We start from the raw sequence: 56,650 nt of genomic DNA on the forward strand, positions 1-56,650 counted from the left end.
GCCGCTACGTGCGCTTCACCGGGACCGCCCGGGCGACCGGCTACGGCTACTCGCTGTGGGAGTTCCAGGTGTTCGGCACCGTCGACACCGGGGCCACGACCGCCCCCCTGCTGTCCCCGCCGACCAGGGCACCGGCGACCACCGGCCAGTTCGCGCTGTCCGCGCCCGCCGACAAGGCCATGGTCACCGACACCCGCCGGCCCGCGTTCTCCTGGGCGGCCGTCTCCGGCGCGGCGCGCTACGAGGTCTGGCTGAACGTCAGCCGCACCGACTACGACTTCACCGCGACGGGCAGGCTCATCGACCTCTACACCAAGGTCGCCGAGCCGACCGGCACCTCCTACACGCCGTCCTGGGACATCCCCGACCGGTGGACCTACAAGTGGTACGTCGTCGCGGTGAGCGGCTCGGGCACGCGGACGACCTCCGCCATCCGGACCTTCAGCCTGTACCTGCCCGACATCGAGCAGGTCGCCGACGGCGTCAACCTCGTCAACGGCGCCCGCGACCTGAACAAGAACGGGACGATCGAGCCGTACGAGAACTGGCGGCTGCCGATCGAGACCCGGGTCGGCGACCTTCTCGGCAGGATGACCGCCGAGGAGAAGGCGTACCAGATGTTCTACAACGCCCAGGTCTACCCGCTCTCGGGCTGGCACTTCGGCCCGGCGCAGCCGAACGACCTGCACCAGGTGCTGCTGAGCGCGTCCGGCACCCGGCTCGGCATCCCGCCGGTCTCGGCGGGCGACACCATCTCCGGGTACCAGACCACCTACCCGCTGCAGAGCACGCTGGCCGCCGGCAAGGACTACGCGCTGGACTACAAGCTCGGCGACATGCAGCGCCGCGAGGAGCTCGAGGTCGGGGCGCGCGGCGTCCTCGGCCCGCTCGCCGAGGTCGGCACCAAGGTGCTGTACCCGCGCATCCAGGAGGGCAACGGCGAGAACGCCGACGTCGCCGCCGCGCAGGTCCGCGCGCTGGTGGCCGGGCTGCAGGGCGGGCCTGAGCTCAACCCCGGATCGGTGCTGGCGACCGTCAAGCACTGGCCGGGCGAGGGCGCGGGCGGCGAGGCCGGGATCACCTACGACGCGGTGACGATCAAGTACCACATGATCCCGTTCCGGGCCGCGATGGAGGCCGGCGCGGTGAACATCATGCCGGGCTACGCCGGGAGCTCCTATCTCGACCCGGGCGGCTCCGGCGCGGGCGACAGCGCCCCGATCCTCGCCTACCTGCGCAACAACCTGGGCTACACCGGGCTCATCACCACCGACTGGCTGCCGTCCGGCGTCTGGGTCAAGGCCGCGAACGCCGGCTCCGACGTGATGGGCGGCGCCGACCCCGGCGCGGCCGGGTTCACCATGGCGGGCTTCCTCGCGGGCGTCCCGATCGCGCGGATCAACGACGCGGTGACCCGCGTCCTGCGCCTGAAGTTCACCCTCGGCGTGTTCGACCACCCCTACGGCGACCCGGTGAACGGTCCCTACCGCTTCCACCAGCCGTCCTACGTCGCGCTGGCCAACCAGGCGGCCCGCAAGTCGATCACGCTGCTGAAGAACAACGGCGTCCTGCCGGTCAAGCTCAAGGCGGGCGACAACATCGTCGTCGCCGGTCCGCGGGCCACCGACGCCACGTCCTGCTGCATCTGGACGAGCTACTTCCACCAGGAGTACGGCTCGCTGACCACGCTGGAGGCGATCAAGGCACGGGCGGCGACCGCCGGCGTCAACGTCTACCCCGACACCGGTCCCGCGCCCAAGCTCGCCGTCGTGGCCGTCGGCGAGCCGACCTACACGCACGCGACCGCCTGGGTGAAGGAGCGGCCCCAACTGCCCGCCGACCAGCTCGCGATCATCCAGAACTTCAAGAACCAGGGCATCCCGGTCGTCGTGCTGCTGACCCTGCCCCGCCCCACGGTGATCAGCGAGTGGAACGGCCTGGCCGACGCCATCGTGGTCACCTACCGCGGCGGCGAAGAGGTCGGCCCGGCCACGGCGTCCCTGCTGTTCGGCGACTACACCCCGAGCGGCCGGCTGCCCTGGCAGTTGCCGCGAAGCCTCGACCAGATCCTCGTGCCGGGCGGCACCGACGTCGTCGCCGACGCGGCCGAGGACTGGAACCTCCCCTACGACCTGGGCGCCACCGCCGCCCAGCGCTCCGAGATCAGGTCCCGCATCGACGCGGGACAGACCGTCCCCACCACCTACGGCAACCCCCTCTACCCCTACGGCGCCGGCCTGCAAGGCTGGTCGTAGGCCATCCCTCTCCGGCCCTCCGGCCGCCGATCACGGGCGACCGGAGGGCCGGGCACCACGCGAGGCCGCGAGGTGCCCGGCCGGGGCGTGGCCGCCTGCCTGAGTTCGGCCACGCGTCAGGCCGTTGACCGGGGCCTGGACGGCTCAGGCCCCCTCTGCGGGTGCGGCTCGCAACGCGGCCACCGGCACGCCGGACCGGGGAAGCTCGGCCACGTCGAGGTGGCAGCGCACCGCGTGGTCGCCGCCGAGGGCGAGCACGGGCGGTTCCTCCTTCTCGCAGAGGCCGTCGACGCGGAGCGGGCACCGGTGCGCGAACCGGCAACCGGCCGGCCCCGGCGCGGCCGGGTCGCCGGCGGCGGCCGTGCCGGACGCGCCGAGCGACGCCTCCGACGCCGTCACCAGCGAGGCGGTGTAGGGGTGGTGCGGGCCCGCGAGGACGTCCGCGGCCGGTCCCTGTTCGAGGATCCGCCCGCGGTACATGACCGCGATCCGGTCGGCCAGGTAGCCGACCACCGCGAGGTCGTGCGAGATGAACAGGTACGACGTCCCGGTGCGGCGCCGCTGGTCGGCGAGCAGCCGCAGCACCTCCGCCTGCACGCTCACGTCGAGGGCCGAGACCGGCTCGTCGCAGACCACCAGATCAGGCTCGCCCGCGAAGGCGCGGGCGATCGCGACACGCTGCTTCTGACCGCCCGACAGCCGATCGGTGCGGGAGTCCAGCAGATGCTCCCCGAGTCCGGCGCGGACGGCCAGCCCCTCGGGGGTGAGGCCGCCGCGAAGGCTGCGCAGCGCCCTGGCCAGCACGGTCCGCACCGTGTGGCTCGGGTTCAGCGACGCGTCGGGGTTCTGGAACACCATCTGGATCCGCCGCAGCGCCCCCGCGTCACGCCGCCCCACGGCGGCCGGCAGCTCCCGCCCGTCGAGCCGGATGGTCCCGCTCCCCTCCGGTCCAAGGCCGACGACGGCTCGCGCCAGCGTCGTCTTGCCGCTCCCCGACTCCCCGACCAGGCCGAGTACCTCGCCGTGCCCGATGGTGAGGTCGACGTCGCGCAGCACCGGGATCCCGGCATGGCGGCGGGTCAGCGCCCGGATCTCCAGCAACGGCCCGCCCACGCCGGGCCGCGCCGGTGCTCCCCGGTCACCGGCCGGGTCCTGGCCCTCCTCGGCCGGGTCCAGCCGGCCGATCAGCTCGGCGGCGTGGTGGCAGCGGACGGAGCGCCCTGTGCGCGCGTCGTGGACGCCGGCGGCCTCCAGCGCCGGACGACGTGCCCGGCATGTCTCGTCGGCGTGCGGGCAGCGGGGGGCGAAGGCGCACCCGGCACCGTTCTCTCCGGGTGCGGGGGGACGGCCCGTAATGGCGGCGAGCGGGCGATCACGCCAGGTCCGGCCGAATCGGGGGACCGCGGCGATCAAGGCGGCGGTGTAGGGGTGCCGGGGCGTGGCCAGGACCTCCGCGGCGGGGCCCTGCTCGATCAGGCGGCCCGCGTAGAGCACGCCGACGCGGTCGCACAGCCGCCCTACCATGGCCAGGTCGTGGCTGATGAGCACGATGGCGGCGGCGAGGTCGGCCCGTAGCGCCCCGATCAGGCCGAGGATCTCGTGCCGCACCGTCGCGTCCAGACCCGTGGTGGGCTCGTCGAGGATCAGCAGGCGCGGCCGGGCCGCCAGGGCGGCCGCGATGACCACGCGCTGCTGCTGCCCGCCCGAAAGCTGGTGCGGGTAGCGCCGGGCGATGGCCGCGGGGTCGGGCAGCATGACCCGTTCGAGCAGCCGCGTCGCCTCCCGCCTCGCCTCTGCGCGGGTACGCCCCTGCAACCTGAGCGCCTCGGCGAGCTGCGCGCCGATCCGCATCGTGGGGTCCAGCGCGCTCCCCGCCTCCTGGTGGACGACCGCCAGCGAACTTCCCCGCCAGCGGCGCAGGCCGTCGGTGGTCAGGCCGAGCACGTCGGTCCCGTCCACCTCCACCCGGCCGCCGGTGATCGAGCCGCCGCGGGGCAGGTAGCGGCCCAGAGCGCGGCCCAGCGTGGTCTTGCCGCAGCCGGACTCGCCCACCAATCCGTAGGTCTCGCCCGCCGCGACCTCGAAGGACACCCCGGACACCGCCTCGGCCCGGCCGCGCGCGGTCTCGTAGGCCACCCTCAGCCCTTCGACCCGCAGGCCGCTCTGTGGTCTCACCGAGCCTCCCGGCGGTGGCGAAGGGCGTCGGCGACCAGCGCCGTCGCCACCACGAGCGAGGCGATGGCGAGCGCGGGGGCGAGCACGGTCCAGGGGGCCGGTTGCAGCCAGGTCCGGTTGTCCGACACCGACGCCCCCCACTCCGGCGAGCCCGGTGACTGGCCGAGGCCCAGGAAGGACAGCGTCGCCGCCGCGAAGATCGCGTCGCCGAACCGGGAGGTCGCCTCCACCAGCACCGTCGGGGCGAGGTTGGGGAGGATCTCGCGGAGCATCAGCGACCGGCGGCGCTCGCCCCGCAGCCGGGCCGCCTCGACGTAGGCCTTCTCCCGCTCGACCAGCGTCGCGGCCCGCACGCTGCGGGCCACGATCGTGGTGAACGACGCGGCGATGACCAGCACCACCACCGTCGTCGACCGGCCCGCCAGCGCCACGAACAGCACGACCGCGATGATCGTCGGGAACACCACGACCGCGTCCAGCGCCCGCATGGTGAACTCGTCGGCCAGCCCGCCCAGTGTGCCCGCCACCAGCCCGATCACCGTTCCGGCCAGGGTGCCGAGGCCGGTCGCGAGCGGCGCCACGGAAAGCACCGGACGCGCCCCGGCGAGCATCCGCGAGAAGGTGTCGCGGCCGAACTGGTCGGTGCCCAGCCAGTGCCCGGCCTGCGGCGGCGTGAAGCGCCGCAGCGGGTCCTGCAGGTCGGGGTCGAAGGGGACCAGGTGCGGCCAGAGCAGCGCGACCGCCACCCAGGCGAGGATGATCGAGCCGCCGATGGCCAGCGCCACCCGGGACCGCCCCCCGATGCGGGCACGGCGCGCGGTGCCCGTCAGCGCCAGGCCGGTCATGAGGCGGACCCCAGCCGGACGCGCGGGTCGAGCAGGCGGTAGACCAGGTCGGCTCCGAGGAAGATGAGCATGTAGAGGCAACCGAGCACCATCGCGGTGGTCTGCAGGGTCGGCAGGTCCTTGTCGACGGCCGACCGGAGCAGCAGCGCCCCTATCCCGGGATAGTTGAAAAGCAGCTCGACCGTGACCAGGCTGCCCAGCAGGAACTGCAGCTGCACGCCGAGGGCGCTGGTCGCCGGAATCGTGGCGTTGCGCAGCACGTGCCGGCGCACCACCTGCACGCGCGTGAGGCCGCGCAACTCCGCCGCGCGGGCGTACGGGCTCTCCACGGCCGTCACGGTGCTCGCGCGGACGTGGCGGGCGACGTACCCGGTGCACAGCAGGACGAGCGAGAGCGCGGGCATGAGCAGGTGACCGAGCGCCTGGACCGGGGTGGCTCCGGGCGGTATCTGGGCGGACGCGGGGAACCAGCGCAGCTTCACCGCGAACACCACCAGCAGGACCACCCCGGTGACGAACTCCGGCGTCGCGCCGAACGCCAGGCCCGCGACGCTGATCACCCGGTCCGCCGCGCGGTCGTGGTGAACCCCCGCGACCAGGCCGAGCGTCACCGCCACCGGCACCAGCAGCGCGAAGGCCAGCAGCGCCAGCAGCAGCGAGGCGCCGAGCCGGCCGAGGACCAGGTCGCGTACGGGGACGCGGAGGGTGGAGGAGTCGCCCCACTGCCCGGTGAGGAAGCCGTGCAGCCAGTCGGCGTACCGGACCGGGAACGGCCGGTCGAGCCCGAGCTGGGAGCGCAGGTCGCGCACCGCGGCCTCGCTCGCCTCACGGCCGAGGATGGTGCGGGCCACGTCTCCGGGGATCAGCTCGGTGGCCGTGAAGACGAGCACGGACACCACCAGCAGCGTGAGCGGGATCGCCGCGAGCCGCCGCAGCAGGAATCGCCTCATCACGGGCCGCCCTAGATCCGGGACACCGACGTGAAGTCGACGTAGCTGGAGGGATGCGCCTGGATCCCGGCGAATCCGCTGCCGTTATAGGCCCGGACGCTGCCGCCCCAGACGCTGATGATCACAGGGACGTCCTCGTACAGCGTCCTGGCGATGATCTCGGCCTGGGCCTTGCGCGCGGTGTCGGTGGTCGCCCCGTCGTAGGCGGTGGCGGCGGCGTCCAGCACGGGGTTGGCGTACTTGGACCCGTTCCACACCCCGCCGCTCTTCACCATCGGGATGATGAACTGGCTCGGCACCGCCCGCCCGGCCCAGCGCACCAGATTGGCCGGGCTGAACAGCCAGGGGGTGTCCTTCTCCTGGTCGCCGCCGTAGAAGTCGGCGGAGGTGCGCTGGTCCAGCGTGACCTCGATGCCCACCTGCTTGAGCTGGTTCTGGATGATCAGGGCGTAGTCCTTGCCCGGCGGGTCGAAGGTCAGCGGGAAGGACAGCTTGGCCACTCCGGCGGCGGCGAGCAGCGACGCGACCTTGGCGGGGTCCTTGGCCCGCTGCGGGATGTCGGCCGGCGCCGCCGGGAACAGCGCGGCGAACAGGTGGTCGTTGGCGAGCGCCCCGATGCCGTCGTAGGCGGTGGCGTTCACGCCCGGCCGGTCCAGGGCGTACGCGACGGCTTGGCGGACCTCCTTCCTGTCGAACGGCGCCTGGTCCACGCGCAGCGTCAGGGCGGTGAACCCGGTGCCCTCAACCCGGTCGACGGTGATGTCCCCGACGCCCTTCAGCGGGTTGACCAGGGCGGGAATGCTGAGAAGCTGGGCGTCGACGTCGCCGCCCTGCAGCGCGAGCAGATCCGCCTGGTCATCGGCGTAGAACTTGACCTCCACGCCGTCCAGGTACGGCTTGCCCCGATCCCAGTACCTCGGATTGCGGGTGAAGGTGGCGCCCTTGGCCGGGTCGTAGGAGGCGAGCACGAACGGGCCGGTGCCGATGGGCTTGGCGGTGAAGTCGCCCGCGTAGTCCTTCTTGAGGATCAGGGCGTTGTAGTTGCCGGCCGACACCAGATAGGGGAAGTCGGAGAACGGCCGCTCCAGCGTGAAGACGACCGTCCGGGGGTCTTTGACGCGCACGCCTCCCTGCGCGAGGACGGTGTCGAAGGCCGAGAGCGCGGCCGACTTGCTCTTCGGGTCGAGCAACCGGTCGAAGGTCGCCTTGACGACCTCGGCGTCCAGCGGGGTGCCGTCGGAGAAGACCACGCCTTCGCGCAGGGTGAAGGACCAGATCTTGCCGCCGTCCTTGGCGGACCACGCCTCCGCCAGACGCGGGACCAGCTTGTAGTCCCTGTCCAGCCAGATCAGGTAGTCGGCGACGAGCTGGGCGATCGCGATCGCCGTTCCGTCGTACATGGTGACGGGGTCGACCGCCGTGGGGGGCGGAGACGACCCCGCGCGGAGCACTCCGCCGCGCTTGGGCGTGCTCGGGAGGGAGCCGGACGGCCCGGCGTTCACGCCGGTGCTCGTGCCCGCGCCGCCCGAGCAGGCGGCGACCAGGGCGAGCAGCCCGGCGGCTCCTGACCCGGCCAGAAAGCGGCGCCGGTCGAACGGGTTGTCGTTGACCATGTGGACCACTATCCGAAGGACGAATAATGATCGTCAAATGGCCGTTCAACTGGCGACCTCTAACCGACCGCGGCCGCCACCGAGGTGACACAGGTCGGAAAACGACTGTGGGCACCCTCCCCATCGGGGAAGATGCCCAGGTCATCGGCGTTAACCGTGGTGCGCCGCCAGGGACTCGAACCCCGGACCCGCTGATTAAGAGTCAGCTGCTCTAACCAACTGAGCTAGCGGCGCGTTGACTACGGTGACTTTAGCAGTCCCGGCGAAGCTACGCACATCGGCGCCGGGGCGGCGTGCCGGTGCCAGGGGGAAGCACCGGCACGCCCATTTCCCGGGGGAAGCTCGTGGTAGAGCCCGCAGGTGCGTGCGCGCGGGTCAGGGCGCGGAGGTGAGCGCCAGGGTCGGCTCGGCCGGGTCCTTGTCGTAGACGCCCCAGGCGCCGGCGGAGAACGGGACGGGCTCGTTCTTCTTGCCCGGGCCGCTGCCCCACTTGGTGATGACGTAGTCGACCTTGATGTGGCCGGCGCCGAAGCCGGTCACCATCAAGCTGGAGTCGCTGAAGTCGCCGCCGGTCAGCTCGGCGAAGGTCTTGCCGTCGATGTCGAGCATGACGCCGCTCTCGGAGGGGATGCCCGGGCCGCGGTCGCCGATGAAGAAGGGCGCCTTCTTGCCGTTGTACATCACGTAACCCTCGGTGCCGAGCGGCCAGCACGGGCTGGCGAACAGGCCCTTCTGCATCGGCTTGCCGATGGCCGGCATTCCCGTGTCACCGGCGCGCCCGGAGGCGTCGTCCCAGAAGTAGGAGGCGGTGGTGGAGCCCTTCAACATGACTCGCTGGGTGGTCGCCGCCGCGACGCCGTCCTTGCGCTCAGGCGAGTTGGCGTGGGCCGCGGTGGCCGTGCCGACCGTCGCTGTGCACATCATCGCGGCACCGATGATGCTCGAAACCACACGACATTTGGGGGTGTTCGTGAAAAAAGACATGGGAGGTCAGGATCTTTCATCAGAAGACAAGGGACCCGGGCTCCGAATTCGGTCAAGAGGGTTCGGCGCCGGGAGAGGAAAGCGTTCTCTGATGCACAAGCGGGTGGACAAGGGCATGGTCCATCGCTGCGCGAGCGCTTTTCTTACGTGGGTCTTTCGGGCAGTGGCGCTGACGGCCACCATGTCGCAAGGCTGCGAATCGCCCGGCCGGCTCCTACAAGTCGACTGCTGTGCCGCTTCTGACGGCGAGATCCGGGCCTAGGGTCGCCCGGAGGACGGAGTGGGGCGGTGTGTCCACTCGAGTCTCCTCTCCAACGACGTCTACCGGGTTAGCTGACGGGTTCGGGCGTGGAGTTCGCCCTACCGCTGACGCGGATTCACCCCGAAGAACGTGGGTCCCCGGCTCCCGCGGGCCGGGTTCAGGCCCTCGGGACTCGACGTTCGGGCGGCGGCCTTCCGGCTGAAGACCAGGTCACCGTCCGATCTGGTACAAGACGTTACCGGTCAAGTCAGGACAAAGCAAACGATGTGTCTACAAAGCATCCGAAGATCTACCTATGGGTGCGTAAGCCCCATATATCGGGCATTTTACGCACCGGAGAGGGCCGGCAAGGACTCAGCAGCGGTACGCGTGTTACTGGTGTGACTAAGGAGGAAACCGCAGGCGGCAAAACCTCGTTTCACCCCAAGCTTCACCACCCCTCCCGGCAAAGCGCCATTGGTAAACAACCCCTCATGGCCCGTCGGCTTCCCCGTTCGCCCGGCGGCGCGAACTACCGGCTGGGTCCTTCGACCGGCGGGTGACGGCCAGGGGAGCTGACCGGCTCGTCGCCGCAACAGGGCGCCGCTGCCGCCGACCCCCTTCCCACCGCGTCGGCGCGTCGGCGCCCATGAGATGGCCCCGCGCGGCGGGGGGCGCCGCCCGCGGCAGGGCGGAGTCCCAGAGAACGCGATGCAGCCGAAGCGGCAGCGGCTCGAGGCGGGGCGAAGCCGAGCGAGGCGGGGTGTGGCTGGAGCGGGGTGAAGAGCGGGGGGCGGGGTGGGGGTGGACATGAGTCGGGGCCGGACAGTCCCCCGCCTGTCCGGCCCCGACCACTTCACGGTCCAGCGCCGATGCCTTCCCCCAAACGCATCGGGCGGTCCCGCTGTTCGGACACGGTCCCCCACCGCGTCCTTATGGTGAAAGCTTCGCTGCGCCCCTCGGGCGCTTGGCCGCATCCCCCTTGACCTGCCTTAACACTACATACCGGGGCCTGAGCTGCTCGTCATCGCACGGTATAGATTCGGTCTAAGTCGCGGGCATGACCGGGTACGGGATGACCCGGCGGGGCGAGCGGCTATTCGGGGAGTTCGACGACGACCTCGGTGCCCTTCTGCAGCGACCGGCTGACGGTGCAGTGGCGCTCGTGCACCCGGTGGGCGACGGCGCGGAAGACCTCGTCCGCCTCGGGGTCGCCCTCGGGGAGCTCGACGTCGTAGGTGATGGTGACCGGGCCGAGCAGCGTGGGCTCGACCTTCTCGGCCTGGACCGTCATCGCCAGCCGTACGAGGCGGTGGCCGCGCTTGGCGGTGAGCGGCTCGACGGTCACGATGTTGCAGCCGCCCACCGCGGCGAGCAGCAGCTCGACCGGGGTGAAGACGCCTTCGTCGTCGCCACTGCCCATGACGATCTCCGCTCCGCGCCCGTTGCGGGCCACGAAGCCGTTCTCAGTACGCTCAACATTCACCGATGCCATGCCTGGAGCCTAGGAGCAGGCGGGACGTCCTCAGGCGTCGGGGTGCTTGGACAGGTAGGAGAGGTAGACCGGCCGGAGCGCTTCGCCGAGCTCTCCCTCGCCGGAGGCCATGGCGTCGCTGAGAAGCGCCGAGACCCTGCTGAGGTCGTTGGCCGTCTCCTCGGAGTGACCGCTCGCCGCCTCGGCCGCCGGGATCACCTTGAGCAGGTCCCACAGGAAGCCGAAGTCGCCGTGCGTGACCGCATAGTGCACCGCCCTGTCGTGCAGTTCCCTGGGCGACAGCGACTGCAGCTCGTCCCGATCCATACGGGCTCACCCCCTTTTAGCCACTTTCCCTCCGATCACAGGGATATGCACATCGAACGCCGGGGAGATCGTTCGTACGAACGGCCGTCACGGACGTCCAGGGCGACCGGTCCCGCGAGCCGGAAAAGCGCGTGCCCCAGGTCCTCAGCCTCTACCGCCCGCCCGTGACTGGTGCGACCATCGAGAGCGTGAAGATCATCATCAAGATCCTTATCGTCGCGGGCGCACTGTGGGCGGCGACACAACTGATCCCGGGCATCACCGTCTCCGGGGCGACCTCCACGCGCACCGCCGGCACGCTCGTGGCCGTCGCCCTGATTTTCGGCATCGTCAACGCGGTGCTCAAGCCGATCATCAAGACCTTCGGCTGCGCCTTCTACGTGCTCACGCTCGGACTGTTCGCCCTGGTGGTGAACGCCCTGCTCCTGCTGCTGACCAGCTGGATCGCCGAGCAGCTCGACCTGCCCTTCCACGTGGACGGCTTCTGGGCCGCCTTCCTCGGCGCCATCCTCGTCGGCGTGATCACCTGGATCCTGGACATGGTGCTGGGCCTGAACGAAGACTGAGCCCGGCGTCAGCCGAGGCCGAGGTCGGCGACCGAGCCGCGTTCGCGTAGTTCGGGCTCCTGGATGATCCTGCGCCTGCGGTTGCGGCCGTCCGCCGCCGCGACGACCAGGCGGACGGCCGCGCGGACGATGCCGCCGATGTCCCAGTTGACGGTGGTGAGGCCGGGAGTGAGCAGCCCCGACATCGGATGGTCGTCGTAGCCCATGACCGAGATGTCCTCGGGGATGGACAGCCCCAGCTCGGCCGCCGCCGCGTACACGCCGTAGGCGATGGAGTCGGAGAAGCAGAAGGCCGCGCTCGGCCGCGCGTCGTCCGCCAGGAGCTCACGGGCGGCCGCGGTCGTGGCGGCCAGCCCGTGCGGCGCGGTCGTCACCTCGATGTCGAGCTTCAGGCGTTCGGCCTCGGCGGTCACGTGGACGTCGGCCGGCCGGTCGGGGGTGCTCGGCCGCGTGGGGGTCAGGACGGCGATGCGCCCGTGGCCTTTGTTGCGGAGGTACTCAAGGGCCAGCGTGACCCCGTTGCGGTTGTCGAAGACGACCTCGCCCGCCGTGCGCGCGTCGAGCAGCGCGTCGCCGATGGCGACCACCGGGAGGCCGTCGGCGAGCTGCGCCCAGAACGGCGCCGCCGGGTCGACCGGCTGCACGATCAGCCCGTCCACGCGCTGGTCGCGGAGCTGGAGCGCCAGCGCGCGCTCGCGGGCCGGGTCGCCGGCGGCGTCGAGGATCAGCGCGTAGCGGTCCTTGTCGCGCAGGGCCCGCCCGAGCCCGACGGCGAGCGACTGCTGCCACAGGTCCTCCAGCGAGCCGCACAGCACGCCGATCATGCCGGTGCGGCCGCTGGCCAGGGCCCGTGCGATCGGGTCCGCCTCGTATCCGAGCTCGGCGGCCGCCTGGCGCACCCGCTCGATGGTCTCCTCGGAGACCTGCATACCTCGCAGGGCGTAGGAGACGGCCGCCGGCGACAGTCCGGTCGCCTGCGCGACCTCGCGGATCGTCGCCCGCTTGCGCGGCTGGGAACGCGGCATCTCGCCAGCTTATGCCGAACCCGCGCGACGAGTGGGGTCCGGAACGTCCCCCCTCGTCTCGCAGCATGGACCCGCTGTTGACGGAGGCCGAGGTGAAGCGTTTCACTGAAACGTATCAGTGAATCGATTCAGCGCAATTCCCGAGAAGAAGCCTATAAAGCGAGTAGGTAATATAGGGTGAGCTGGTCGGCGAGGAGGTGACATGGGGATCGACGTGCACCAGCACATCTGGACGGCCGGGTTCGTGGAGGCACTGCGCCGGCGGGCCACGCCGCCGTTCCTGTCGGGCTGGACGCTGCACCTCGACGGCGAGGCGCCGTACGAGGTGAACCCCCGTGACCACGACCTCCGCCACCGGCTCGGCTTCAACCGCGACCACGGCATCGACCTGGCGCTGGTGTCGCTGTCCAGCCCGCTCGGCGTCGAGCACCTGCCGCCCGGCGACGCCTGGCCGCTGCTCGACGCCTACCACGAGGGGGCGCTGAGCCTGCCGCCGTCATTCCGGGCCTGGGCCTCCGCCTGCGTCAGCGCGGTCGACCCCGCGCGCACCGCCGAGGCGCTGGACCGCGGCTTCGCCGGGCTCCAGCTTCCCGCGACCGCCCTGCTGGACGCCGAGGGCCTCGCCCGCGTCGCGCCGCTGCTCGACCTGCTCCAAGATCGCGATCTGCCGTTGTTCGTCCATCCGGGCCCGGCGGGCGCCGCCGAGGGGCCCGCGTGGTGGCCGGCGCTGGTTCCCTACGTCCAGCAGATGCACGCCGCCTGGTACGCCTTCCGCGCGTTCGGCCGGCCACGGCACCCGCGCCTGCGGGTCTGCTTCGCGCTGCTCGCCGGCCTGGCCCCGCTGCACGTGGAGCGCCTCATCGCCCGGGGCGGCTCGGCGCGCGGCTCGGTCGACCCTGACGCCTACCTTGAGACCTCCTCCTACGGCCACCAGGCCATCGACGCGATCACCCGGGTGGTCGGCGTCGAGGTCGTGGTGCTCGGCTCGGACGCCCCGTACGCCGAGCCCGCCCGCACGCTGCTCGGCGAGGCCATCGAGCAGCAGATATCCCTCACCAACCCCACGCGCCTGCTCTCTCTGGAAGGAGCCGTGCACCGATGACCTGGGAGTCATTGCCCGACCGATACCTGGACAAGCGCGAACTGCGCGATCTCGTCGAAGACCTCGCGGCGCGTCCCGAGGTGTGGGCGCCGCACGTCGCCTTCGGGGACAGCGGAGAGGCGCGCCACTACGCCTCCCTCCACCGCGACTCCTTCGTGGACGTCTGGGTCATCTGCTGGCGGCCCGAGGACGACACGGGCTGGCACGACCACGACGTCTCCTCCGGCGCCGTCCGAGTGGTCGCGGGCACGCTGAAGGAGTCGAACCCGCGCATCGGGGGCGAGCCGCTGGAGACGCTGGTCTCCGAGGGCGAGGCGCTGTCGTTCGGGCCCGAGCACATCCACCGGATCAACGGCCACGCGCCGGCCACCGTGTCGATCCACGCCTACTCTCCCCCGCTGTGGCGCCTCGGTCAGTACTCCATCAGCGACGACGGCGTCATGCGCCGCGCATCGGTGAGCTATGCGGACGAGCTGCGCCCGGCGGACGCGGAGGCGCTGGTCTGACCGGCGCCGCCTGCCAGGGGCGCCCGGCCACGGGCCCCCCTTCGCCGGAGGCCTGAGCAGAGGGCCCGCCTTCACCGGCCGCCCGGGCGTAGAGGGCTCCCCCGCCGGACGCCTGAGCATTGGGCGCTTCCTCGTCGGGCATCTCAGCGGGGGAGCCTCCTGTGCCGCTCGCCCCGTGCACGAGGCCGGCTCCGCGGACGACCTCGTCGCGGACCTGCCGGGCGACGCCGGGGTCGTCGCTGAACACCCCGTCGACGCCGAGCCCGTACAGCGTCCTGAGCCAGCCGGCCACATCGCCGTGCGCGCTCGCGTACCCGGGCGCCGCCGGGTCGCCCAAGCGGAACGGGGCGGGAAGGTAGGCGTTCTCCGGCCGGACCGTCCAGACGTGGATGTCCAGATTCTGCCGGTGGGCGTCGGCGACCAGCGGGGTGGGGGCGCCCAGCCGGCCGTAGCGGTCGACCGGCCGCACCAGATCGGTGGAGACGCCGACGGCGTCGGCGTAGGTGGCGATCTCCGCCAGCCCTGCGGGGGTGGCCAGGTCGCGGTAGGTGCGCCGGTCGCCCTTGGTCACCAGGTCGCGGGGCGCGCCGGACGCCTCCAGGAGCTGGACCAGCCGCAGCCGCGTCCGGTGGCGCAGCGCCCGCAGGTTCGCGGTCTCGAACGACTCGATCCACACCGGGTCGGCCCGCTCGCGCCAGCCGTAGCGGCCGAGCGTCGCGAGCAGCGGCCCTTCCAGGGGCAGCCCGATGGAGGCGAAGTAGCCGGGGTGCTTGGTCTCGGCGTAGACGCCGACGCCCGACCGTCTGGCGAGCGCCACGATCTCCTCGAAGGTGGCGACGGGCGCGAGGCCGTCGAAGGCGGCGCTGCCCGGGCGCAGGGCCGGCAGCCGTTCGACGGCGCGCAGAGTGCGCAGTTCGGCGAGGGTGAAGTCCTCGGTGAACCAGCCGGTGAGCGTGCGTCCGTCGATCACCTTGGTCGTCCTGCGCGCGGCGAACTCGAGGTGACGGGCGACGTCGGTGGTCTGGGAGATCTCGTTCTCGTGCCGGGCGACCAGCACGTGGTCCTTGGTGGACACCAGGTCGGTCTCCAGGAAGTCCGCTCCCATGGCGATGGCCATCCGGTAGGACGGCAGGGTGTGCTCGGGCCGGTACGCGCAGGCGCCGCGGTGCGCGACGACGACCGGGTACGACCGCGATCCCCCGCGCGTCGCCGCCCGCGCGGGCGCGGTGCCGCCCGGCAGCAGGGACAGCAGAGACAGCAGAGACAGCAGGCCCGCCAGCGCGCCGGCCGCAGGCCATCGAACGCAGGTCACGCTCGATGTTATGCCTGGTCAGAGTATTTCCCTCGCGTATGACACGCGCACCGCGGTGGGCGGAGGACGACGACTATGGAGGATCACCAGCGACCGTGCTCCGTTATCGGTAATCATCTGCACAGAACAGCGATCATCCCGACATTTCAGAAAGACCGGTGCCGTCCCGCGCCGGGTCCGGCGACGGACGGGCGGGCCGCGCCGATATCGGAGGCATGTATGCACGGATTGTCCCTCCCCCGCCGCGCCTTACTCAAGGGCGTGGGCCTTGGCGCCCTCGCCGCGGCCGGCGCCGCCTGCGGCGCGCCCGGCGAGGAGATCCGGACCGACAGCGGAAAGATCGTGATCGGGTTCGTCAGCCCCCGGTCGGGGGCGCTCGCCGGCTTCGCCTCCGGAGACGACTTCGTCGTGGACCGCGTCCGCCAGACCCCGCCCTACGCCAACGGGTTCACCGTCGGCGGCCGCAGGTACGACGTGGAGATCGTGGTGAAGGACAGCGTGTCCGACCCCCGGCTGGCCGCGCGGGCTGCCGGTGAGCTCATCGCGCACCACCGGGCCGACATGGTCCTCACCAGCTCCGCCCCCGAGACGACCAACCCGGTGGCTTCGGTGTGCGAGGCCCAGGGCATCCCCTGCGTCGCGACCGTCGTCCCCTGGGAGGCCTGGTACTTCTCCCGCCAGGCCGACGCCGCCCATCCCCGCCCCTTCACGTACACGACGATGTTCTTCCTCGGCGTCGACCAGTTCGGCGGGTGCTTCGTCCCGATGTGGAACCGGGTCCCCACCAACAAGGTGGTGGCCGGCATGTTCCCCGACGACGCCGACGGCAACGCCTTCCGGCGCGCCTGGCCGGCGATCATCGAGAAGGCGGGATACACCTGGGTGGACGGCGGCGCCTACAACGACGGCCGCGACTTCGCCCGGATGATCGCCAAGTTCCGGCGCGAGCGGTGCGAGATCTTCATCAACGCCCCGCTGACCCCCGACTTCAACCGCATGTGGCGGCAGGCGGCGAGCGAGGGGTTCCGTCCCCGGCTGGCCACGGTGGCCAAGGTCCTGCTGTTCCCGTCCGACACGCTGCCCCTGGGCGGCCTGGTGGACAACATCGCCACCGACTCCTGGTGGGGCCCCTACATGCCGAACACCTCCTCGCTGGACGGCGAGAGCGCCAAGAGCCTCGCCGAGGCCTACCAGTCGGCCAGCGGCCGGCAGTGGCTGCAGACCCTCGGCTCGGTCTACTCGCTGTTCGAGATCGCCCATGAGGCCTTCACGAAGGTCGACTCGCCGCGGGACCGCCAGGCCGTCGCCGCGCGGCTCAGGACGCTCAACTACTCCGGCATGTCCGGCGTGCTGGACTTCTCCCGCGGGCCGGTGCCGGGCGTCGCCGTCCAGCAGCCCGTAGGGGTGCAGTGGAAGAAGGGCGTCGGACGGTTCCCCTACGAGATGATGGTCGTGGACAACAGCCTCAACCCGGCCGTCCCCCTCGGCGCCGAACTGGCCCCGACGAATCCGTGAGCGGCGCCGGCGGGCGCCCCGCCAGCACGCCCGAGACCAGTTGCAGCCCGCACGCCGCCAGCCCGACGGCCAGCGGCACCGTCCAGCCGCCCGAGAGCTGGTGCAGCAGTCCGATCAGGAAGGGGCCGAGCGCGGCGAGCAGGTAGCCCGACGACTGCGCCACGGCCGACAGCGCGGTCACCGAGGCCGGGTCGGGCGCCCGCAGCGCGATGATCAGCAGCGCGAGCGCGATCGACGCCCCCTGCCCCACCCCAAGGATGATCATCCACAGCCACGGCACCGTGGCCGGCCAGAACAGCACGCCCACGTACCCGGCGGCCGTCAGCAGCGCGGCGGCCACGATGTGCGGCGCCTGCGACCGGGCCCGGCCGGCGTGCGAGGGCACCGTCAGGGTGGCGGCGAGCTGTGCGAGGTTGGTCAGGGCGAGCAGGTAGCCGGCCTGGTCCGCCGGCAGCCCGGAGTCGCGGAAGATCGTCGGCAGCCAGGCGAGCAGGATGTAGAAGGTCAGCGACTGCACGCCCATGAAGGTCATGACGTACCAGGTCACGCGGCTGCGCAGCAGCGCGGCGTACCGCCGGTGCCCGGCGCCGGCACGCCCGCCGCGCGCGAGCCGGCCGAACGCCTGCGGCGCCCACAGCAGTGCCGCCGCCAGCGCCAGGACGGCCACCGAGCAGGCCGCCACGCGCCAGCCGTACCGCTGCTCGATCGGCACCATCAGCGCCGAGGCCGACGCGGCGCCGGTCACCAGGCCCGAGACGTAGACGCCGGTGAACAGGCCGACGCGGTCGGGGAAGTGCTGTTTGACCACCCCGGGCATCACCACGTTCATGATCGCGATGGCGGTGCCGGCGATGGCGGACCCGGCGTAGAGGGTCACGACGCCGCCGAGTCCGCGCACGAGGGTGCCCGCGGCCAGGATGAGCAGGCCGATGAGCAGCGTGCGGTCGAGCCCGGCCCTGGCCGCCAGGGCGGGGGCGACCGGAGCCAGCAGGCCGAGGCAGACCACCATGACCGTGGTGATCCCCCCGCCGGCGGCCGGGGTCAGGCCGAGGTCGGCCATGATCTCGCTCAGCAGCGGCGAGACGCCGGCGAGCGCGGGCCGCAGGTTCAGCGCGGCGAGCACGAAACCCGCCACCAGCAGCACACCCGCCGCAGCCGGACGCCCGCTCCCGGCCGGCGGGGCGGGCGTCCGCTCGCGTTCTCCTGGTCCGCGACCGGGCGTCGAAGCGGACTCCGACCCCCGATCGCGTTCCTGTCCGGGGTCGGGGGCGGCCGGGGGCTTCATAGACCCCGGAGCCTATCGGTGGTCATCAGAACGGATAGCGGGCGATGTCACCCTGCATGGTCACCCACTGGGTGTCGGTGAACGCCTCGATGTTCGCCCGCGTGCCACCGAACCGCGACCCGGTCCCGGAGGATCCGACGCCGCCGAACGGCGCCACCGCCTCGTCGTCCACGGTCTGGTCGTTGATGTGGACGATGCCCGTGGGGATGAGGTCGGCGAGCGCCAGACCCTTCATCGCGTCGCGGGTCAGGATGCCGAGCGACAGCCCGTACTCGCTGTCACCGGCCAGCGACGCCGCCTCCTCCAGGGAGGAGAACGGCATCACCGGAGCGACAGGGCCGAAGACCTCCTCGGCGTACGCGGGCGCGGAGGTCGTCAGGTCGGTCAGCACGGTCGGGCGGTAGAACAGCTCCTCGTAGGTGCCGCCGGCCGCGAGGCGGGCCCCGCCGTCGAGGCTGCCGGTGACCAGCGCGTGGACCTTGTCCCGCTGCCGCCGGTCGATGAGCGGGCCGAGGGCGACTTGCTGGGTGGCCGGGTCGCCGACCGGCATGTGGTCGGCCTTGGCGGCGAGCCGCTCGACGTACTCGTCCTTGACCGAGGCGTGGACCAGGTGCCGTCCCGCGGTCATGCAGATCTGCCCTTGGTGGAAGAACGAGCCCCACGCGCCGGCCGAGACGGCGAGGTCCACGTCGGCGTCATCGAGAACGATGAGCGCGGAGTTGCCGCCGAGCTCCAGGTGGACGCGCTTGAGGTGCCGCGCGGCCAGCTCGCCGACCTTGCGTCCGGCCGCCGTCGAGCCGGTGAACGACAGGACGCGGACGCGCGGGTCGGTGACCAGCGCCTCGCCGGCGTCCACGCCGCCGGGCAGCATGTGCAGCAGGCCCGCCGGCAGTCCGGCCTCCTCGAAGACGCGGGCGATGGCGACGCCGCCGCAGACGGCGGTGCGCGGGTCGGGTTTGAACACCACGGCGTTGCCGAGCGCGAGCGCCGGGGCGACCGACCGGATGCCGAGGATCAGCGGCGCGTTGAACGGCGCGATCACCCCCACCACGCCCACCGGCACGCGCCGGGCCAGGCTGAGGCGCTGCTTCGCGGTCGGCAGGATCTCGCCGGGCGGCTGGGAGGCCAGTGCGGCGGCCTCGTAGCACTCCTGCGCGGCGACGTGGGTCTCGAAGGCGGCCTTGCCGGGGATGGAGCCGGACTCGCGGACGAGCCAGTGCTGGATGCCGGCGGCGTGGTCCTCGAACAACCGGCCGGCCCTGCGCAGGACGGCCGCGCGCTCCTCGAAGGAGGCGGCGGCCCACGCGCGCTGGGCCCGCGCGGCCTGCCCGGCCGCCGTCGCGATGTCGGCGGGACCGGCGATCCCGGCGCGGCCGATCTCCTTGCCGGTGGCGGGCTCGATCACCGCCGCGTCGCCGGCCTGGGACCCCGTCCAGCCGCTGCCGCCGTAGACCGATCCGGACCAGATCTTCGGGTCGAGGAATTCCATGGTCAACGCCTTTCCGTGGTGCTCTGTCGCTGAGCCGGCACCGCCGCCCGCCGCAGGCGCTCCAAGGGGCCGTCAACGTTCGTTCGCCCTGCGAACATGAACTCCGCAGAACGAACGTGTCAGTGCAAGCTATCCCTGCGACCAAACCGCGTCAATGTCCGAAAACACCCGTCGCCACCGCACTTTCGGTCGCTCAGCCGGAGACGCTCGCCGTAAGCGCGGAACATCCGTTCGGCACCCGAATGACGAACCGCGAACGACCACGAACCCCACCTGGCCCGCCGCCCGGCGCACCCCGGCACCCGCCGCCACGCACCCCCGTCCACAGCCACCGCACCACCATGCCGCGCATCCCCGCGCACGCCGCCGCGCAGCGTTCGGCCCACCCGGCACCCGCCGCCGCGCACCTCGTCCACGGCCACCCGCACCACCATCGGCCCCACACGCCGCCGCGCATCCCCCAGCGCCCCCGACATCCGCTGGTATGAGCGGCCGCGCGTACGCCTGCTGGTATAACGGTCACCGCGAGAGGGGACCTGACCATGGCGGAGGAGTACGTCCAGTCGCTGGCCCGCGGGCTCGCGGTCATCCGGGCCTTCGACGCCGCGCATCCGGAGCTCACGCTGAGCGAGGTGGCCCGTTCCACCGGCCTCACCCGCGCGGCGGCGCGCCGGTTCCTGCTCACGCTGGTCGAGCTCGGGTACGTCCGCACCGACGGCCGGCTGTTCGCGCTGTCCCCCCGGGTGCTGGAGCTCGGGTACGCCTACCTGTCCGGCCTGTCGCTGCCCGAGGTCGCCCTCCCCCACCTGGAACGGCTGGTCGCCGAGGTCCACGAGTCCGCCTCGGTCTCGGTGCTCGACGACGGCGACATCGTGTACGTGGCCCGGGTCCCGACCACGCGCATCATGCGGGTGACCATCAGCATCGGCACGCGCTTCCCCGCACACTGCACCTCGATGGGACGGGTTCTGCTCGCCTGGCTGCCGCCCGCCGACCTCGACGCCTACTTCGCCTCCGCCGACCTCGAACGGCGCACCACCCGCACGATCACCTCGCGCGACGCGCTGGCCGCCGAACTCGAACGGGTGCGGGCCCAAGGGTGGGCCATGGTCGACCAGGAGCTGGAAGAGGGCCTGCGCTCGATCGCCGCGCCCATCCGCGACCGCGCGGGCCAGGTCGTCGCGGCCGTGAACCTCTCCTCGCACGCCAGCCGCACCACCGTGGAGTCCGCCCGCCGCGACCTGCTCCCCCCGCTGCTCGCCACCGCCGCCCGCGTCGAGGCCGACCTGCACACCACCACCGGCCCCCACTCCTCGGCCCTTTGAACCCCCTCGCATCCCGGCACCATCGGACCCCAGCGGCGGCTCCCCCGGACCCGCGCGGCGGCGTCCCGCCGGACCCGTGCGGGGGCGTCCCTGCGGGCGCCGGCTTCTCGGGCGTCGCACCCCCACCCTGATCCCCCTGCGGCGACGTCAGTTCCAAGCCTGACGCCCCGGTCAGAGCTCGTGACAACGTTGTCACATCGCGCTCCGATACGGAATGATGCGGAGCGTGGCAGAGACCAGGCGCGGGCGGCCCACGATGAACGACGTCGCGGCCACGGCAGGCGTCGCGCTCAAGACGGTGTCCCGCGTGGTCAACGACGAGCCGGGCGTCAACGCGGCGACCGCCGAACGGGTGCGCCAGGCCATCGAACTGCTCGGTTACCGCCGCAACGACGGCGCCCGGGTGCTCCGGCGAGGGCGCACGGCCAGCATCGGTCTCATCATCGAGGACGTCGCCGACCCCTTCTACTCCGGCCTGAGCCGCGCCGTGGAGGACGTCGCCCTGCGCAACGGCTCCCTGGTCTTCACCGGCTCCTCGGGCGAGGACCCGCAGCGCGAGCGCGCGCTGGTGCTGGCCTTCTGCGCCCGGCGCGTCGACGGGCTGGTCATCGTGCCGGCGGGGTACGACCACGGCTACCTCGCCCCCGAGCTGGCCGCGGGCATCCGCGCCGTCTTCGCCGACCGCCCCACCGGCCCCACCCCCGAGACCGACCGCCCCACCGGCCCTGCCCTCGCCATCGACCGTCCCACCGGCCCCACCCCCGAGACCGACCATCCCACCGGCCCTGCCCTCGCTATCGACCGTCCCACCGGCCTCACCGCCGAGGCCGACCGCCACACCGGCCCGGCCGTCGAGGTGGACACCGTGCTGTGCGACAACGCCGGGGGCGCCGCGACGGGCGTGGCCCACCTCATCGCGCACGGCCACCGCCGCATCGCCTTCCTCGGCGACCAGCCCGCCATCTTCACCGCCCAGGAACGGCTGCGCGGCTACCGCGAGGCTCTGGAGGCCGCCGGCCTGCCGTACGACCCGTCTCTGGTCTCCATGGGCGTTCCCGAGCAGAGCCGGGTGAGCGCGGCGGTGGCGGACGCGCTGGCGCTCGGCGACCCGCCGACGGCCCTGTTCACCGGAAACGGCCAGCTCACGGTGGCCGCCCTGCGCGCCCTTCCCACTCCGCGGCCGGCGATCGTGGGCTTCGACGACTTCGAGCTGGCCGACCTGCTGGACCCCGCGATCACCGTGGTGGCCCAGGACCCGGTCGGCCTCGGCCGCACGGCCGCCGAGCTGCTGTTCCGCCGCCTGACCGGCGAGAACGGCCCGATCGAGCACATCCAGCTCCCCACCCACCTCATCCCCCGAGGCTCCGGCGAACGCCCCCCGCCCCCCTGACCCGCCTCACCCGGGCAAGGGAACACCCGCTCTCCCTTCACCCCTCACCGAGTTCTGACACCGGGCGCGTCTTCGCGGGGCGCGCCGTGGGACGGGTCCGGGGCGGCGGGCGGTGGGTCAGCGGGTGGACTCGGCTTGGATGAGCATGCGTTTGAGGAGGGCGATCAGGGTGTCCTGCTCGGCCTGGGTCAGGGGGTGGACCATGCCGTCCTCGGCGGTGCCGCGCAGTTCCATGGCGGCGTACCACCGGGCGTGCCCCTGCTCGGTGAGCTCGACGTCGACGCGCCTGCGGTCCTCGACGCCGCGCAGCCTGCGGACCAGGCCGGCGTTCTCGAGGGTCGCGAGGCGCCCGGTCATGCCGGCCGGCGAGACCATCAGCTCGGTGGCCAGCTCGGACGGCGTCGCCCGCCAGGGCTCGCCCCGGGCCACGAGGCGGTGGAGGGTCTCGAACTCGAACCCCTGAAGGCCGACCTCGGCCAGCGCGCGGTCCTTGGCGTGCGCGACGTGGCGGGCCAGGAGCTGGATGCGCGTGATGATCGCCTCGACCCGTTCGTCGAACGGCGCCTTGTCGCGCCACCGCGCCAGATGCCGATCGACGGAGTCCTCCATCCCGTAAGTATGCTACGCCGACAAGTATTTCGTTGACAAAAGATTAGCTAGCGAAATATGTTCTCGGCCCATGAGCTCACCTGTGCGCCGCCTGCTCGTCGGGCGGACGATCGCGGCCCTGGCGACCGCGCTGATCCCGACGACGCTGACCCTCGCGGTCGTCCGCGCCACCGGCTCCGCCGGCGACCTCGGGCTCGTCCTCGCCTGCGAGATGATCCCGATGCTGCTCATGCTCCCGGTCGCCGGGGTGGTCGCCGACCGCTTCCCTCCGCAGCGGGTCGTCCTCGCGGCCGACCTGGTGCGCGGCGCGGCACAGCTCGGCGTCGCGGCGGAACTGCTCGCGGGCGTGGTCCGCATCCCCGACATCGCGGTGCTGTCGGCGATCACCGGCGCGGGGCTGGCCCTCGGGACGCCCGCGGTGCGGACGCTGGTGGCGGCCGTGGTGGCCGATCAGGAGCGGCTGCGCGTGAACGCGCGCATCGGCGTGGCCCAGGGGCTCGCCCAGGTGGTGGCTCCCGCCACGGCCGGCGCGCTCGTCCTCGCTCTCGGCCCGGGCTGGTCCTCGCTGCTCACCGGCGGACTGTTCGCCGTCTCCGCGCTGACGCTCGGCGGGCTGCGCCCCGCCCGCGCCGTCCGGCGGGGCCCGCGCGGGTCGTTCCTCGCCGACCTGCGCGAAGGATGGGTGGAGACCCGCCGGCACCCGTGGTTCCTGGCCAGCGTGCTCGGCCACGGAGTATGGCACCTGGCCGCCGGTTTCCTGCTGACGCTCGGCCCGCTGATCGCCGTGCGCGATCTCGGCGGTGAGGCCTCGTGGGTGCTGATCACCCAGCTCGGCACCGTCGGCCTGCTGGTGGGCGTCTACGCCGCGCCCCGGCTGCCGGTCCGCCGCCCGCTCGCGGTCGTCGCGGTCGGCGCCGCCGCCTACGCGCTCCCCCTGGCGGCCTTCGGCCCGCCGATGCCGCTGGCGGTGGTCGCCGGAGCCTACTGCGCCGCCATGTTCGGCCTCGGCGTGCTGACCCCCCTCTGGGAGACGTCGTTGCAGCAGCGCATCCCGGAGGAGGCCCTGGGCCGCGTGGGAGCGTTCGACGGGCTCATCTCCTTCGCCGCCCGGCCGCTCGGCCTGGCCGTCGCCGCGCCGGTCGCGGCCGTGACCGGCACGGCGGCGCCGCTGGTCGCCGGGGCGGTCCTGGTCGCCGCCGCCAATCTGGCCGTGCTCGCGCTGCCGGACGTGCGCCGAGCGCCCGCCGAGGCGACGGCGGAGTTGACTTCACCTTGAGTTGAAGTTCGAGACTGCCCTCGGACGACGGTCGTCCCATGAGAGGGAGTGGCGGCATGCGCGCTGTACGAGTGGAGCGGTTCGGCGGCCCCGAGGTGCTGGTGGCGGCGGAGGTGCCCGATCCGGTGGCGGAGCCGGGACAAGTCGTGATCGACGTCGCGGCGGCCGACACCCTGTTCGTCGAGACGCAGATCCGCTCCGGGACGGCCCGGCAGTGGTTCGCGGTCGAGCCGCCGTACGTGCCGGGCGGGGCGGTGGCCGGGCGGGTGAGCGCCACGGGCCGGGGGGTGGACGCCGCCTGGGCCGGCCGGACGGTCGCGGCCTGCACCCCGGACTCCCAGGGCGGGTACGCCGAGCGGGTGGCCGTCCCGGCGGAGGCGCTGCTCGCCGTCCCGGACGGCCTGGACCCCACGTGGGCGGCGGCCCTCATGCACGACGGCGTGACGGGGCTCGCGGTCCTCGACGCGGCCGAGGTCAAGCCGGGTGACCGGGTGCTGGTCACGGCGGCGGCCGGCGGCATGGGCATCCTGCTCGTCCAGCTCGCGCGGGCGGCCGGGGCGCGGGTGACCGCGGCGGCGCGCGGGGAGCGCAAACTGGACCTCGCCCAGCGGATGGGCGCCGACGTCGTCGTCGACTACACCGAGCCCGGCTGGGCCGAGCACGTCCGGGAGGTGACCGGCGGCCCCGACGTGGTGTTCGACGGCGCGGGCGGCCGGATCGGGCAGGCGGCGTTCGCGATCGCCGCCCCGGGCGCCCGCTTCTCGGCGCACGGCGCGGCCGGCGGCGGCTTCAGCGCGATTGATCCGGCGGAGGCGGGCCGGCGCCAGATCACCGTTCGCGGCATCCAGGACGTGCAGCTCGGTCTTGCCGAGCGGAACCGGCTGGCCGAGCGGGCCATGGCCGAGGCGGCGGCGGGCCGGCTGGAACCGGTCATCGGCCGCACCTTCCCCCTCGTCCGGGCCGCCGAGGCGCACGCGGCGATCGAGGCGCGCGAGGTCCCCGGCAAGGCTTTGCTGCTGCCCTGAGGTTCACGAGGGCGGCTTTTCCCAGCGGTGGCCTGAGGTTCACGATGAGGTTGCCCAAAGGGGCGGTGGCGGGTCTTCCCGTCGGGCGGCGCCGGGGCGGGCGGAGTACCGTGACAGGTGACGCGAGGAAATGGGGGCTCGCGATGTCCGACTTCGAGGAAGTCACCAGCCGGATGGTCGACGCGATCAACAAGCACGACCTCGACGCGCTGACCCGCTGCTACACCGAGGACGCGTTCTACATGTCGCCCAGCGGCAAGGGCGAGGGCCGCGACGAGATCGGGTCCTTCTGGGCCCTTTTCCTGGACGCCTTCCCCGATCTCCAGCTGACCCCGTGGAACAAGATGCTCTGCGGGGACTGCGTGGTCATGGAATGGATCCTCACCGGGACTCACAACGGGCCGTTCCTCATGCCCGACGGCGAGGTGATCGAAGCCACCGGGCGGGGAGTGACCATCCGCGGGTGCAGTACGCGGGCCTTCCGGAACGGCCTGATCACCATGCACTGCATCTACTACGACCAACTGGAACTTCTCACCTGTCTCGGCGCCCGGCTCAGCCTCTCCCAACCTCGATGACCGCCGCCCCATCCTCACCGGCCTGAGCGGGCGGGGCGGCGTCCGCGGGTTGCGCGGACTGTGCGGGCCGTGAGGACCCAGCGGTCCGTCCGGGTTCTGAGGGCTCCACGGGTTCTCCGGGATGTGAGGGCTCCATGGGCTGTCCGGGTTCCGCGGGCCGTGCCGGCTCCGCGTGCTCGGGGCGGAGGTGGCGAGCGAGGGCGAGGGCCGCGAGGACGGCGGTGCCGCCGATGACCGCGATGGCGAGGTGCGCGGGGAGCAGCGAGGCGATCGCGCCCGCCAGCGCGGCGCCGAGGCCCTGCGTGGTCATCTGCCCGGAGGTGAACAGGCCGAAAGCCTGGCCGAGGGCGTCCGGCGGCGCGGCGTCCACGAACCTGCGCTGGAGCCCGAGGTTGTAGGCCAGGCACACCCCGGTCAGCACGCCGAGCGCCAGGCACCACGGAAGCGAGGGCCGTGCGGCGAAGGCGGCCAGCGGCACCCCCGAGGCCACGGCGAGCGGGAAGGAGAGCCGCTCCCGCAGGGCCGGCGCGGCGAACCTGCCGACGAAGAGGTCCCCGAGCGCCATCCCGACCGCGAACGCCGCGAGCACGAGCCCCGCCTGGGACGGCGCGCCGAGCTCACCGAGGTAGGGGACGACGAGGGCTTCGGCTCCGGCCACGAACATCACCGGGATCCAGCCGCAGAGCATCAGCCCGCGGACGCGCCGGTCGGCCAGCAGCCGGCGGTTGACCCGCAGCGACGCCCGCACCGCGTTCCCCCCGGCCGCCCCCAGGTCCCGCCTTGCGTGCCCCGCCCCGTGCCTTCCGCGACCGGTCCCCGCCCCGCCGCCAACGGCCCCCACCCCGCCACTGATCTCTGCATTCTCCGCCGACGGCCGTTCCTGCACGCTTCCCGTACCGCTCGCCGCGGTCTCGGCCCTGCTCGGCGACGAGGGGACGGCGGTGGGGACGGCCGCGCGGGGCGGGTGGTCGGGCAGGCCCAGTCGCAGAAGGACGGCGCCCGCCCCGGACAGCGCGGCGGTGATCAGCAGGGCTCCCCCGGGGCCGGCCAGGGACAGCACGGCGCCCCCGGCGGCCAGGCCGCCGATCTGCGCGCCGGCGGAGGTGATCGTGAGCACCGAGCGGCCGAGCACGAACGAGTCCCCCGGGAGCAGTTCCGGGAGCGTGGCGGTGCGCGCGGCGCCGAACACCGGGTTGAGCGTCCCGGTGACCACGACCAGCAGCAGCATCGCCCACACGGGCATCCCACCGAAGGCCAGCGCCAGGCAGACCGCGACACGGACCAGTTCGCCCGCGATCATGAGCCGCCGGGGCCGCATCCGGTCGGCCAGCGAGAGCAGGAACGTCCCGCCGAGCACGTACGGCAGGAACCCGCTCATGTAGGCGAGCGCCGACAGACCGGCCGAACCGGTCCGCCCGTACACCAGCGCGGCGAACGCCAGCATCTTGACCGCGTCGCCCGCCACCAGCAGTGCGAAGCTCCCGAAGAGCACCCGGAACTCCGGCACGGCGAACACCTGGCCGAACGTCGCCCGTCGCGTGTGGTCTGTCCTGGTCACCGCCACCTCCCGCCACGATGCTGCGGCCATCGGCCCGCCATGGCTAAAGTTTCGGAAATAACCGAAAGGTCAGCGACGAAGAGGAGAGGCGCTGCCTCGAAGACGTCCGGGATCAGGGCGCATGGCGCGAAGGGCGAGGAGGGGAGCGTGACGTGGGGAGGGTGATCCGGGTCGAGGTCAGTCCGCAGGATGTGATGACCAGCCGGTTCGCGGTCTCGCGGCTGATCGAGACCATGCACGCCCTGTGGCTGCTGTCCGGCCGGTACGAGGCGGGGGTGCACCGGCCGTGGGTGGAGCGGCACCGGCCTGCCTACGAGCGGCTGCTGGCGCGACTGCCCGCGCTCGGAGCGCTGGTCCTGCTGTTCCGGCGCGGCGAGTACAACGCCGACTTCATCGCCCCGCCCCCGGCCGGGGTGAACGTCGCCTTCGAGGAGGAGCTGGCGGTGATGCGGGCCACGCCCCTCGCCCAGGCGCGCGAGGAGATCGCGAGGAACCTGCACGGCGGCCCTCCGCCCTCCCCCGAGGCGCTGGCCGTCCTCGACCGGCCCGACATCGTCCGGTTGCTCGCCGACGTGCTGCGGGCCACGTGGGAGGAGATCCTCGCGCCCGGCTGGCCGCGCTTCCAGGCGATCCTCGAACGCGACGTCGCCCACCGCGCGGGGCGCCTGGCCGCCTATGGGTGGGCGGCGGCGCTCGACGACCTCGACCCGCGGGTGCGCTGGTGCGCCGTCGACGGTCCGGGGCACATCGCGGTGCGGATGGACGCCGCGGGGAAGGACGAGCGGCACCGGCTCGACGGCCGGGGGCTGCTGCTGGTCCCCACCGTCTTCGGGCCGGGGGTGGGGGCGTACCTGGAGGACGCCTGGCCGTACGCGCTGGTCTACCAGGCCCGGGGCATCGCGGCGGAGCCCGCTCCGCCGCGGGGACTCACCCGGCTCATCGGCGCCACCCGGACGGCGATCCTGCTGCGGTTGCCGGCCACCACGACGCAGCTCGCCGCCCTGCTCGACATGAGCGTCGGCGGGACCGGCGACCATGTGGCGGCGCTCCGCGAGGCCGGGCTGATCACCGGCACGCGGGTGGGCCGCTCGGTGCTGTACCACCGCACCCCGCTCGGCGACGCGCTGTCCGAAGGCGTCTGACCGATCCCCGGCCCTGCGCCGGACCGGATCGGCCGACCGGAGTCCACCGGTCCGATCCTCAGGTGCCGGGCGACCCAGGCCCCTACGGCCTGGGGCGCGGAACGGCCTGAGGCACGGGACGGCCGGGGGCCTGGTCAGCGGACGGCGCCGAGTACGGCCCAGCGGCCGGATCGGAGCCGGGCCAGCTGGGTGGTCATCCGGATCAGCAGGAAGAGCGACAACCCCGACCAGATCCCGACCAGCCCCCAGCCGAGGCTCAGCGACGCCCACACCACCGGCAGGAACCCCAGCGCCGCCGCGCACAGCGTCGCGGTGCGCATGTACGCCGCGTCGCCGGCGCCCAGCAGTACGCCGTCCAGGGCGAACACGACGCCGCCGACCGGTTGCAACGCGACGAAGAACCACCACGCGCGCGGCATCTCCGCCAGCACGGCCGGGTCGGCGGTGAACACGTGGGGCAGGGTGCCGGCCAGCGCGGCGAACACGACGCCGAGCACCGTCCCGAACAGGAGCCCGCAGCCGGCCACCTGCCAGGCCAGCCGGCGCGCCCGCTCCCCGTCCCGCGCGCCGAGCGCGGCCCCGACCAGCGCCTGCGCGGCGATGGCCAGCGCGTCGAGCACGAAGGCCAGGAACATCCACAGCTGGAACACCACCTGGTGGGCGCCGACCACCGCCGTGGAGATGTGCGCGGCCACCGCGGTGGCCGACACCCAGCACGCCTGGAAGGCCAGCCCGAGCAGCACCAGGTCGCGGGCCATGCCGAGCTGGGCGCGCATCGCGGCGGGCACCGGCGCGAGCGGCACGCCCTCGCTCACCAGCGCCCGCACGAACAGGCTCGCGGAGATCAGCTGCGCGACCACGTTGGCGGCGGCCGAGCCGTCGAGCCCCCAGCCCAGCCCGTGCACGAGCACCGGGCACAGGACCGCGGAGATCGCGTTGCCCGTCAGGACGTAGCGCAGCGGGCGTCGCATGTCCTGCACGCCGCGCATCCAGCCGTTTCCGGCCATGGTGATCAGGATCATCGGGGCGCCGAACAGGGCGATGCGCAGCCAGCTCACCGCGGCCTCGGCCACCTGGTCGTCGCCTGCGAGCAGACGGGCGATCGGGCCGGCGAGCAGTTGCCCGGCCACGACCAGCGCCAGCCCGGTGATCGCGCCGAGCCAGGTCGCCTGCACGCCCATGGCCACGGCGTCGGCCCGGCGGCCCGCGCCGTGCAGCCGGGCCGCGCGCGCGGTCGTGCCGAAGGACAGGAACGTCATCTGGGTGGCGATCTGCGCCAGCACGATCGCGCCGACCGAGAGTCCCGCGAGCGGCACCGCGCCGACATGGCCGACCACGGCCGTGTCGACGAGCAGATAGAGCGGCTCCGCGGCCAGGACGCCGAGGGCCGGCACGGCCAGCGTGATCAACTGCCGCAGCGTGGACCCGGCCCGGTCGGCATGCGGGGTCATGCACCCTCCGGTAAGGATCAGCACCGGCTTTCGCCACTTACATGCCGACTCTATCCGTAAGGGTCTCCAAGCGGCAATGCCACTTACACCGCGTCAGCCCTTCAGGGCGCCGGCCATGAGGCCTCGCATGAAGAAGCGGCCGAGCAGCACGTAGACCACCATCGTCGGGATCGAGGCGAGGATGGCGGCGGCCATCTGCTGGCTGTAGGGGACGGTCTGGGCGCCGGCGATGTTGTTCAGCATCACGGTCGTCGGCCAGGACGTCGGCCCGGTGAGGAACACCGCGAACAGGAAGTCGTTCCACATCGAGGTGAACTGCCAGATGATCACCACGGCGACCGCCGGCCCGGAGACGGGGATCACGATCGACCAGAAGGTGCGCAGCATCCCCGCGCCGTCGACCCTGGCCGCCTCCATGAGCTCGTCCGGGATCGTCACGTAGTAGTTGCGGAAGATCAGCGTGCAGATCGGGATGCCGTAGACGACGTGGGCCAGCACGAGCCCGGGGATGCCCCCGTACACCCCCAGATCCACCATGAGCTGGACCAGCGGGATCATCACCCCCTGGTACGGGATGAACATGCCGAACAGGAACAGCGTGAACACCACGTCGGCGCCCGGGAAGCGCCACTTGGACAGGACGAACCCGTTCATCGCCCCGAGCGCGGCCGAGATGAGCGACCCGGGGATCGCCAGCAGGAAGCTGTTGGCGATGCCCGGCTTGAGCTTCTCCCAGGCCACCTGCCACGCCTCGGTCGTCCAGACCTTCGGCAGGCTCCACGCCTGGCTCGGATCGGCCTCGGTCAGCGGCTTGAAGCTGGTGACCAGCAGGACGTAGATCGGGATCAGGAAGACCAGGACGAAGATGAGCAGCAGCGCGAACCGCAGGTACAGCGGCCAGCGGGCCCGGCGGGCCGCCGGCGGCGCCTGGTGCCGGGTCTTGGACGGGGCCGCGACGGCCGTGCTCATGAGCGCTTCTCCCTGCGGGCGTTCCAGACGAGGTAGGGCACGACGAAGACCGCGACGGTCAGGACGATGTAGGCGGCGATCGTGGCGCCCTTGGCCGGGTCGTGGGCGTCGAAGACGGCGACCCACATGAAGACGGCGGGCACGTCGGTGATGATCTGCTTGCCGGACACCGACACGATCAGGTCGAAGACCTTGAGCGAGATGTGCCCGAGGATGATCAGGGCGGACAGGGTGACCGGCCGCAGGAACGGGAAGACGATGTAGCGGTAGACCTGCCACTCCTTGCAGCCGTCCACCCGCGCGGCCTCGCGCAGTTCGTCCGGCACGCCACGGAACCCCGCCAGGAACAATGCCATGACATATCCGGACATCTGCCAGACGGCGGGGATGGCCATCGCCGCCATCCCCCAGTCCTGGCCCCGAAACCACTCGTTCTGCAGGAACCCCAGCCCGACGGCGTCGAACAGCCGGTTCAGCCCCACCGCCTGCGCGTCCTGACCGCTGTTCATCAGCCAGCGCCACACCACGCCCGTGGCGACGAACGAGATGGCCATCGGGAACAGGTAGATGGCGCGGAAGCCGCCCTCACCCCTGATCCCCCTCTCCATCAGGAACGCCAGGAGCCAGCCGAGCGCCAGGGCGCCACCCACGAACACGACGGTGAACACGATGGCGTGCCTGACCGAGATGCCCCAGCGCTCCTGGTCCCACAGCGAGACGAAGTTCGTCAGGCCCACGAACTTCCCGGCGGAGATCTCGTCGTGCCGGTCGGTCATGGCCAGCTTGAAGTTCCAGCCGAGCATTCCGTACACGAAGACCGCTATCGCGATGATCGACGGCGTGACCAGGAGCAGACCCGGCAGCCATCTGCGGACGCGCGACACACTTACCCCCAGCGAAGGCCCGCGCCCGCCGCGCCTGAAGAGCGACGCGGGCGCGAGCCGTAAGAGATCAACTCACTGATTGTTGGTCTTGGCGGCCTCGACCAGGGCCTGCTGCAACTTGGCCGGGTCCTTGCTCTGCAGGAACAGGCCGACCGCCTCGGTGATGGCCGTCTTCCAGGCGTCGTTGGCGACCACGCCGTGCTGGATGGAGCCGGCCAGCTTGTCGTTCGCCCACTGGTCGAGGTCCCACTCCAGGTAGTCCTGGTAGAGGCTCTTGTCGGCGTCCTTGCGGGCCGGGATGGAGCCCTTCTTGGGGTTGAAGGCGTCCTGGCCCTCCTTGCTCGCCGCGACCTTGAGCCAGGCGAGGGCGCCGTCCTTGTTCGGCGCGCCCTTCGGCAGGGTGAAGCTGTCCGACAGCCACATGAACGTGCCGTCCGTGCCCGGCGAGGCCGCCCACTCGAAGTCCTCCTTGGACTTCTTGCCCAGGCCTCCGTCCGGCGCGTTGTGGAAGTAGCCGTAGGCCCAGTCGCCCATGATGTTGAAGGCGGCGGCGCCGTCGGCGACCTGCTTGGCGGCGGGCTGCCAGTCGTCCTGCGGCGGACCGGCGTAGGACAGGATCGTCTTGAAGTCGGTGAGCGCCTTGGTGACGTTCGGGCCCGACCAGTCGGCGCCCTTGGCCCACAGCGCGTTGTAGCCGTCGGTGCCCAGCGAGCCGAGCAGCACGCTCTCCATCAGGTGGACGACGGTCCACTCCGAGCCGATGGACAGCGGGATCTTGCCGGTCTTCTTGACGGCCTCGAGGTCGGCGATGAACTCCTCGATGGTCTTGGGCGCGGCCGAGATGCCCGCGTCCTTCAGCACCTTGGGGTTGGACCACAGAACGTTCGAGCGGTGGATGTTGACCGGGACCGAGTAGACGTTGCCCTCGTAGGTGATCTGGTCCACGAGCTGCTGCGGGAAGACGTCCTTCAGCTTGAGCTCGTCGTAGAGGGAGTTCAGCGGCTCCAGCTTGCCGGCCTTGATGTAGCCCTGCAGCTCGGCGCCCGCGTGTCCCTGGAAGGTGTCCGGCGGCTGGTTGGCCTGCAGCTTGCTGGACAGCAGCGCCCGGGCCTTGTCGCCCGAGCCGCCGGCCACGGCGGCGTCGAAGAACGACAGGTTCGGGTTCTGCCTCTGGAAGATCTCGCGCATGGCCTTCAGGCCGTCGGCCTCACCGGGGCCCGTCCACCAGGAGAAGACCTCAACCTGCTTGTTCGCGGTCTTCCCACCGGCGCCGGTGCCCTTGTCGTCACCACCACCGCCACAGGCGGCGAGGGACAGGAGGCCTGCCACGGTCACCGCGACGGCCGACATCCAGCGTCGTCGCATTGCTCTGGTCCCTTCACGGTTCGAGGAGCTGTCGCACGTAAGCCCGCCCCCGTGTACCAGGCCCAAGGTGACAACGTTGTCAGTACGCAATCAACCCATCTCACAACCCGCACCGTCAAGGGTGTGCGAATAACGTCTCCATATAGCGGCCCCGCCACCGCACGGACCACACGGACCCACGCGGACCCACACGGAAAGGCACTGCCATGAGCTCCCGTACCACCGGCGACCGTCCCGCGCCCGAAATCCTCACCTCCATCGAGTCCGACGACTGGGACGGGCGGGACGTGACGGGCGAGCGGCACGACCAGGTGGCCTTCGTCGACGTGGACATGACCGAGATGATCGACCAGGGCGCCGTCTTCTCCGGCTGCGCCTTCCGGCGCGTGCGGTTCAACGCCTCACGGCACACCGACGCGGCCTTCCTCAACTGCACCTTCACCCGGTGCAACTTCTTCGACGCCGCCTTCACCGGGTGCAAGATGGTCGGCAGCGAGTTCGACGGCTGCTCCTTCGACCTGATGAAGGTCGACGGCGGCGACTGGTCGTTCGCCCGCCTGTCCGGCGCCGAGCTGCGGGGCGTCTCCTTCACGGACGTGCGCATGCGCGAGGCCGACCTCACCGGCGCCCGGCTGGAGGGCGCCACACTCCAGCGGGCCGACCTGTCGGGCGCCTCGCTGCGGCTCGCCGACCTGTCCCGATGCGACCTTCGCGGCAGCGACCTGTCCTCGCTCGACCCGCTGAGCGCGAATCTGCGCGGGGCCGTGGTCGACCTCGCGCAGGCGGTGCTGATCGCCACCGCCCTCGGGCTGGACGTGCGCTCCGGCTGACCCGTCGCCCACGGCGGGGGCGAGCCCGGGCCGTCGGCACCATGGGCGCCGGGACCCGAGCTCGCGGGCCGCATGTCCCCGGGTCCGGTCTCCACCCCTCCGAGGTGACCTCGCCCATCACGCGGGACACGGGCCGTCGTGGCGGCCGGCCTTCGATGAGGCCCCGCCGGGGACGTTGCGCACGCCCGGCGGTCACCCGCCGGCGGCTCTCGCCTCCCCGGCGAGGGGGCTCGGCCAACACGCAAGTGTTCCACCAAGCACCGCGTCCCGCTCATTTCCCGTCACGATTCGCATGTATGAAGGCTGTCGAACGCCGCGCTTCGGGACAACAGGCTTTCGGGGGAAGAATCGTGATTTCCTGGCAGTGGGCCGATGCGGGCATGTCAAGGCCACCGTGCACCCTGGCACCCGTCGCCGAATAGGTAGATTTTCACGAAATACCACCTTCCGTAATTGTGACCGTATTGGTTACCCTGCTCTGATCACGTACAGGGAAGACGCCGGGCCAGGATGCGGGCCACCTCCGCTTGGCACGTTCCCGGGACGAGAGACGATCAGCCGGGCAGTGGCGGACGACCGGACGGCAGGAGATCGAAGGTGGAGCGACGACGGGGCCGGGCGCTTCCTCCGGCGCCCTCGGCAACCTGCCTGCTCAAACGCCGATTTCGGTTCGCCCGTTACCTACAAAGAGTGATCTACCCTGGCCACGACTGCGATCTGCCATCACGGAAGGTAAGATTCCCCGAGCGCCGGCCTCGCGGACGACCTCCGGGCCGGCAAGGCACCTCACGTCGGGAGACGCAGATGGAAACCGTCGACCTCGAAGACCTGAGCCTCGAACTCCTCCTCATAGCCGCGCTGCACCACGAGGCCGAGCGCCTCGCCGCCGACCTTCCGGGGCCTGCGGCGGGTCCGGCCGACCGGCGCGAGCCGCGTCCCGGCGGGCCGCCGCGCTCGCCTCGCGGCCGCTCGGCCCGGACATAAGTCGCCTACTGCAATAATTGCGCTTTCAACTTAATAGTGACGCTTTACCACCGCCGCTTTAATTTGTCGGTGGCGGCGGTCACACTGCGAGCATGGCCGACCTTCCTCAGGAACCATCCGCTCCGGACGGCTCCACGCCGAAGAGCGCCCCGTCCCAGCCCGCCCACCACACCCCCGCCCCCGTCACCGCTCCTCCCGACGCCTCCCCGTCCGCCGGCGCCCCGCACGAGGCCGACGTCCCGGCTTCCGACGACGCGCCGCACCGGGCCGATCCCCCGGCTTTCGCCGACGCACCGCACCAGGCCGATGCCCTTGCTCCCGGCGACGCGTCGATCGAGCTCGGCGAGGTCACCCTCGGCGACTGGTACGCCCACGCCGACAAGATGACCGGCGTCGGGTTCCTCACCGTGGCCCGACGGCTGCCCGCTCTCATCGGCCACGCCGTCCGCCTGGCCTGGCAGGCCAGCCGCCCCGACACGGCGGCCACCATCGCGCTGAGCGTGCTGGGCGGGGTGTTCACCGCCTTCGGCCTGCTCGCCACGACCGGCGTGCTCCAGGCACTGTTCACCGCGGGGCCGACGCCCGAGCGGGTCAGGGCCGCCGTGCCGAGCCTGCTGCTGGTCGGGGCCGCCGCGACGCTGCGCACCGCCCTGCAGGCCGGGGCCGGCTGGGCGCAGGCCCGGCTCGAACCGCAGGTCGGGCGCATCGCCGAGCGGCAGCTCTACGAGCTGACCAGCCGCGTCGACCTCATCCGCTACGACGACCCCGACTTCCACGACGCCCTCGAACGCGCCCGCCAGCGCGGCGTGTCCATGGTGGACAGCGTGGTGAACTCCGCCATCGACCTGCTCACCGGCGTCATCGGCATCGCCGCCGCCGCCGGCGTGCTCGGCATCCTCCACCCGGTGCTGCTGCCCCTGCTCCTGCTGGCCGTCCTGCCCGACGCCTGGGCGGCCGTCCGCGCGGCCCGCATGCGCTACACGACGATGTACACCCTGATCCCGGTCCGACGCCGCAAATGGATCCTCAGCGACCTCATGGCGGCCCGGCCGACGGCGGCCGAGGTCCGCTCGTTCACCATGCGGCGGTTCCTCACCCGCCTGTACGACGCGGTCGCCGGGGCCGAGCAGGACGCCATACTGCGCATGGCCCGGCGCCAGGCGGTGGCGCGCGTCATCGGCGAGGCCCTGGGCGGCGCGGGCACCGCCCTGGTCTACGTGACGCTGGGCGTTCTGCTCGCCATCGGCGCCGTGCCGCTGGCCGTGGCCGGCACGGCCGTGCTCGCCATCCGCTCCGGCCAGAGCTCGCTCTCCAACCTCATGTACTCCACCAACCGGCTGTACGAGGAGGGCCTGTACTTCACCGACTTCCTCGACTTCTGCGAGCAGGCCGGCCGGCGCACGGAGCCACCGCGCGAGCGCCGCGCGCCAGGTTCGTTCGACCGCATCGCCGTAGACGACGTCACCTTCAACTATCCGGGCAAGGAGGAACCCGCGCTCGACCACGTCTCGGTGCACATCGACCGGGGCGAGGTGGTCGCGCTCGTGGGCGAGAACGGCTCGGGCAAGACCACGCTGGCCAAGATCATCGCGGGTCTGTACGACCCGGCCGAGGGGCGGGTCCTATGGGACGACGTGGACATCGCCCAGGTCGATCCGGACGAGCTCCGGCGCGACATCGCGGTGATCGCCCAGGACCACACCCGCTGGCCGCTCACGGCACGGGACAACATCGGCATGGGCCTTGAGAGGGGCGAGCCGGCCCTGCGCGCCTCCGCCGAGGTGGCGGGCGCCGACCAGGTGATCGCCGAACTGCCGCACGGCTACCGCACCCTGCTCGACCGCCGCTTCAAGGACGGGCACGAGCCGTCCGGCGGCCAGTGGCAGCGCATCGCGGTGGCGCGCGGCTTCCACCGCGACGCCCCGCTGCTGATCTGCGACGAGCCGACGGCCGCCCTGGACGCCCGCGCCGAGCACGCGCTGTTCGAGCGCATGCGCGGGCACGCCGACGGCCGCACCGTTCTGCTGATCACCCACCGCCTGGCGAGCGTGCGGTACGCCGACCGCATCTACGTGCTCGACCACGGCAAGGTCGCCGAACAGGGCACCCACGAAGACCTGATGGCCCTCGACGGCATCTACGCCGACCTCTACACCCTGCAAGCCAGCGCCTACGGCGACCGCGAGACTCCCACCAACGCCGTCTGACCGCCTCCGCGAAATCCTGGCGGGGGAGCCGGCGGCCACGGGCCCCGCGGTCGCCGGCTCCCTCGAGGTGAGCAAGGGCGGCCGCAGATAACGGACATCGACCGGCGACTGCTGGGTCCGGTCCTTGGCCGGGCCGTGGTCACCGCCGTCATCTTCTTCTCGCACGACGACAGGACAACAGCCTCTGACTCGCTAACTCAAGACCCGAGGACCAGAGGTGGAGCCGTGGCCCTGCGGGTTTCCCCGCAGAGCCACGGCGCCCCTCTGGTCCTCTAGGGTTTTCGCGCGAAGCTACCTGTGACTTGCATGATCAACAGCACCAGCGTCGTCACGGCTACGAACGCTGCGCCACCTCCGGCGAGTGCCCCTCCCAGATTTGAACCCGTCGCAGCAACAGCGACCCCCGACACGAGGCCACCATTGACTCCGATGCTCAGCGCCAGCGCCACGTACGCCTGAGGATTCATCCTGTGCCCTTCTCGGAGGAAGATCTGTCACTTCCATCTTCCTATATCTCACTGCTTACGGTGGTTAACGCCACCAAGAATGCCCAGAGTTCCCCCATAAATGCCTAGCTAGATAGCGTTCGTTCCCTAAGAGATGCGAATATGCCCATCTTTGGCATTTATCCACTTTTGTACCATGGCCCCCTGCCCGTCCGACCCTCGCCGGAAGCTACTCGGCCGACCTGGGGTCGGCAGTGGCCCAGGGGCGCTGTCGTACGGGTCGCTCACGCGACTACCGTTCTCGAAGGCCTGCAGAAAGAAGAAAGTTCACGAAGGATGTGTACTTGGATAGTGTGCACTTGTGGAGTTGATCGGCTTAATCGTGGCCGTCGCCAGCCTGATCGCCGCAGCCATGCAGGTGCACTACGCACGCCTACAGGTCAAGCAGGCGCGCACGATTGACTCATCCGATGAGTCACGCCCGCCATCTCGGCCAGAGCAAACCGGGGCTCTCCCTCACGACGCATCTACATCCCTATCGCCGCCCCAGCGAAGGGAGCCCAGTTTTCATGATGAGGACTCAACGCCCGGACCTGCGCATATGCCCACGCTCGAGGACCTGGGGTTCGGTACGCGAATGGCGGTCTATCTCGGTCTTCGCGAAGATCCCCGCCTCGACGAAGATTTTTTTCTCCAAGAGGACTACAAGCCACGTCCGCCATTGGAGCACTTCGGACGCAACCTTTCGGACGCACTAGAAGATCCACTCGCGCGCCCACAACCGGGGTTCTGGGGCAGGGTCGGGATATACCTGGGTCTTCGCGAGGAGTGATCGAACCGACCGGCACCTCAGGGATGCGCCGTTGACGCGGTCTTCGCCGGTGCCGTCCTTTGACGTTCTCAGGCCGATCGCAGCCACCCGACCGAGATGGTCCTGCTAGGCGATACGAGCTCGAGTGATCTTGTCTTGGCTTTCTCGAGATCGCGCGCCTGGTCGCCGCTCTCGGCGCCGCCGACCACGTGGTGCGGTACAACGAAGGCAACTCCGTCTCGCACACCAGGTCCACGAGGAAACTCGTGGTCGTTTCCCGGCGGATGGGGGCTTCCGCCGGCCTCATAGAAGACGTCCCCCATGCCGAACGTCGCTGGCCGACTTAACAGTGCAGGGCAAGACCCGCTGCGCGGCAGTCGTACCCCGGACCGTGATCCACCTGCTGACCGCGTTCCTCCCTGCCTAGGCCGACCTCCGCGACCGGCCTCCGGCCTGGCTCGCTGATCGGCTGGACAACATCACTGGGGCCATAGACCACTGCCGGTGGCCGCGGGCCCCACGAACGCGGCCGCCTGCCGAGGTGACCGGGAGCGGGGGTGCCCGGTCAGTTGGAGGCGGCGTGGTCGCCGGGGGCGGCGGGGTGGGCGCAGGGGGCCGGGTCGGCCTGCTCGGCGAGGAGGTCGCGGTAGTGGTGGATCTTGCGCTGGATGGCGGCCTGCCGCTCCCTGAGCCGGGAGATCTGCTCCTCCACCTCCCGGTCGTGGGCCTCGAGCAGGGTGATGCGCTCGCCGATGGTCTGCCGCCCGCCCCGCACGAGCGCGGTGAAGCGCAGCATCTCGGCGATGGGCATCCCGGTGTCGCGCAGGCACCGCACCATGCCGAGCCAGCCGACGTCCTCCTCGCTGAACCGCCTCTGCCCGGCGGAGTTGCGCTCGATCGGCTCGAGCAGGCCGATGCGCTCGTAGTAGCGGAGGGTGTCGAGGCTGAAGCCGGTCTCCTCCGCGACCTGTCCCGGTGTGTAGATGCTCACCCGCCGAGAATGCCACCTGGAGTGGGCTCCAGGTCAAGCCTCCGGCGGCGCCGCCCTCTCCCGTACGGCGGCCCCGCCCGGCCGGCGGCCTCAGCGTTCCGGCAGGTGGTCGGCCAGGTAGCGGCGGACGAGGTTCTTGCACTCGGCGATCAGGTCGGGGTCGCCGTCGGGGTGCAGGCGGAAGGCGAGCTTGAGCACGGCGTCGGCCGCCTCGACGGCCACCACGAGGGCGCGGTCGAGACCCGGCCCGCGGGGCGCGCCGAGCAGGTCGATGGTGAGCGCCCTGAGCCGGTCGGCCACGATGACGTTGTTCTCCAGCGCCGCGTCCAGCAGGCGGTTGGTGCCCTTGAGCGCCGGCCCGCCCGGGGAGAACAGGATTTCACCGAAGTCGACGATGGCGAACCCGGGGGTGGTGCGCTTCATCGCGACGAACTCGTCCACGGCCAGGTGGACGGCGTCGGTCCAGTCGGTGATCTCGGCGGAGCCGAGCCGGATGGTCAGCCGGTCGAGGAAGCCGTCGAGGTTGCGCAGCGCCAGCGCCCGCACGAGCCCTTGCTTGTCGGGGAAGAACTGGTAGAAGGTGCCGATGGGCACTCCCGCTCTGCGGGCGACCTCCTTGGTGGTCAGCCCGTCGTAGCCCACCTCGTCCAGCAGTCGCGCGCACTCGTCCAGCATCCGCTCGACCCGCTCGAGGCTGCGGCGCTGGGCGGGACGGCGGCGAAGCGTCCCTGCGGAGACGTTCATCATCTCCCCATCATCCTCCCGAAACCGGTTGCTGCGCCTAACATGAGAATCACTCATATTGCTGGAGGTCACCATGTTCCTTTGGGGTACCGCGACCGCCTCCTACCAGATCGAGGGCGCCGCCGCGGAGGACGGCCGGGGAACCTCCATCTGGGACACCTTCGCCCATGAATCCGGCCACGTGCGCGATGGTCACACCGGAGACGTCGCCTGCGATCATTACCACCGCTGGTCAGAGGATGTCACGCTCATGGCGGATCTGGGGGTGAACTCCTACCGCTTCTCCATATCGTGGCCGAGAATCCACCCGCGCGGAGACCAGGAGGTCAACCAGGCCGGCCTCGACTTCTACGACCGCCTCGTCGACGGGCTCTGCGCCCAGGGCATCATCCCGGCGGCCACGCTTTTCCACTGGGACCTGCCGCAGGCGCTGGAGGACCGGGGCGGCTGGCTGAACCGCGACACCGCCCACCGCCTGGCCGACTACGCCCACACCGTCTCCGCCCGCCTCGCCGACCGGGTGCCCATCTGGATCACCCTCAACGAGCCGTTCATCCACATGGTCTTCGGGTACGCCCTGGGCACGCACGCGCCGGGCCGGGCGCTGTTCCTGGACGCGTTGCCCGCCGCCCACCACCAGCTCCTCGGGCACGGCCTGGCCACCCAGGCGCTGCGCGCGAACGGCGCCGGACGGGTGCTGGTCACCAACAACTGCACGCCGGTCTGGGCCGCCTCGGACGCGGAGCGGGACGCGCGCGCCGCCGACGCCTACGACACCCTGCACAACAGGCTGTTCAACGACCCGGTGCTCCTCGGCTCCTACCCGGACCTGTCGGCCTTCGGCGTGCCCGCGCTCGACGCCGTCCGCGACGGCGACCTGGAGGTCATCGCCCAGCCGCTGGACGGCCTCGGGGTCAACTACTACAACCCGACCCGCGTGGCCGCCCCCGCCCCCGGGGCGGACACCGGTGGGCTGCCGTTCGTGGACGCGGGCGTCACCGGCCACCCGACCACCGCCTTCGGCTGGCCGGTCGTCCCGGACGGGCTGCGCGAGCTGCTCACGGGCCTGCGGGCGCGCTACGGTGACGCGCTGCCGCCGGTGTACGTGACCGAGAACGGGTGCTCGCAGGCCGACGAGCCCGGCCCGGACGGCGTGGTGGACGACCAGGGGCGCATCGCCTACCTGGACGGCCACATCGCGGCGCTGCGCGCGGCCATGGCCGAGGGGGTGGACGTGCGGGGGTACTACGTCTGGTCGCTCCTGGACAACTTCGAGTGGGCCGAGGGGTACAACCAGAGGTTCGGCCTGGTCCACGTCGACTTCGCCACCCAGAAGCGCACGCCGAAGGCGTCCTACCACTGGCTCAAGAACCGCCTCGCCGCCGAACGCCACCACGGGACGCCGGCCTAGAGCTCTGCGCCGGACGCCGCGACAGGACACCCCCGTCTGGAGAACACCGGCGCCCGCGAGACGCCCGGAGCGGGGTACGGCAGGCGGGCCGTCCGGGTCCAGAAGGGTTTAGAAGGGTCCAGAAGGGTCCAGAAGGGTCTAGAAGACCGAGACGTGGACGTGGTCGTAGTGGTTGGCGGTGATGCCGCCGCGGTCGGACATCATGCGCCAGCCGGCCCCGGTGCGGATGTCGTAGTAGCGCTGCTGCCAGATGATGTACATGATCCCGATCTGGCGGCCGTTCTCGATGCACCACTGGGCCAGGGCGTCGCCGCGCGCCTTGGAGGCGGCGTCGGGCATGCGGCCGCCGGTGCTCATCATGAAGTCGCAGGCGCGGCCCTTGCCGTGCTCGCCGGGGTCCCCCGCGCGCAGGCATCCGACGCCGAACGGCATCGGGAAGTTCTGCATGATGACGTTGCGGATGCTCACCATGCGGGAGGTCAGGCCGCTGCCGGCGTCGGGGGTCTGGAAGCCGAACTTCTTGAGCAGCCGCTCGACGTCGGCCTTCTTGTCCTCCAGGCGGGCGATCTCCTTCTTCAGGTCGCCGATCTTGCCGTCGGCCTGCTTCTTGGCATCCTTGGACTCCTTGATCAGTCCGGAGATGCGGTTCAGCCGCTGGTTCTTCTCCTCGGCCAGGTAGGTGACGGTGGCGGCCTGCCCGAGGATCGCGTCGGGGTCGCCGGTGTAGTTGATGACCTGCGGGCCGTCGACCGAGCCGGCCATGTAGGAGGTGGCGAAGAACTGCCCCATCCGGCGCTCGGCGTCGGCCAGGTCGCCGCGGAGCTTCTTGACCCGCAGCCCGGCCTTCCGCACCGCGTCGCGGGTGTCCTGCAGGCTCTGGATCTCACCGCGGTAGGCCTTCTGCAGATCGGCGGCCTGCTTGGTCAGCTTGTCGAGCTGGGACTGCGGGGTGGGCTTGGCATCGGCGGGCGGGATCACCAGCGCGGTGAACAGGCCCAGGAGGACGGCCGCCAGCACGACCGCACGGCCTGATCGCATCAGCCCTCCCCATTCCCGACGCCCCGAAACTATAGAAGCCGATCTTCGGGCCTGTCACACGATCGGAGGAACCTATACACCATTGGCGAAGTATCTACCACTTCGCGACTACGCAGGGTGCGGAAATCCCGGTAATTGGGCCCCGGGTCACACGCCGACGACCGGCGGCACCTCACGATGCCCACCGCCGGCGACCACGGCACTCGCCGGCCGGCGGACCGGCCCGGGCGATGCCGGCGAGGGGCGCCGCGCCGGGCCTTCCGCTCCCCGGCTCTTGTCGAGTTGTGTAGAACATGGTTCTGTCGTATCCACCGGACACCGCGGACGGCCCGTGGGCGTCCTCGCGGCAAGATCGTCCAGCGGGCGTCCGGTCCGACCGGACCAGGCCCCGCCCGACCAGGAGGCAAGTCTCATGCTCCAGCACGACCGTCTGTTCATCGGGGGCGACTGGGTGGCTCCCTCGGGCACCGCGACGATCGACGTCGTCTCCCCGCACACCGAGGAGGTCGTCGGCCGGGTGCCCGACGGCGCCCCCGCCGACATGGACCGCGCCGTGGCCGCCGCCCGCCAGGCCTTCGACCACGGGCCGTGGCCGCGGATGACCATGGCCGAGCGCGCCGAGGTGATCGGCAGGCTCGCCGGGCTGTACGCCGCCCGGCAGGCCGAGATGGCCGAGCTGATCACCCTGGAGATGGGCTCGCCCATCACCTTCTCCCAGCTCGCCCAGGCCCCGCAGCCGCTCGGCATGCTCCAGTACTACAGCGAGCTCGGCAAGAGCTTCGCGATCGAGGAGGAACGTCCCGGCTTGTTCGGCCCGGTGACCGTCCGGCGCGAGCCGGTCGGCGTCGTCGCCGCCGTGGTGCCGTGGAACGTCCCGCAGTTCGTCATCATGACCAAGCTGGCCCCCGCCCTCCTCGCCGGCTGCACGGTCGTCGTCAAGCCCGCCCCCGAGACCCCGCTCGACTCCTACCTCCTGGCCGAGATGGTCAAGGAGTCCGGCATTCCCGAGGGCGTGGTCAACATCGTGGCCGCGGGCCGCGAGGCCGGCGAGCACCTGGTCTCGCACCCGGGCGTCGACAAGGTGGCCTTCACCGGGTCCACCGCCGCCGGCCGGCGCATCGGCGGCATCTGCGGCGAGCAGCTGAAGCGCTGCAGCCTGGAGCTGGGCGGCAAGTCGGCGGCGATCATCCTGGACGACTGCGACCTGCCCTCCGCCATGGGGTTCCTGTCCATCGCCTCGCTGATGAACAACGGCCAGGCGTGCGTGGCGCAGACCCGCATCCTCGCCTCCGCCTCCCGCTACGACGAGGTGGTCCAGGCCATCGCCGACATGGTCGCCGGGCAGGCGGTCGGCGACCCCGCCGACCCGGCCACCGGCATCGGACCGATGGTCGCCAAGCGCCAGCAGGAGCGCGTCGAGGGCTACATCAAGATCGGCATCGAGGAGGGCGCCAAGCCGGTGCTCGGCGGCCTGGACCGGCCCCGCGACCGCGGCTGGTACGTCGCGCCGACCGTCTTCGCGGGCGTCTCGAACGACATGCGCATCGCCCGCGAGGAGATCTTCGGCCCGGTGCTGTCGGTGATCGAGTACCAGGACGAGGAGGACGCCGTCCGCATCGCCAACGACAGCGAGTACGGGCTGTCGGGCACGGTGTGGACCGCCGACACCGACCACGGCATGGACGTCGCCCGCCGGGTCCGCGCCGGCACCTACGGCGTCAACATGATGAACACCATGGAGCCGTCCACGCCGTTCGGCGGGTTCAAGGCCAGCGGCGTCGGCCGCGAGCTCGGCCCCGAGGGCCTGGCCGGATACCTGGAGTACAAGTCGATCGCCCGCCTGGGCTGAGGCCGTCCACCCCGGCCGACGTCGTGCCACCCCCGGCCGACGTCGTGCCACCACGGCCGACGTCGTGCCACCACGGCCGACGTCGTGCCACCACGGCCGACGTCGTGCGCAACCGCCGCCCAGCGCGCCCCCGCGTCGCTGGGCGACGGCCCCGCATTACAAGGATGTCCGAGGTCGCCCCCGTCAGGAGTACTGCCCGGGTAAAGGCTGTCCCCTGGTGGACCTCATACCTCCTGAGGAGGTAGACGACATTTATTCCAAATTGGTTCGCGCCACTACGGCGGCGGTCTCGATGGCGATCTCGAGCTCCTCGTCGGTCGGCACGACGGCGACCGCCACGGCCGAGTCGTCGGCGGAGACCAGCCGGGCGCCGCGCACCGAGGAGTTGCGCGTCGGATCGAGGCGGATGCCCATCGGCGCGAGGCCCGAGAGCACCTTGCGCCGCACCGGGGCGGAGTTCTCGCCGACCCCGCCGGTGAACACGATGACGTCCACCCGGCCGAGCACCGCGGTGTAGGCGCCGATGTACTTGCGCAGCCGGTGGCAGTACACGTTGTAGGCCAGCGCGGCCTCGTCGTCGCCCGCGGCGACCCGGTCGAGGACCGTGCGCATGTCGTTGTCGCCGCACAGGCCGTACAGCCCACTGCGGTGGACGAGCATCTCCTCGACCTCGTCCGGCGTCATGCCGCCCCGGATCAGGTGGAAGATCACCCCGGGGTCCACGTCGCCGGAGCGGGTGCCCATGACCAGCCCCTCCAGCGGGGTCATGCCCATGGAGGTGTCGACGCAGCGGCCCGCCGACACGGCCGAGGCGCTCGCGCCGTTGCCGAGGTGCAGCACGATGACGTTGGCCATGTCGGGCTTGCCCACCATCTCGGCGGCCACGCGGGAGACGTAGGCCGTGGAGGTGCCGTGGAACCCGTAGCGCCGCACGCCGGCCCGCTCGGCGACCTCGCGGTCGATCGCGTAGGTGCGGGCGGCCGGGGTGAGCGTGCTGTGGAAGGCGGTGTCGAAGACGGCCACCTGCGGCAGGCCGGGGTGGAGCCGGCGCATGACCTCGATGCCCGCCAGGTTCGACGGGTTGTGCAGCGGGGCCAGCGGCACGGCCTCCGCGATCTGCTTGACGACGTCGTCGTCGATCAGGACGGGACCGGTGAAGGCGGCTCCGCCGTGGACCACGCGGTGGCCGACGGCGGTGAGCCCGCCCGCGTGCGGGGCGACCTCCTCGGCGACCTTCTCCAGCGCGGCCGCGTGGTCGGGGTACGGCGACCCCGGCTCGCCGATGCGCTCGATCTTGCCCGCCTGGTGCCGGGTGGGGCCCTCCACGTCGATGAGCTCGTACTTCACCGAGGACGACCCGGAGTTGATCACCAGGATCACCGCGGCACCTCCGTGATCCACGATCCGATGCGCCTGATGAGGCCGGGGGTGGCGGCGGATTCGGCGTGGCCGTACCCCGGCTCGATCCACAGCTCCTTCGGCTCGCGCGCCGCATCGTAGAGCTGGTGGGCGTGCTCCAGCGGGAAGAAGGCGTCGGCGTCGCCGTGCACGATCAGCAGCGGCGTGGGCGCGATGCGCCCGACCGCCTCGTGCGGCGCGAGCGGCACCGGGTCCCACGTGCCGGACTGGATGCGGGTGCGCTTGGCCACCCGGGCGGCCAGCCGTCCGGAGGGCCGCTCTATGGCCCAGTGGACCTGCCGCATGGGGCGGGTGCCGCGGTAGTACCAGCGGGCGGGACCGCTCACGGCCACCACCGCGTCGGTGCCTCTGTGCAGGGCGGCGTGCCGGACGGCGATCGCGGCGCCCATCGAGAAGCCGACGGTCGCCACCCGCGTGTACCCGATGGAGCGGGCGTGCGCCACCGCCGCGTCCAGGTCGAGCACCTCCACGTCGCCGACCGTGGAGCGGCCGCCCGACCTGCCGTGGCCCCGGAAGTCGAAGGCCACCACCCCGCCGTAGCCGCTCAGCACGTGCGCGATGCGCCGTGTCGCGCTCTCTCGCCAGGAACCGGTGAACCCGTGGGCAAGGACGATGCCAAGATCGGCGTCTCCCCGGGAGGGGGTGTGCGCGGCGTCGATCCGTACGCCGTCCTTGGTCATCAGCGTCGCGGGGAATGCTGCGGCAAGGGGCATGGAAAAAGCTTATGGGGAACGCCCGGCGCGCAGGTGGAGGAGGCCCATGCCGTGGGGGCCTGCGCCCCGAGCGCCTGTGCCTTGGCGGCCACCGGCGTGACGCAGGCGACCACGAACGCGCCCATGACCAGGCCCCAGACGGCGATGCGGCACCGTTCGCCCTTGCGCCGCCTGCATGTCAGAAGGTCCACCGCCGAGTCGGTGACCCGGTGCACGGAGGCGGCCGGTCGCATGAGTCCTTCGTCCACCATGCTGGCATGTCTTCCCGGGCGAGCCGTTGTTAGTCCCGGAGCCGCTCTCGCGGCCCGCCGGCGGCGGTCCGGCGGACGGGACGGCGGGTCGTCTTCGCTGGTGGGGCGCTAGTGGACGACCGCATCACGAATTTGTGAACAATGCCAGAAATGTTTGCTTTGCGCGGGCGCGGCACGTGGTGGTAACCCCGATCAACTAAAATGGTGGAGGCCGCAGTGTCCGCGGCCGGCCTCCACGACCCAGAGCGAGACTCCATCATGCCTTTGAACAGCCGCGACGACCTGCGGAACATCGCGATCATCGCGCACGTCGACCACGGCAAGACCACGCTCGTGGACGCCATGCTGTGGCAGTCCGGGGCGTTCCGCGCCAACCAGGATGTCGACGAGCGGGTCATGGACTCCAACGACCTGGAGCGCGAGAAGGGCATCACCATTCTCGCCAAGAACACCGCGGTCAAGCACGGCGGCATGACCCTCAACATCATCGACACCCCCGGCCACGCCGACTTCGGCGGCGAGGTCGAGCGCGGCCTGTCGATGGTCGACGGCGTCGTCCTGCTGGTCGACGCCTCCGAGGGACCGCTGCCGCAGACGCGCTTCGTCCTGCGCAAGGCGCTCGGCGCCAAGATGCCGGTCATCCTGTGCATCAACAAGGTCGACCGCCCCGACGCCCGCATCGCCGAGGTCGTCGACGAGGTGTACGAACTGTTCATCGACCTCGACGCCACCGAGGAGCAGATCGACTTCCCGATCGTCTACGCCTCGGCCAAGGCCGGCCGGGCCAGCCTCAACCGTCCCGACAACGGCGGCATGCCCGACTCCGAGGATCTCGAGCCGCTGTTCAAGACGATCACCAACACCATCCCGGCGCCGGTGTACGACCCCTCCGCGCCGCTGCAGGCGCACGTCACCAACCTCGACGCCTCCAGCTACCTGGGCCGCATCGCGTTGTGCCGCGTCCACCAGGGCACGATCAAGAAGGGCCAGCAGGTCGCCTGGTGCCGCACCGACGGCACCATCCAGCGGGTCAAGATCAGCGAGCTGCTGATGACCGACGCCCTCGAGCGCAAGCCCGCCGAGCAGGCCGGCCCCGGCGACATCATCGCCATCGCCGGCATCCCGGAGATCATGATCGGCGAGACGCTGGCCGACCCCGACGACCCGCGCCCGCTGCCGCTGATCACCGTCGACGAGCCCGCCATCTCGATGACGATCGGCACCAACACCAGCCCGCTGGTCGGCAAGGTCAAGGGCTCCAAGGTCACCGCCCGCATGGTGAAGGACCGCCTGGAGAAGGAGCTGGTCGGCAACGTGTCGCTGCGCGTGCTGCCCACCGACCGGCCCGACGCCTGGGAGGTCCAGGGCCGCGGCGAGCTGGCCCTGGCCATCCTGGTCGAGCAGATGCGCCGCGAGGGCTACGAGCTGACCGTCGGCAAGCCGCAGGTCGTCACCAAGACGGTCGACGGCAAGGTGCACGAGCCGGTCGAGCGGCTCACCGTGGACGCCCCCGAGGAGTACCTCGGCGCGATCACCCAGCTCCTCGCCGTCCGCAAGGGCCGCATGGAGCACATGACCAACCACGGCACCGGCTGGATCCGCATGGAGTTCGTGGTCCCGGCGCGCGGCCTGATCGGCTTCCGCACCGAGTTCCTCACCGAGACGCGCGGCACCGGCCTGGTGCACCACGTCTTCGAGGCCTACGAGCCGTGGTTCGGCGAGCTGCGCACCCGCAACAACGGCTCGCTGGTGGCCGACCGCGCCGGCGCCGTCACCGCGTTCGCCATGCTCAACCTCCAGGAGCGCGGCACGCTGTTCGTCTCGCCGACCACCGAGGTCTACGAGGGCATGATCGTCGGAGAGAACTCCCGCTCCGACGACATGGACGTCAACATCACCAAGGAGAAGAAGCTCACCAACATGCGCTCCTCCACCAGCGAGGAGACCGAGAAGGTCATCCCGCCGCGGGTGCTCTCGCTGGAGCAGGCGCTGGAGTTCTGCCGCGAGGACGAGTGCGTGGAGATCACTCCCGAGAACGTCCGCCTGCGCAAGGTCGTCCTGGACGCGGCCACCCGCGGCCGCTCGGCCGCCCGCGCCAAGCGCGGCAACTGACGACGGCTACGGGCTCGTGCTCTGGTCCTGGCGCTCGCCGGTCTCGCCGGCGTAGCGCTTGCCGGGCACGAGCTCACGCGCCCCGTACAGCTCCGACACCGTCACGAAGGTGTACCCCTTGGCGCTGAGGTCGGCCAGCAGGTGCGGCAGCGCCTCCATCGTGGTCCGGTGGATGTCGTGCAGCAGCACCACCGAGCCGGGCCGGGCGGCCGAGGCCCGCCGCGCCACCAGGGCGCTGTCACGGTCGCGCCAGTCGAGGGTGTCCAGGTCCCACAGGATCTGCGCGAGGCCGGCCCTGCCGGTCTCCTCGGTTACCTTGCCGTCGGTCGACCCGTACGGCGGGCGCATCAGCCGCATGGTGACCCCCGTGATCGACCTGACCACCTGTTGGGTGCGGTCGAGCTGCCCCCGCAGGCCGTCGCGGGACAGCGACGTGAGGGCGGGATGGTCCCACGAGTGGTTGCCGAGCTGGTGGCCCTCCGCGACCATCCGCCGCAGCAGGGGCGCGGTCGCCGGCGTCACCATCTGCCCGACGACGAAGAACGTCGCCCTGGCGTTGTGCCTGGCCAGGGCGTCCAGCACCGCGCCGGTGTAGTCGAAGGGGCCGTCGTCGAAGGTCAGCGCCACGCACTTGGCATGCGCGCAGGCGATGGACCGTTCGGCCGGCGCCACGACGGGCCGGGTGCCCGGCCAGCCGGGCTGCTGGCCGATCACCCGCAGGGCCAGCAGCGCTGGATCGGAGACGGCCCTGACCGGCGCGGACGACCGCACCCGGATGACCTCATCCTTCGACCCTCCCCGAACGGGCGCCCGTACCTGACCGCAGCCAGGCAAGGCTACGACCAGCCCGAACAAGCATGCCAGCCACAGCAGAACCACCCGCACCGATGCCACCGCGCGCTCCCCCCCGTACAGCGGCAGGGGTCACGGATAGTGATCGGCCGCTTCCCCCCGCAGAGCCTTGGCCAGCTCGTCCCACCAGGGAGGAGCGTCGGCCTGCAACTCGGCGTAACGACGCGCCACGCGAATGGCGCAACCCACCGGATCCGTACCCAGATGGCGACGTTTCACCACACCCTCCTGCCAACGGTAAAAACCATCGCGGAAGGTCACTACCAGGCCAATCCAGACAGACAGGATCGCGTCATCGCATACGTCGTACGCGTCGGTCACCCCCAGGCTGACGAGCTCCACCCGGAGCTTCGCCAGAGCCGCGCGGGCCTCAGTCACCCATCCACCCCCAGTAGGGCCACAGCGGGCCACAGCGGTAAGCACACACCGGTGATGTACCCCCGATGGGCGCGCCTTTGCACTCCCGTGGTCGAGACGTGACCTACTGGAGTGGACAGAAGCCGGTCAAGAAGCCGGATCTCCCCGCGGCCGGCGGAGCGACCGGCGGTATCGTCACTGGTCGAGCGCCTCGCGCGGCTCGGTGACGACCATGACGAAGCGCAGCGCCTCGCCGCCCTCGTTGGCGTAACGATGCGGACGGTCGGCGCTGAAGAGCACGGCGTCGTCCTTTTTGAGCACGTGGCTGCTCCCGTACACCGACAGGGTCAGCTCGCCCGACAGCACGGTGAGCATCTCGCGCGTGCCGGGCGGGTGGGCGTCCCCGTCGTGGAACTCCCCCGGCTGCAGCGTCCAGTCCCACAGCTCCAGGATGGCCGGGGCGTCGGAGCCGAGCAGCAGGCGGGCCGAGCCGCCCTGGTCGCTGCGCCACAGGGTGGCCGCGTCGGCGGCGGCCACCACCCGGACGACCGGGGTGTCGGACACCTCGACCAGGCGGGCCACGGTGACCCCGAGCGCGTCGGCGATGCGCGTCAGCGTGGTGACACTGGGGTTGGTGCGGCACTGCTCGATCTGGACGAGCATCCCGCGGCTCACGCCGGACCGCGCGGCGAGCGCGTCCAGGGTGAGCCCGCGGTGGGCGCGCTGAGCACGGACGTTGTTGGCGATCGCCGCCGTGACGGTCCCCGGATCAGCCATAGGTGCAGTCTAGTGGCATTTGTGAACAACGCATTGCCCCCAATATATTGCACTAACAGTGCAATCCATTGGGGGTGAGCGGACATGGCAGCGGTGATGCTCGCGACGATGTGCGCCGTGGTCTACGGGACGGCGGACTTCTTCGGCGGGTTGGCCACCAGACGCTCCCGCGTCTTGGCCGTGGTGATGCTCACCCAGCTCACCGGCCTGGTCTTCGTGCTTCCGCTGCTCCCGCTGCTGCCCGGGACGCCGAGCCCGGCCGCGCTCGGGTGGGGCATGGCCGCGGGGCTGTGCGGCGGCGTGGGCGTGGTCCTGTTCTACCGCGCCCTGGCCTCCGGGGTCATGTCCGTCGTGGCGCCGACCACCGCCACCACCTCGGCGGCGCTGCCCGTCCTGGCCGGTCTGGCGATGGGCGAACGCCCCGAGGCGGCCGCCCTGTGCGGGGTCGCCCTGGCGCTGGCCGCCGTGGTGCTGGTCAGCCGCGAGCCCGGAGCGGGCCGGAGCCGGGCCGCGCTGGCGCCGGTCGTCCAGGCCCTGGTGTCCGGCCTGGGGTTCGGCGCCTTCTTCGTCCTGCTCAAGCAGGTGCCCGCCGAGGCCGGCCTGTGGCCGCTGTTCGGCGCCCGCCTCGCCTCCGCGGTCGCCGCCGGCGCGCTGGCCCTGGCGAGCGGGCGCACGGTCAGGCCCGGCAAGGGCGCCCTGCCGGCCATCGTCACCGCCGGGATCCTCGACATGCTCGCCAACGTGCTGTATCTGATGGCGGTCCAGCGCGGCCTGCTGACCCTCGTCGCGGTGCTCGCCTCGCTCTACCCGGCCAGCACCCTCCTGCTCGCCAGGTACGTGCTCGGGGAGCGGCTCAGCGCCCTGCAGGCCGCGGGGGTCGGCCTGGCCCTCGGCGCGGTGGCCCTCATCGCCTCGGCATAGCGAAAGCCATGCCCTCATGGCCTCGGCGTAGCGGAAGCCACGCCCTCATCGCCTCGGCATAGCGAAAGCCACGCCCTCATCGCCTCGGCATAGCGAAAGCCACGCCCTCATCGCCTCGGCGTGGCGGAAGCCACGCTCTCGGCGCCTCGGCCCGGCGAGGGCCACCCCGCCCGGTGCACCTGGTCCCGGTCGTATCAGACCCGGTGGGCGGTCACCTCGATCTCGATGCGCATCCGCGGGTCGGACAGGCCGCAGACGAACATCGTCGCGGCCGGCCGCACCTCGCCGAAGTATCGCTGCAACACCGGCCAGCACGGCTCGAAGTCATCCGCGTCGGGCAGCATGTACCGGACGCGGACCACGTCGGCGAAGGAGCATTCCGCCTCCTCGAGCGCGGCGCCGATGTTCTTCATGCACTGCTCGACCTGCTCCACGATGCCCTCGGCGATGGTCATGCTCGTGTAGTCGAACCCCGTCGTCCCCGCGACGTGCACCCAGTCGCCGTCGACCACCGCCCGCGAGTACCCGACCGCCTGCTCGAACGTGGAACCACTTGAGATCAATCTGCGAGTCTTCATGGCGAGACCGTAGGCGGACGGCGAGGCGTACGTCCACCAGGGGCGGAGCGAAACGCGTGAAGGCCGCCTCGGCGGACGCCGTGCCGGCCTTCGGACGTGGTCCCTGGATCAGGCCGCCTGGAACTGGGCGGGCGCGCGCAGCGCGCCCTCCTCGTGCGCGTAGCCCTCCAGCATCGTCCTGAGCTGGCGGCGTCCGCGGTGCAGCCGGGACATGACCGTGCCGATCGGAGTGCCCATGCGCTCGGCGATCTCCTTGTAGGCGAAGCCCTCGATGTCGGCCAGGTAGACCGCGACCTTGAAGTCGTCCGGCAGCGAGCGCAGAGCGTTCATCACGACACTGTCGGGCAGCAGTTCGAGCGCCTCGGTCTCCGCCGAGCGCAGGCCGGTGGACATGTGCGACTCGGCGGCGGCGAGCTGCCAGTCCTCGATGTCCTCGGCCGCGGACAGCTTGGGAGAGCGCTGCTGCTTGCGGTAGTCGTTGATGAAATTGTTGGTCAGGATGCGATGCAGCCACGCCCGCAGGTTCGTGCCCGGGCGGAACTGGTGGTAGGAGGTGTAGGCCTTGGCGACGGTCTCCTGCACCAGATCCTCGGCATCGGCCGTGTTGCGGGTGAGGCGCATGGCCGACGCGTAAAGCTGGCTCGTCACGGGCATGACATCGCGCTCGAACCATGCCTGACGCTGCTGTTCGGTCATCGAGATCATCTAATCCCCCTCATGCCTGCTGTCCCCCGTTACCCATCCGACATGAACCCATGCAGGCTCTCTAACCGCTTTACTCCATACGACGGCTGATCACATGCTCGCGGTTCACTCGTAAGGGTGACGTTAGGGGTCCAAGCAGGTCAGCTGGGGTTCATCGGTAGCTGGCTCGGAGTGGCGTCGACACACCTCCAGGCCGGACAAGTCTCATTATAGTAACAGACAACGGACAAATCACGGGAAAGTGTGGTAAGGGTCACATAGAGGGACCACAAGTTAACGTATCCCCATGAAGTACGTGGATAGGCATGATCCGGAAGTCCGGGCGTGGGTGGCCGAAGCGATCCGTACGGTCGAGGCCGACGCCAACCGCAGCTGCGACACCCACCTGCACGTGTTCCCCCTTCCGCCGCAATGGGGCATCGACCTGTACCTCAAGGACGAGTCGGTCCACCCGACCGGCTCGCTCAAGCACCGTCTGGCCCGCTCGCTGTTCCTGTACGGGCTCGCCAACGGCTGGATCGGGCCGGACACCACCGTCATCGAGGCCTCCAGCGGCTCGACGGCGGTGAGCGAAGCGTACTTCTCCCGCATGCTCGGCCTGCCGTTCATCGCGGTGATGCCCGCCTCGACCTCCCCCGAGAAGATCGCGCTGATCGAGTTCTACGGCGGCAAGTGCCAGCTCGTGGACAACGCCCGGGCCATCTACGAGGAGTCGCGCCGCCTGGCGCAGGACACCGGCGGCCACTTCATGGACCAGTTCACCTACGCCGAGCGCGCCACGGACTGGCGGGGCAACAACAACATCGCCGAGAGCATCTTCCAGCAGATGGCCCTGGAACGGCATCCGGAGCCGTCCTGGATCGTCGTCGGCGCCGGCACCGGCGGCACCTCGGCCACCATCGGCCGCTACATCCGCTACCGCCGCCACGCCACCCGCCTGGCCGTCGTGGACCCGGAGGGGTCGGCCTTCTACCCGGCCTGGGTCGCCGGCGACTCCCGGATGATCGCCTCCGGCTCCGGGATCGAGGGCATCGGCCGGCCCCGCGTCGAGCCGTCGTTCCTGCCCTCGGTGATCGACCGCATGATCCAGGTGCCCGACGCCACCTCCATCGCCGCCATGCGATGGGTCCGCGAGGTCACCGGCCGCCACGTCGGCGGATCCACGGGGACCAACGTGGCGGCGGCCGTCCAGATCATCAGGAGCATGCGCGAGAACGGCAAGCAGGGCAGCGTGGTCACCCTCATCTGCGACGGCGGCGAGCGCTACCGGTGCACCTACGACGATGACGACTGGCTCGCCGAACGCGGCGTCGACATCGGGCCCGCCCTCGCCGACCTGCGGTCCTTCCTCACCCACTGAACCGACCACCCACCGACGGACGTCACCCGGGCACGCGGACGCGGCCGGGTCGGACGGACGTGGCCGGATCAGGCGGACGCGGCCGGGTCCACCTTGAAGAAGCCGGCCAGGTCGTCGAGGATCGCGTGCGCGCCGTGGGTGCCGCACCGGAGCCGGTCCTCGACGAGGTCTTCGACCTCGAGGCCAAGCGCCACCGCGGGATTCGACGACCTTCGCCGGCGGGTTCTCACCGGGATGGCGGGCATGATCGTCGCCGGCGACAGCGCCCGACACATGCCTGAAATTTTCAGCACCGTCCATCCCGGCCGGTGCGGCCGCGCGCGGGCAAGTGCCAGCAAGCCCCGATGACGCCTCATCACAGCGGGTGGAGGCGGCGGCACCGCCACTTGACGCGACCCCGGCGCGTCGTATTGGCTCCGCCGCACCACACCTCTCACCCCGGCTGAGAAGAAGGGGCGCGCTCCAGCGGATGTTAACGCTAACATCGCATTCGCGATCTTTGTGCTCCTGGGCCAGAACGCCTGAGTTCGGCTCATACCCATCGGCCGTCGCACCGCCGAGGTCCCGATGGCCGTTCCGCGCCGGACGGACGATCGGCCGGTACCTCTACCGAGGCATGGGCCTCGGCGGCGACCACGACCCACCGCCCTGGCGGCACGGCCTGCCGGCTCAAACCACCTTCACCTGCTGACGTCGGGAGATCGAAGCATGTACGCATGGAAGCGATGGCTGACCGCCGCGCTGCTGGCCGTCGCCGTGGTGGCGACGGGAACGGCGACCGGGATGGGCGTGGCCAGCGCCGAGTCCAACGGCGGAGTGCGGGTGATGCCGCTGGGTGACTCGATCACCGAGGGCACGCAGGTGCCCGGCGGATACCGCATCGGGCTGTGGCAGCGCCTGGCCGCCGGACGCTACACGATCGACTTCGTCGGATCCCAGTTCAACGGGCCGGGCAACCTCGGCGACCACGACCACGAGGGACACCCCGGCTGGCGCATCGACCAGATCGACGCCAACATCGCGGGCTGGCTGCGTAACTACTCGCCGCGCACGGTTCTGCTGCACATCGGCACCAACGACGTCCTGCAGAACTACAACGTCGGAAGCGCCCCGCAGCGGCTGTCCACTCTGATCGACCACATCACCTCGGGGGCGCCGAACGCGGAGGTGTTCGTCGCGACGATCATCCCGCTGTCGAACTCCGGCCAGGAGAACTCCGTCCGCACCTTCAACGCGGCCATTCCCGGCATCGTCCAGAGCAAGGTCAGCAGCGGCAAGCACGTCCACCTGGTCGACATGCACAGCAAACTCACCACCGGCGACCTGATCGACGGCATCCACCCCACCGCCAACGGCTACGACAAGATGGCCGCCGCCTGGTACGCGGCGCTGCAGTCGGTCCCCGGCAGCATCAGCCAGGGCACCCCGACGCCGACGCCGACCCCCACGCCGACTCCCACTCCCACTCCGACCCCCACCCCGACGCCGACCCCCACCCCGACGCCGACCCCCACGCCGACTCCGACCCCCACCCCGACTCCGGGCGGGAAGTCGTGTTCGGCCGCGTACTCCATCACCGGGCAGTGGACCGGCGGCTTCCAGGCGGCGGTGACGGTCACAGCGGGCGGCGCACCCATCTCGTCGTGGACGGTCGGCTGGCAGTTCGGCAACGGCCAGACGGTCACCCAGAGCTGGAGCGCCACGATCAGCGCCAGCGGATCGCAGGTCACCGCCCGCAACGTGGACTACAACGGCTCGCTGGGCGCAGGCGCCACCGCGCAGTTCGGATTCCTCGGCACGTGGAACGGCGCCAACAGCGTGCCCGTGCTGACCTGCACCGCGAACTGACCCACGCCGCGACGGAGCCATCGGCGTCTTCCGACGGAGGAGAACAGCGTGAAACGAAAGCTCTTGGCCATGCTGGCCGCCGCCCTACCTCTGGTGCTCGCGAGCATGCTCATGACGATGTGGCCCGCCTCGGCGGCGTCGCTGACCCGGGTGACCGGTTTCGGTAACAATCCGACGAATCTGAACATGTACATCTACGTGCCCAACAAT

General features: G+C 71.3%; 50 protein-coding genes, 1 tRNA gene and 1 riboswitch (2 of these 52 only partly in view). Of the genes, 22 read left to right on the forward strand and 29 right to left on the reverse strand.

What is annotated here, in order from left to right:
* Positions 1–2,255 carry the 3' portion of a discoidin domain-containing protein gene (locus tag ACWEN6_RS32480; RefSeq protein ID WP_452575601.1) on the forward strand. 820 nt of this gene lie to the left of the window's left edge, so only the last 2,255 of its 3,075 coding nucleotides appear in the window; its start codon lies off the left edge, out of view; the stop codon is at positions 2,253–2,255.
* 144 nt (positions 2,256–2,399) lie between these two features.
* Here ACWEN6_RS32480 and ACWEN6_RS32485 read toward each other — a convergent pair whose 3' ends face one another.
* The 6 genes from ACWEN6_RS32485 to ACWEN6_RS32510 form a co-directional block, all read right to left on the reverse strand.
* Positions 2,400–4,430 (reverse strand): dipeptide ABC transporter ATP-binding protein, encoded by a 2,031-nt coding sequence (locus ACWEN6_RS32485; RefSeq protein ID WP_452575603.1) that lies wholly within the window; start codon positions 4,428–4,430, stop codon positions 2,400–2,402.
* Positions 4,427–5,275, reverse strand: coding sequence for an ABC transporter permease (locus tag ACWEN6_RS32490; RefSeq protein WP_452575605.1), 849 nt, complete (start codon positions 5,273–5,275; stop codon positions 4,427–4,429). Before ACWEN6_RS32490 ends, ACWEN6_RS32485 begins: the two co-directional genes overlap by 4 nt.
* Entirely contained in the window at positions 5,272–6,225 is a 954-nt protein-coding gene (locus ACWEN6_RS32495) for an ABC transporter permease (RefSeq protein WP_452575607.1), read from the reverse strand. The genes ACWEN6_RS32490 and ACWEN6_RS32495 overlap by 4 nt, the downstream gene beginning before the upstream one ends.
* 11 nt (positions 6,226–6,236) lie before the next feature.
* Positions 6,237–7,838 carry an ABC transporter substrate-binding protein gene (locus ACWEN6_RS32500; RefSeq protein ID WP_452575609.1) on the reverse strand — a complete coding sequence of 534 codons (1,602 nt, stop codon included), beginning with the start codon at positions 7,836–7,838 and terminating at the stop codon, positions 6,237–6,239.
* A gap of 157 nt (positions 7,839–7,995) precedes the next feature.
* Positions 7,996–8,072, reverse strand: a tRNA-Lys gene (locus ACWEN6_RS32505).
* Positions 8,073–8,213: 141 nt separating this feature from the next.
* Positions 8,214–8,666: a hypothetical protein gene (locus ACWEN6_RS32510; RefSeq protein ID WP_452575611.1), complete on the reverse strand. Its 453-nt coding sequence runs from the start codon at positions 8,664–8,666 to the stop codon at positions 8,214–8,216.
* Here ACWEN6_RS32510 and ACWEN6_RS32515 point away from each other — a divergent pair.
* On the forward strand, positions 8,650–9,084 hold the full coding sequence (locus ACWEN6_RS32515) for a hypothetical protein (RefSeq protein ID WP_452575613.1): 435 nt from the start codon (positions 8,650–8,652) through the stop codon (positions 9,082–9,084). The two genes, ACWEN6_RS32510 and ACWEN6_RS32515, sit on opposite strands and share 17 nt — an antisense overlap.
* Before the next feature lie 40 nt (positions 9,085–9,124).
* Positions 9,125–9,264: riboswitch (cyclic di-AMP (ydaO/yuaA leader) on the reverse strand.
* 895 nt (positions 9,265–10,159) lie between these two features.
* Here ACWEN6_RS32515 and ACWEN6_RS32520 read toward each other — a convergent pair.
* Positions 10,160–10,558, reverse strand: a complete 399-nt coding sequence (locus ACWEN6_RS32520; protein ID WP_354851961.1) for an OsmC family protein — start codon at positions 10,556–10,558, stop codon at positions 10,160–10,162.
* A gap of 30 nt (positions 10,559–10,588) precedes the next feature.
* On the reverse strand, positions 10,589–10,864 hold the full coding sequence (locus ACWEN6_RS32525) for a hypothetical protein (RefSeq protein WP_354851960.1): 276 nt from the start codon (positions 10,862–10,864) through the stop codon (positions 10,589–10,591).
* Positions 10,865–11,052: 188 nt separating this feature from the next.
* Here ACWEN6_RS32525 and ACWEN6_RS32530 point away from each other — a divergent pair, with 188 nt between their 5' ends.
* Entirely contained in the window at positions 11,053–11,430 is a 378-nt protein-coding gene (locus ACWEN6_RS32530) for a phage holin family protein (RefSeq protein ID WP_354851958.1), read from the forward strand.
* A gap of 8 nt (positions 11,431–11,438) precedes the next feature.
* Here the strand turns inward: ACWEN6_RS32530 and ACWEN6_RS32535 are convergent, their stop codons facing one another.
* Positions 11,439–12,455: a LacI family DNA-binding transcriptional regulator gene (locus ACWEN6_RS32535; RefSeq protein ID WP_354851956.1), complete on the reverse strand. Its 1,017-nt coding sequence runs from the start codon at positions 12,453–12,455 to the stop codon at positions 11,439–11,441.
* Between the two features lie 202 nt (positions 12,456–12,657).
* On the opposite strand from ACWEN6_RS32535, the gene ACWEN6_RS32540 reads away from it, so the two are divergent.
* Together ACWEN6_RS32540 and ACWEN6_RS32545 are read left to right on the forward strand one after the other, a co-directional pair.
* Positions 12,658–13,557 carry an amidohydrolase gene (locus ACWEN6_RS32540; RefSeq protein WP_452575615.1) on the forward strand — a complete coding sequence of 300 codons (900 nt, stop codon included), beginning with the start codon at positions 12,658–12,660 and terminating at the stop codon, positions 13,555–13,557.
* Positions 13,554–14,063 (forward strand): cysteine dioxygenase, encoded by a 510-nt coding sequence (locus ACWEN6_RS32545; RefSeq protein ID WP_354851953.1) that lies wholly within the window; start codon positions 13,554–13,556, stop codon positions 14,061–14,063. Before ACWEN6_RS32540 ends, ACWEN6_RS32545 begins: the two co-directional genes overlap by 4 nt.
* Here ACWEN6_RS32545 and ACWEN6_RS32550 read toward each other — a convergent pair.
* Positions 13,996–15,375 carry a glycerophosphodiester phosphodiesterase gene (locus ACWEN6_RS32550; protein ID WP_452575617.1) on the reverse strand — a complete coding sequence of 460 codons (1,380 nt, stop codon included), beginning with the start codon at positions 15,373–15,375 and terminating at the stop codon, positions 13,996–13,998. The two genes, ACWEN6_RS32545 and ACWEN6_RS32550, sit on opposite strands and share 68 nt — an antisense overlap.
* Positions 15,376–15,594: 219 nt before the next feature.
* Here ACWEN6_RS32550 and ACWEN6_RS32555 point away from each other — a divergent pair, with 219 nt between their 5' ends.
* Positions 15,595–16,890 carry an ABC transporter substrate-binding protein gene (locus ACWEN6_RS32555; RefSeq protein WP_452575619.1) on the forward strand — a complete coding sequence of 432 codons (1,296 nt, stop codon included), beginning with the start codon at positions 15,595–15,597 and terminating at the stop codon, positions 16,888–16,890.
* Here the strand turns inward: ACWEN6_RS32555 and ACWEN6_RS32560 are convergent.
* Positions 16,841–18,175 (reverse strand): CynX/NimT family MFS transporter, encoded by a 1,335-nt coding sequence (locus ACWEN6_RS32560; RefSeq protein WP_452575621.1) that lies wholly within the window; start codon positions 18,173–18,175, stop codon positions 16,841–16,843. The genes ACWEN6_RS32555 and ACWEN6_RS32560 overlap by 50 nt on opposite strands.
* A 25-nt stretch (positions 18,176–18,200) precedes the next feature.
* Positions 18,201–19,664, reverse strand: coding sequence for a benzaldehyde dehydrogenase (locus ACWEN6_RS32565; RefSeq protein ID WP_452575623.1), 1,464 nt, complete (start codon positions 19,662–19,664; stop codon positions 18,201–18,203).
* Between the two features lie 542 nt (positions 19,665–20,206).
* On the opposite strand from ACWEN6_RS32565, the gene ACWEN6_RS32570 reads away from it, so the two are divergent.
* Together ACWEN6_RS32570 and ACWEN6_RS32575 are read left to right on the forward strand one after the other, a co-directional pair.
* Positions 20,207–20,989 (forward strand): IclR family transcriptional regulator domain-containing protein, encoded by a 783-nt coding sequence (locus ACWEN6_RS32570; RefSeq protein ID WP_452575624.1) that lies wholly within the window; start codon positions 20,207–20,209, stop codon positions 20,987–20,989.
* A gap of 226 nt (positions 20,990–21,215) precedes the next feature.
* Positions 21,216–22,379: a LacI family DNA-binding transcriptional regulator gene (locus ACWEN6_RS32575; protein ID WP_452575626.1), complete on the forward strand. Its 1,164-nt coding sequence runs from the start codon at positions 21,216–21,218 to the stop codon at positions 22,377–22,379.
* A 117-nt stretch (positions 22,380–22,496) separates the two neighbouring features.
* Here the strand turns inward: ACWEN6_RS32575 and ACWEN6_RS32580 are convergent, their stop codons facing one another.
* Complete coding sequence (locus ACWEN6_RS32580) at positions 22,497–22,988, reverse strand: MarR family winged helix-turn-helix transcriptional regulator (protein WP_452575628.1); 492 nt, start codon at positions 22,986–22,988, stop codon at positions 22,497–22,499.
* Between the two features lie 70 nt (positions 22,989–23,058).
* On the opposite strand from ACWEN6_RS32580, the gene ACWEN6_RS32585 reads away from it, so the two are divergent.
* From ACWEN6_RS32585 to ACWEN6_RS32595, 3 genes are all read left to right on the forward strand, one after another.
* Entirely contained in the window at positions 23,059–24,264 is a 1,206-nt protein-coding gene (locus ACWEN6_RS32585; RefSeq protein WP_452575630.1) for an MFS transporter, read from the forward strand.
* Between the two features lie 56 nt (positions 24,265–24,320).
* Complete coding sequence (locus ACWEN6_RS32590; RefSeq protein WP_452575632.1) at positions 24,321–25,289, forward strand: zinc-binding dehydrogenase; 969 nt, start codon at positions 24,321–24,323, stop codon at positions 25,287–25,289.
* 143 nt (positions 25,290–25,432) lie between these two features.
* A complete protein-coding gene (locus tag ACWEN6_RS32595; protein ID WP_452575634.1) occupies positions 25,433–25,867 on the forward strand; it encodes an ester cyclase in 435 nt (144 codons plus the stop codon).
* On the opposite strand, the gene ACWEN6_RS32600 is transcribed toward ACWEN6_RS32595, so the two are convergent.
* Positions 25,845–27,425 carry an MFS transporter gene (locus tag ACWEN6_RS32600; protein ID WP_452575636.1) on the reverse strand — a complete coding sequence of 527 codons (1,581 nt, stop codon included), beginning with the start codon at positions 27,423–27,425 and terminating at the stop codon, positions 25,845–25,847. The two genes, ACWEN6_RS32595 and ACWEN6_RS32600, sit on opposite strands and share 23 nt — an antisense overlap.
* Positions 27,426–27,577: 152 nt before the next feature.
* Between ACWEN6_RS32600 and ACWEN6_RS32605 the strand changes: the two genes are divergently transcribed.
* Positions 27,578–28,567, forward strand: coding sequence for a DUF5937 family protein (locus ACWEN6_RS32605; protein ID WP_452575638.1), 990 nt, complete (start codon positions 27,578–27,580; stop codon positions 28,565–28,567).
* A gap of 134 nt (positions 28,568–28,701) precedes the next feature.
* On the opposite strand, the gene ACWEN6_RS32610 is transcribed toward ACWEN6_RS32605, so the two are convergent.
* The 4 genes from ACWEN6_RS32610 to ACWEN6_RS32625 form a co-directional block, all read right to left on the reverse strand.
* A complete protein-coding gene (locus tag ACWEN6_RS32610; protein WP_452575640.1) occupies positions 28,702–30,018 on the reverse strand; it encodes an MATE family efflux transporter in 1,317 nt (438 codons plus the stop codon).
* A 93-nt stretch (positions 30,019–30,111) separates the two neighbouring features.
* Positions 30,112–30,987 carry a carbohydrate ABC transporter permease gene (locus ACWEN6_RS32615; RefSeq protein WP_380830695.1) on the reverse strand — a complete coding sequence of 292 codons (876 nt, stop codon included), beginning with the start codon at positions 30,985–30,987 and terminating at the stop codon, positions 30,112–30,114.
* Entirely contained in the window at positions 30,984–31,871 is an 888-nt protein-coding gene (locus ACWEN6_RS32620; protein ID WP_452575642.1) for a carbohydrate ABC transporter permease, read from the reverse strand. The genes ACWEN6_RS32615 and ACWEN6_RS32620 overlap by 4 nt, the downstream gene beginning before the upstream one ends.
* Positions 31,872–31,943: 72 nt before the next feature.
* On the reverse strand, positions 31,944–33,236 hold the full coding sequence (locus ACWEN6_RS32625; RefSeq protein WP_452575644.1) for an ABC transporter substrate-binding protein: 1,293 nt from the start codon (positions 33,234–33,236) through the stop codon (positions 31,944–31,946).
* 206 nt (positions 33,237–33,442) lie between these two features.
* On the opposite strand from ACWEN6_RS32625, the gene ACWEN6_RS32630 reads away from it, so the two are divergent.
* From ACWEN6_RS32630 to ACWEN6_RS32640, 3 genes are all read left to right on the forward strand, one after another.
* Entirely contained in the window at positions 33,443–34,066 is a 624-nt protein-coding gene (locus ACWEN6_RS32630; RefSeq protein WP_452575646.1) for a pentapeptide repeat-containing protein, read from the forward strand.
* A gap of 804 nt (positions 34,067–34,870) precedes the next feature.
* Positions 34,871–35,050: a hypothetical protein gene (locus ACWEN6_RS32635; RefSeq protein ID WP_452575648.1), complete on the forward strand. Its 180-nt coding sequence runs from the start codon at positions 34,871–34,873 to the stop codon at positions 35,048–35,050.
* Between the two features lie 92 nt (positions 35,051–35,142).
* A complete protein-coding gene (locus ACWEN6_RS32640; protein WP_452575650.1) occupies positions 35,143–37,257 on the forward strand; it encodes an ATP-binding cassette domain-containing protein in 2,115 nt (704 codons plus the stop codon).
* Positions 37,258–39,079: 1,822 nt separating this feature from the next.
* On the opposite strand, the gene ACWEN6_RS32645 is transcribed toward ACWEN6_RS32640, so the two are convergent.
* Positions 39,080–39,505, reverse strand: coding sequence for a MerR family transcriptional regulator (locus ACWEN6_RS32645; RefSeq protein WP_452575652.1), 426 nt, complete (start codon positions 39,503–39,505; stop codon positions 39,080–39,082).
* 90 nt (positions 39,506–39,595) lie between these two features.
* On the reverse strand, positions 39,596–40,252 hold the full coding sequence (locus ACWEN6_RS32650) for a TetR/AcrR family transcriptional regulator (protein WP_354851902.1): 657 nt from the start codon (positions 40,250–40,252) through the stop codon (positions 39,596–39,598).
* Between the two features lie 70 nt (positions 40,253–40,322).
* On the opposite strand from ACWEN6_RS32650, the gene ACWEN6_RS32655 reads away from it, so the two are divergent.
* Positions 40,323–41,660: a GH1 family beta-glucosidase gene (locus ACWEN6_RS32655; protein ID WP_452575654.1), complete on the forward strand. Its 1,338-nt coding sequence runs from the start codon at positions 40,323–40,325 to the stop codon at positions 41,658–41,660.
* Between the two features lie 138 nt (positions 41,661–41,798).
* On the opposite strand, the gene ACWEN6_RS32660 is transcribed toward ACWEN6_RS32655, so the two are convergent.
* Positions 41,799–42,698, reverse strand: coding sequence for a coiled-coil domain-containing protein (locus tag ACWEN6_RS32660; protein WP_452575655.1), 900 nt, complete (start codon positions 42,696–42,698; stop codon positions 41,799–41,801).
* A 412-nt stretch (positions 42,699–43,110) separates the two neighbouring features.
* Between ACWEN6_RS32660 and ACWEN6_RS32665 the strand changes: the two genes are divergently transcribed.
* Positions 43,111–44,547, forward strand: coding sequence for an aldehyde dehydrogenase (locus ACWEN6_RS32665; protein WP_452575657.1), 1,437 nt, complete (start codon positions 43,111–43,113; stop codon positions 44,545–44,547).
* A 252-nt stretch (positions 44,548–44,799) separates the two neighbouring features.
* Here ACWEN6_RS32665 and ACWEN6_RS32670 read toward each other — a convergent pair whose 3' ends face one another.
* Positions 44,800–45,927 carry an acetate/propionate family kinase gene (locus tag ACWEN6_RS32670; RefSeq protein ID WP_452575659.1) on the reverse strand — a complete coding sequence of 376 codons (1,128 nt, stop codon included), beginning with the start codon at positions 45,925–45,927 and terminating at the stop codon, positions 44,800–44,802.
* Entirely contained in the window at positions 45,924–46,679 is a 756-nt protein-coding gene (locus ACWEN6_RS32675; RefSeq protein WP_452575661.1) for an alpha/beta hydrolase, read from the reverse strand. Before ACWEN6_RS32675 ends, ACWEN6_RS32670 begins: the two co-directional genes overlap by 4 nt.
* Positions 46,680–47,188: 509 nt before the next feature.
* Here ACWEN6_RS32675 and typA point away from each other — a divergent pair.
* Positions 47,189–49,042 (forward strand): translational GTPase TypA, encoded by a 1,854-nt coding sequence (gene typA / locus ACWEN6_RS32680; RefSeq protein ID WP_452575663.1) that lies wholly within the window; start codon positions 47,189–47,191, stop codon positions 49,040–49,042.
* A gap of 6 nt (positions 49,043–49,048) precedes the next feature.
* On the opposite strand, the gene ACWEN6_RS32685 is transcribed toward typA, so the two are convergent.
* From ACWEN6_RS32685 to ACWEN6_RS32695, 3 genes are all read right to left on the reverse strand, one after another.
* Entirely contained in the window at positions 49,049–49,813 is a 765-nt protein-coding gene (locus tag ACWEN6_RS32685; protein WP_452575665.1) for a polysaccharide deacetylase family protein, read from the reverse strand.
* Positions 49,814–49,966: 153 nt separating this feature from the next.
* The gene (locus ACWEN6_RS32690) at positions 49,967–50,272 is read right to left on the reverse strand and encodes a hypothetical protein (protein WP_354851888.1); all 306 of its coding nucleotides are present in this window, start codon (positions 50,270–50,272) and stop codon (positions 49,967–49,969) included.
* A gap of 174 nt (positions 50,273–50,446) precedes the next feature.
* Entirely contained in the window at positions 50,447–51,028 is a 582-nt protein-coding gene (locus ACWEN6_RS32695) for a helix-turn-helix domain-containing protein (RefSeq protein ID WP_380832510.1), read from the reverse strand.
* 84 nt (positions 51,029–51,112) lie between these two features.
* Here ACWEN6_RS32695 and ACWEN6_RS32700 point away from each other — a divergent pair, with 84 nt between their 5' ends.
* On the forward strand, positions 51,113–51,949 hold the full coding sequence (locus ACWEN6_RS32700) for an EamA family transporter (protein ID WP_452575667.1): 837 nt from the start codon (positions 51,113–51,115) through the stop codon (positions 51,947–51,949).
* A gap of 194 nt (positions 51,950–52,143) precedes the next feature.
* Here the strand turns inward: ACWEN6_RS32700 and ACWEN6_RS32705 are convergent, their stop codons facing one another.
* Together ACWEN6_RS32705 and ACWEN6_RS32710 are read right to left on the reverse strand one after the other, a co-directional pair.
* Positions 52,144–52,527 carry a RidA family protein gene (locus ACWEN6_RS32705; RefSeq protein ID WP_452575669.1) on the reverse strand — a complete coding sequence of 128 codons (384 nt, stop codon included), beginning with the start codon at positions 52,525–52,527 and terminating at the stop codon, positions 52,144–52,146.
* A 108-nt stretch (positions 52,528–52,635) separates the two neighbouring features.
* Entirely contained in the window at positions 52,636–53,232 is a 597-nt protein-coding gene (locus ACWEN6_RS32710) for a sigma-70 family RNA polymerase sigma factor (RefSeq protein WP_354851880.1), read from the reverse strand.
* A gap of 286 nt (positions 53,233–53,518) precedes the next feature.
* Here ACWEN6_RS32710 and ACWEN6_RS32715 point away from each other — a divergent pair, with 286 nt between their 5' ends.
* Positions 53,519–54,592: a PLP-dependent cysteine synthase family protein gene (locus tag ACWEN6_RS32715; protein WP_452575671.1), complete on the forward strand. Its 1,074-nt coding sequence runs from the start codon at positions 53,519–53,521 to the stop codon at positions 54,590–54,592.
* A 68-nt stretch (positions 54,593–54,660) separates the two neighbouring features.
* On the opposite strand, the gene ACWEN6_RS32720 is transcribed toward ACWEN6_RS32715, so the two are convergent.
* Positions 54,661–54,930, reverse strand: a complete 270-nt coding sequence (locus ACWEN6_RS32720) for a hypothetical protein (protein ID WP_452575673.1) — start codon at positions 54,928–54,930, stop codon at positions 54,661–54,663.
* A 370-nt stretch (positions 54,931–55,300) separates the two neighbouring features.
* Between ACWEN6_RS32720 and ACWEN6_RS32725 the strand changes: the two genes are divergently transcribed.
* Together ACWEN6_RS32725 and ACWEN6_RS32730 are read left to right on the forward strand one after the other, a co-directional pair.
* A complete protein-coding gene (locus ACWEN6_RS32725) occupies positions 55,301–56,440 on the forward strand; it encodes a cellulose binding domain-containing protein (RefSeq protein WP_452575675.1) in 1,140 nt (379 codons plus the stop codon).
* A 48-nt stretch (positions 56,441–56,488) separates the two neighbouring features.
* On the forward strand, positions 56,489–56,650 hold part of the coding region annotated (locus ACWEN6_RS32730) for an alpha/beta hydrolase family esterase (protein ID WP_452575677.1) (this coding region is incomplete at its 3' end). 271 nt of the annotated region lie beyond the right edge of the window; 162 of 433 annotated nt are visible.

The sequence above is a fragment of the Sphaerisporangium sp. NPDC004334 genome, assembly GCF_053602655.1.

Coding starts and splice junctions, on each gene's coding strand:
- ACWEN6_RS32555 (WP_452575619.1), top strand. CDS start 15,595: ATGCACGGATTGTCCCTCCCCCGCCGCGCCTTACTCAAGGGCGTGGGC.
- ACWEN6_RS32625 (WP_452575644.1), bottom strand. CDS start 33,236: ATGCGACGACGCTGGATGTCGGCCGTCGCGGTGACCGTGGCAGGCCTC.
- ACWEN6_RS32540 (WP_452575615.1), top strand. CDS start 12,658: ATGGGGATCGACGTGCACCAGCACATCTGGACGGCCGGGTTCGTGGAG.
- ACWEN6_RS32610 (WP_452575640.1), bottom strand. CDS start 30,018: ATGACCCCGCATGCCGACCGGGCCGGGTCCACGCTGCGGCAGTTGATC.
- ACWEN6_RS32560 (WP_452575621.1), bottom strand. CDS start 18,175: ATGAAGCCCCCGGCCGCCCCCGACCCCGGACAGGAACGCGATCGGGGG.
- ACWEN6_RS32700 (WP_452575667.1), top strand. CDS start 51,113: ATGGCAGCGGTGATGCTCGCGACGATGTGCGCCGTGGTCTACGGGACG.
- ACWEN6_RS32590 (WP_452575632.1), top strand. CDS start 24,321: ATGCGCGCTGTACGAGTGGAGCGGTTCGGCGGCCCCGAGGTGCTGGTG.
- ACWEN6_RS32675 (WP_452575661.1), bottom strand. CDS start 46,679: ATGCCCCTTGCCGCAGCATTCCCCGCGACGCTGATGACCAAGGACGGC.
- ACWEN6_RS32570 (WP_452575624.1), top strand. CDS start 20,207: ATGGCGGAGGAGTACGTCCAGTCGCTGGCCCGCGGGCTCGCGGTCATC.
- ACWEN6_RS32725 (WP_452575675.1), top strand. CDS start 55,301: ATGTACGCATGGAAGCGATGGCTGACCGCCGCGCTGCTGGCCGTCGCC.
- ACWEN6_RS32635 (WP_452575648.1), top strand. CDS start 34,871: ATGGAAACCGTCGACCTCGAAGACCTGAGCCTCGAACTCCTCCTCATA.
- ACWEN6_RS32535 (WP_354851956.1), bottom strand. CDS start 12,455: ATGCCGCGTTCCCAGCCGCGCAAGCGGGCGACGATCCGCGAGGTCGCG.
- typA (WP_452575663.1), top strand. CDS start 47,189: ATGCCTTTGAACAGCCGCGACGACCTGCGGAACATCGCGATCATCGCG.
- ACWEN6_RS32520 (WP_354851961.1), bottom strand. CDS start 10,558: ATGGCATCGGTGAATGTTGAGCGTACTGAGAACGGCTTCGTGGCCCGC.
- ACWEN6_RS32500 (WP_452575609.1), bottom strand. CDS start 7,838: ATGGTCAACGACAACCCGTTCGACCGGCGCCGCTTTCTGGCCGGGTCA.
- ACWEN6_RS32715 (WP_452575671.1), top strand. CDS start 53,519: ATGAAGTACGTGGATAGGCATGATCCGGAAGTCCGGGCGTGGGTGGCC.
- ACWEN6_RS32650 (WP_354851902.1), bottom strand. CDS start 40,252: ATGATGAACGTCTCCGCAGGGACGCTTCGCCGCCGTCCCGCCCAGCGC.
- ACWEN6_RS32580 (WP_452575628.1), bottom strand. CDS start 22,988: ATGGAGGACTCCGTCGATCGGCATCTGGCGCGGTGGCGCGACAAGGCG.
- ACWEN6_RS32545 (WP_354851953.1), top strand. CDS start 13,554: ATGACCTGGGAGTCATTGCCCGACCGATACCTGGACAAGCGCGAACTG.
- ACWEN6_RS32655 (WP_452575654.1), top strand. CDS start 40,323: ATGTTCCTTTGGGGTACCGCGACCGCCTCCTACCAGATCGAGGGCGCC.
- ACWEN6_RS32665 (WP_452575657.1), top strand. CDS start 43,111: ATGCTCCAGCACGACCGTCTGTTCATCGGGGGCGACTGGGTGGCTCCC.
- ACWEN6_RS32660 (WP_452575655.1), bottom strand. CDS start 42,698: ATGCGATCAGGCCGTGCGGTCGTGCTGGCGGCCGTCCTCCTGGGCCTG.
- ACWEN6_RS32710 (WP_354851880.1), bottom strand. CDS start 53,232: ATGATCTCGATGACCGAACAGCAGCGTCAGGCATGGTTCGAGCGCGAT.
- ACWEN6_RS32595 (WP_452575634.1), top strand. CDS start 25,433: ATGTCCGACTTCGAGGAAGTCACCAGCCGGATGGTCGACGCGATCAAC.
- ACWEN6_RS32510 (WP_452575611.1), bottom strand. CDS start 8,666: ATGTTGAAGGGCTCCACCACCGCCTCCTACTTCTGGGACGACGCCTCC.
- ACWEN6_RS32495 (WP_452575607.1), bottom strand. CDS start 6,225: ATGAGGCGATTCCTGCTGCGGCGGCTCGCGGCGATCCCGCTCACGCTG.
- ACWEN6_RS32640 (WP_452575650.1), top strand. CDS start 35,143: ATGGCCGACCTTCCTCAGGAACCATCCGCTCCGGACGGCTCCACGCCG.
- ACWEN6_RS32490 (WP_452575605.1), bottom strand. CDS start 5,275: ATGACCGGCCTGGCGCTGACGGGCACCGCGCGCCGTGCCCGCATCGGG.
- ACWEN6_RS32630 (WP_452575646.1), top strand. CDS start 33,443: ATGAGCTCCCGTACCACCGGCGACCGTCCCGCGCCCGAAATCCTCACC.
- ACWEN6_RS32585 (WP_452575630.1), top strand. CDS start 23,059: ATGAGCTCACCTGTGCGCCGCCTGCTCGTCGGGCGGACGATCGCGGCC.
- ACWEN6_RS32705 (WP_452575669.1), bottom strand. CDS start 52,527: ATGAAGACTCGCAGATTGATCTCAAGTGGTTCCACGTTCGAGCAGGCG.
- ACWEN6_RS32615 (WP_380830695.1), bottom strand. CDS start 30,987: ATGAGCACGGCCGTCGCGGCCCCGTCCAAGACCCGGCACCAGGCGCCG.
- ACWEN6_RS32525 (WP_354851960.1), bottom strand. CDS start 10,864: ATGGATCGGGACGAGCTGCAGTCGCTGTCGCCCAGGGAACTGCACGAC.
- ACWEN6_RS32565 (WP_452575623.1), bottom strand. CDS start 19,664: ATGGAATTCCTCGACCCGAAGATCTGGTCCGGATCGGTCTACGGCGGC.
- ACWEN6_RS32695 (WP_380832510.1), bottom strand. CDS start 51,028: ATGGCTGATCCGGGGACCGTCACGGCGGCGATCGCCAACAACGTCCGT.